This is a genomic window from Massilia sp. TWP1-3-3, assembly GCF_049897805.1.
Taxonomy (GTDB): Bacteria; Pseudomonadota; Gammaproteobacteria; order Burkholderiales; family Burkholderiaceae_D; genus Telluria_A.
Window position 1 is genome coordinate 1 of sequence record NZ_JAFCWX010000034.1, and the last position, 54876, is coordinate 54876.

A 54876-nucleotide genomic window follows, 5' to 3' on the forward strand; every position below is an offset into this window, starting at 1 on the left:
CCGGGACATAGATGCCGCCGACGCTGACGAACCGTTCTGAGCGGTCGCTGCGCCATTGCGGTTGAGAAATCACGCGCTTCCAAAGCCAGATTTAGGCGGATTTACACCGCCGCTAACAGTCCAATCCCCATAGGCCCGCTTCACGCTGGCAACGCCGTGCCTGGACACTTCCGCGAGAAGCTCTTGGATGATCGACGATTGCGCGTTGTCAGCATCAATCAAAACGGCAAGCTTTTGATTGGGCGTCTTTTCACCGTTGGGAATTGCCACAAGAGTCTCCGAGTTCAAAAAAATATCGTGTTGCGCAGGATTGATAGCCCCGCGCTGTTCGGGGCATCAAGCATCCAACTTCAGTTGGCAATGCTTCACAAAGTCGTTGTAAACCGGAACAAATTCGCTGGCCTTCTGATTCAATATGCGCGCGTCTTCGCGAACGTGCTGCGGACTAGGGCCAGCCGCACGGAGGCTGTCGGAGTAGACCGATGCCATCGCTCCATTGCCAACCACCTACGTCCGGAGCGCGATTTCGCTCGCGATTGCACACGCTTCCCCAAAGAAGACTTTCATCAGGGTTTGAAGCTCTGGGTCGCTGAACTCGTTCTCTGGCTTATCCCAGCTGTCGGCAAAGGCGACAAGCGGGTTAAATGCCTCACGAAAAAAGGAACCATTGAAATCATGCTCCTTCAGCAATCGAATAACCGGCTCGAACGGCAGCGCCGCCATGAACCTTGCGAACAGGCGCTGATCGTGTGTCGGCCCAACAGACTGCCTAGGAGGCGCAACTTTCCACTCCGGGTAGTGCTGGGCGAGGTAAGTTTTGTCCTTGGTGAGGTCCCCCCAAATGTCGCCCCAAAACAGGATCAGCACCGGGAAGAGCCCGGCTGCCTTGCGCGCCTCGGACCATTCCCGAACAATTTGTTGAAGCTTAGTATCCGCCTCGGCAGTCGTGGCCACATACAGCTTGGACAAGGTGGGCTTGAAAGCCTCGGCCTTCTTCACCTCTTCAAGCATCGTCTTTTCGGTGACGCCCGTTATGGTGTTTTTGCATTGGATCCCGACGAGCTTGCCGTTTTGATCGTCCCCAAATACATCCACTCCGTCCTGGCTTTGCCCCTGGCGGCCATGGCGGGTGAAATCCGAACTCCCAAATCTGATCTTCGCTGCGGAACACACGATCTCTTCGAATTCGTCCCAGCCTTTTGGCTTTGGGCCGTATGAATTTGCTAAAGTCGGCATTCCGTCATTTCTCCATTCGTCAAACTGCCCCCGGGAACGATATTCGATAATGTCCGCCCATTCTACTCGTCCGTCCAACACCCGGAATGATGCCCTGAGCAAAAGGCAAATCTCAGGCAATCGGCCCAGCTGAGACGCGCTTCCCTTGCAGGAATTCCAAGAGCGGAGGCAGCGCCTCCCCGCGTGATTCCCTGTCTTCATAGTTCCGGACAGCGTCAATAAGCTCCTGATCCCTCGCCACGACTGCCGGCCATTGTTTGAGCTTTTGGAAATCATCTCTCCACCGCTGGGCCACTTTTTTCTCCCGCAGAAACGACAAAGTCATATCGAAGCTGGCCGACTCTTGGCTGGTGAAGATGATCTCTCGCGTCTCTAGGGCCGATTCATCTTTCTTGAAGACCTTTTAAGTATTTTTCCTTTTTGGCCGGTGCCTCTCGGCAGCCTTGGCGACGGCATCGACAGCCGCGCGCTCGGAAATAAAATAAATGTTCTCGTAGCTGCTGGCAGCATGCAATATGTTCATCTGCTGAACGTCGGCGGGCAAGGCCACCACAAGCCCCGCGTTCACCATTGGGCCGTTGGTTCTGTAAACATCTTTGTCGAATAGCGCGATGGCAAGGCCTGGCGTGACCGGGAAAAACAGCTGCAATCCTTTGTGGGCGATCCCGATCCTCGCCGCGCCGGCCCTCGGGGGGAAGAACGGATTGGCCAAGACCACAGGCGTGTCGCTCGTCAAAAACTCACTGCCGGCCGGCGCTTTGATGATTAGCCATTGAAGGTCATGAATAAGCACATACGCAGTCATCGCGTGCTTGACAGCTACATTGCTCAACCCACTCAGAGTAATCGTCATTCTCCCCAACTCTCCTTCTCCGAACTGATGCTCCAACGCGCGTTTCGCCAATGCGTCGACCATCTCGTTGAGGGCGTCTACTTGATAGCCTGTTCGAAAGCGCTGAACCATCAGATAGATGAGGATCGTCGAGAAATCGAAGTCGTTCAGTGGCGGGGCAGATTCCGCGCGAACCAGCCTTCGAAGAGCCTCAGCTGCGGCGCCTTCAATTTGCCCTAGCGCCTTCTCATGGATGCCGTCCTTGCCATAAAAATAGTCGCGATAGCACTGATTTTTCAATTGCGCACAGGCGATCGTCCGCTTGGCCTTGACGTTGAAAGGGTTGATGCTGCGTCCGTCCGCCGAGAACATCTTCAAATAGAATTTCGGGACGAAGTGGTGCTTTTTATTATCCGCCATCTACGCCGAGGCTTCCGCTTGCCCATCTGGCGGCGTCGGCCGTGGCGCCAACCTACGATTCACCTCGTCCGCAAACTCCTGAATGGCCGCGCTCAATGTCGCGACATCTGCGGCCAGCACCGCTATTGAATTGCCGTCCTTGTCGTGCCCGCTGCGGTGAACGATATCGTGCCTCTTGAGCAGGGCCGCTTCGAACGGTCGGACGCTGGGCAGCTTCACATCCAATCCATGCGTGAACAGCTGCGCCACTTTGTCCCAGCGGTGCCACACCAGATTTTGGAGATAGCCCTTCACTCGCCCTTTGAGCCCGTCGTATTGATCGAAGATGCTGCCTAGCGTCATGGGCTCATCTTTGAGGGCCGGAAGCCGAGTCACCATGTTCCGCAGCGCTGCTTCGTCGTGTTCTACCCAGTAGACGATGGTCTCCCAAAGAAACGATTCCAGCGCGGTGATCAACGAGGAATATGCCAGCAGCTGAGCCAAGGCCATCGCGTCCACCCCGCCTTGTAGATCGAGCAAACTGTTTGCCTGCGCGAGCCGGCGGGTCAAGGAGTCGATGGGTTGGTCGCGAGTGATCAGCTCTATGTCGAATCGCTCGTCGTATTCGTCCTCCTCGTAGTAGTCATCGAAGCTGCGCGGACTCCAGTCTTGACCGACCTCGGAATGGAGATCCGCGATGAGCTCTTCCAGTATGTCCTTGTCGGCGGTCTCAGAAAATCGCTCGGGTAAAACGTCCTCCGGGTCATGCGGCCCGCCGTTGACATAGATGAAGCCGCCCTCGCGGCCGTTGTATGGCAGATCTTCGGCAGGGTCGCAGTAGCGGGCCAAAAACCAGCGGCGCATCATTTCTTTCTGTTCTTCGGGCTCGGCTGCGATGAAGGACGCATCGTCCGGCTCATATGGCCCCATAAATTTCGGGAAGAATCCCTTCCTCGGCGGCTCTTTGGCCTTGTCCTCTTCAAAATCTTCGTTACTCACTTCTCATCCTTTCTTAGGCTATGCATTTAGGCGACGCTGACCTTGCCTCTGGATGCAGCCATGCTCACCACAAACAGCGTTGGGATTGTTGGCCATGAGTCAACCGCGCGCAAGGGTGTCTACCACCGCTTGTTCGAAGACATCTAGAAACTTGGCATCATATTGCTCATCGATGTGCTTCAAGTTCCAGAGACCGCTCGATGCAATCTCCGACCTCGGGCTTTGCAGGCCAAGCCAAGCTGAGCTCGGCGGATTCGATGAAGCCCCTCGATTCGACAAGAGAGCGATCGCGTTGCGCACGATGAAGGCTCGCATGCTCGCCGCGCTTGCTTCGTCCTCGGCCGCCACCCAACAAACAGGCAGCGAACCGATGATCGCCGACACGCGCTTTTCCCAAAGAGCCTCCTCAGCCATTAGGGCGGGATTCGATCTCAGTTCGACCGGGGCGACGGAACCGACGCCCCACGTGGGAATATGTCGGGACTCTTTGGCGAGAAGCGCGCGACCAACATGCAGACGGAAGATGGAGCCGCGATGATTTCCGGAGCCCGTTGAACTTCCCCGGTGTGCGCCCAGACGCGCGCGCAGGGTGGACTTTGAGCCGGCGCTCACGCCATGGGTCCCCACCCTCACAACACGAGGTTCGGCATGCCTTCGCTCGCCTTCTTCGCAGAAGAAATAAACGCCGCGGTTAGGCAGGCTCTTATTCGCGGACAGGTTTCTCAGCGGCTGAAGTTGCCCGACACCCGAAGCGAGCAGGCGAAACGTCTAGTAGAAGCGATCGATGTCCTCATCGCGGCGCGCACTCAAAGCGATGTCTCCATGATCCCCTTAGAACGTCGGCCGGCATCGTCGATCCGCCCATCCAGATCATCCAACAGGCGGAGCCCATGCTGCAACGGCGTAGTGGGCGTGCTGCCATCCACGACATGGTATTGGACCGCTTGCGCAAGCCTTCCAGCCTTGAGCAGGCCAGCGATAGCCTTCCGCGCGACCTTGAAGTAGGCGGTAGACGTTCCGAGGTAAAGAAAAATGCGGGCGATGTCGTTCTGCCGAACGTAGTCTTCGAGAAAGGGCCCGAAGGCCTCGTTCCAGATTCTGGCAGGAGCGTCCGACATCATCAAGTTGTAGTCCTGTATGGGGCTGCTGGGATGCAGCGGACCATATAGCGCGGAGAGTATGACGATCTTGGCGCCGGACGCATTCGAGGCCAACCCCGAAACTGTTTGTTTGAACCCTGGGACGCGGTAAAGCTTCCCATCGTATCGATCCAGAGCCGTGAAATACTGTCCATCCGTGCGATCTCCACCCAAGTCGGAGCCATCACGGATCAAGCCATTTTTCCCATACTTCTCGCGCATGAACCGAGAGTCGGCCCGGGTAGAAGCTAAGACGCGGGCGCGCGCGTTCAGGACCGAAGCGTAGACATCTTCGGATACGCACGCCATCAAGGGATCGGGCGCGCTAGGGAGCGGAATGCCTGACGCCTTCTTGGCCGCGCAGCACGGAATGATCAGGAGGCAGCGCGAATCAAACCTGTCGATCATGGAGCCGCCGCGGAAGGCTGTTCCATGAGCACGAGGGCAAGCTCAGTAGCCTCGACCGCAGCAAGGGCCGCGAATTTCTCGCCATCCAAGACTAGAAGGAATTCGTTGGCCATGCTCAGGTGTGGCTCCGTAGCGTTCCAACGTTCGCGCAGGGCGTCGCGTGGCGACAGCCATGCGACGCGCACGATCCCTTCGATCGCTTGCGAGAACAGCTCGGGCCACCTCTCCTCAGTTTGGTCAATGGCGGGGCCGATCACCGAACCGCTGAGATCCATCCAAAACGGCTCCACGGCGCTGACCCAGCCAAGCAGGCCCTGGCGCTTCGCCACTTCAAGATTGCTGGCCGCAGACATGGATGCCCGCCATTTTCGAAGCTCCCCCATGGCATAGGAGACGGGCTGGTTTCGCCCAATCGAATTCGCCTCGGTCGGCTTAATGAAAACCGGGCCGCCATCTTTGGCGCGGAGCTCGCCGAGCTTCTTCGCCGACATGCAAAGATAGAGGGCCGCGAGGTCCTCCTCGACCGCCGTTTCATCCTCCAAGGCCGAAAGTTCGTTTCGAGATCGAGCCATCCGCAGTCGTTCGTCCAGAGTGTCCAAGCTACGCCCTTTTGATGTCGCCGGCGTCGCGATCGGCCCCGGCCTTAGTCATGCCATTATATCCAAATGGAGCGCAACTCCTGACCAGATATTCACGGGGCTAGATTGGCCCTATTCGTGGACGGCTCGGCGCTGGCGACGGGCCGCAGCGCCGCCAGCGCGACGGGGTAGGTTCCGAGGATCGCCTCCTCCAAGCGTTCCATGCGCTCAGCTAGGCGAGGCCACGACTGCTCCGAGTAGCTGACCGTGGAGTCGGCCATCCGCACGTGGTTGAGCAGGCGTTGGATGGTCGAATAGGGGAATCCCAAGTCTTCCGCGATGCGGCCGAACGTGCGCCGCAAGTCGTGCGGCCGCAGCACGTCGATGCCCGCCTCTTCGCGCACATATTTGAGCAAGGAATTGCAGTCCGAGTAATGGCCTGTGGCGCTGCGAGACGAGCGCGCCGGGAACACCCACTTTGACACGCGTCCGGGCCCTTCCTCATCGCGCCGGCGCAGAAGCTCCAAGGCGCACGGCGCGATAGGCAGCTCATGGTCCGAGCGATTCTTGGGGTCGAAAAGATAAACCTTCCTCTTGTCCAGGTCGACCCAGGAGCTGTGAGCGGCTTCCGCCGCGTCGATGCGATGGCGCCACTTGACCTGGCTCGCCTCGGTCTTGCGCATCCCCCAAAGCAGCGTCAGGAGCAAAAAGTCGGCGCCGGTGGGGTTGGCGGCCTTCTTGTTCCACACCGCTTGGACCCACTTGCCAAGGTTGTCCATGGGGTCCATGGGATTGCGGATGCCCTTGCGCTTGTAGTCCTGCGCGAGCTGCGCGCGAGTGCGATACATCTCCTGGGTCTTGAGCGTGATGAACGGATTGTATTCGAGCGTCGGGTCGCGGCGCTGGCTCTTGGCCTGCTCCGCCTCGACCTTGATGGCGCGGTTGACCGCTGCGTTGGCCCATCGGCACGCGGCTTCGGCGGCGGTCCGCCCGGCCGGCACCAAAGCGTCGAAGCGGTCGACGATCATCTTCGACGAGAGGGAGGTCACTTTGCGGTCGTCCCAGTCCTTGAACTTCGAACGCCCCTTCGCCATCGACAGCAGCGAATTCTCCTTGGCCGGGGGATTGCGCTTGACCAGATAGCTTTTGTAATCGTCGAAGCAATCGCCCAAGGTCAGCTCGTTGGCGGCGCGCTCGCGCTCGACCTTGGTGGGCGTGACGCCGTGCTTGATGGAGATCTGGATGCCCTCGCGGGCCTTGTCGCGCGCCTCGTCGATGGTGAGGTCGCCGACCTTGCCGACGACCCATTTGGTCACCTTGCCATTGATGGCGCGCTGCACGATGTAGGACTTGCCGGTCTTGCCGACCCTGACGCCGAAGCCACGTGGAGAATTCTGGCTGGAATCGTAGGTGATGTATTCGCCCCCATCAAAGGGGCCATATACAATAGAGGTTTTCCCGCTCGCGGACGCCTTCAACTCGGGCCTCCTCGACAAGCTCATTTTCAGGACGACGTCCTGGTTCAAGGGGACCTTCATGGCGCGCTTTCGTGGTTTTAGCCGGGAAGAGCCAGTATGCTCCCTTTTTAACCAGCGCGGCTAGCCGGCGGCTAAAGCCAGAGGCACCTGAAAGGGAGCGAAACGGGACGCTTAGGATCGCTGGAGGCCGCTTGGAAGTTGGTAAGTCATTGAAAAATATACAAATTGGTTTGCCACAGGAGGCGGGCGGCAAGGTCACGCCGATGATGCAGCAATACCTGCGCATCAAGGCCGATTACCCAACCATGCTGGTGTTCTACCGCATGGGCGACTTTTACGAGCTGTTCCACGAGGACGCCGAAAAAGCGGCGCGCATCCTGGGCATCACGCTCACCGCGCGCGGCGCCTCGAACGGCAATCCGATCAAGATGTGCGGCATCCCCTTCCACTCGCTCGACCCATATTTGGCCAAGCTGGTCAAGCTGGGCGAGTCGTGCGCCATCTGCGAGCAGATCGGCGACCCGGCCACCAGCAAGGGCCCGGTCGAGCGCAAGGTCCTGCGCGTGGTCACCCCCGGCACCCTGACCGACGCCGACCTGCTGCCAGAAAAAGCCGAACGCCCCTTGCTGGCCGTGTGCATCATCAGCCAGCGCAAGGTTGCCACTGCCGGTCTGGCCTGGTTGTCGCTGGCCAGCGGCGGCCTGAAACTGATGGAGTTTTCGGGCGACAGCCGCACCGTCGGCCTGCGCCTGCAGCAGGAACTCGAACGCATTGCCCCGGCCGAAATCCTGCGCGCTGACGGCGCCGACCTGTTCGAAGACGACGCTGCGGTCCACACCCAGCGCGTGCCGGACTGGCACTTCGACGTCGTGGGCGGCCACAAGGCCCTGCTCGACCAGCTTGGCGTTGCCACCCTCACCGGCTTTGGCGCCGACGGCCTGGGCGCGGCCTTTGGCGCGGCCGGCGCGCTGCTGCGCTACGCCCAGTCAACCCAGGGCCGGGGCCTGCAGCACGTGCTCTCGCTTACCACCGAAACCGAAAACGAATTCATCGGCCTGGACGCCGCCACCCGGCGCAACCTGGAACTGACCGAAACCATCCGCGGCCAGGAGTCGCCCACACTGTTCTCCTTGCTCGACCACTGCCGCACGGCGATGGGTTCGCGCCTGCTGCGCCACTGGCTGCACCATGCGCGGCGCGACCAGGGCGTGGCGCGGTCGCGCCATGCTGCCATCGCTTCGCTGGCCCAGAGCGACGCGGCCGGCGCGCTGGCGGCCACGCTCTCGCAAGTGCCAGACATCGAACGCATCACCACCCGCATCGCCCTGCTGTCGGCGCGCCCGCGCGACCTGGCCAGCCTGCGCGACGGCTTGCAGCAGTTGCCCGCGCTGCGCAACTGCGTGCAGCGCAGCTTCATCGCGGGCGAGCCTTCGCTGCTGGCATCCATTTACGACGCCATCGCCACGCCCGGGCCATGCCTTGACCTGCTGGTGCGCGCGGTGGCGCAGGAACCTGCCGCCATGGTGCGCGACGGCGGCGTGTTCGCGCGCGGCTTTGACGCCGAACTGGACGAACTGCGCGGCCTGTCCGAGAACGCGGGCCAGTTCCTGCTCGACCTGGAAATCCGCGAGCGCGCCCGCACCGGCATTGCCAACCTGCGCGTCGAATACAACAAGGTGCACGGCTTTTATATTGAAGTCACGCACGGCCAGACCGACAAGGTGCCCGACGACTACCGCCGGCGTCAGACCCTGAAAAACGCGGAGCGCTACATCACGCCGGAACTGAAGGTGTTCGAGGACAAAGCCCTGTCGGCGCAAGACAAGGCGCTGGTGCGCGAAAAGCAGCTCTACGACGTGCTGCTGGCCGACCTGGCGCCCCACATCGCCTGCCTGCAGACCATCTCGCAAGGCTTGGCGCAGCTCGACACGCTCACCGCGCTCACGCACCACGCGCTGCAGCACAACTGGAATGCGCCGCAGCTGGTGGGCGAGCCTTGCCTGGATATCTGCGAAGGCCGCCATCCCGTGGTCGAAAACCAGATCGAGCGCTTCATCGCCAACGACTGCCAGTTCCGCGACGAGCGCCGCCTGCTGTTGATTACCGGCCCGAACATGGGCGGTAAATCGACCTTCATGCGCCAGGTGGCGCTGATTACGCTGCTGGCCTACGTGGGCAGTTACGTGCCGGCCAAAAGCGCCGTGATCGGGCCGATCGACCGTATCTTCACCCGCATCGGCGCCACCGACGACCTGGCCGGCGGGCGCTCCACCTTCATGGTCGAAATGACCGAATCGGCGGCGATCCTGAACGGCGCCACCGAGCATTCGCTGGTACTGATGGATGAAGTGGGGCGCGGCACCTCGACCTTCGACGGCCTGGCGCTGGCATGGGCAATCGCGCGCCACCTGATCGACACCAGCCGCAGCTTCACACTGTTCGCGACTCACTATTTTGAATTGACCCAGCTACCCGAAAGCCATCCGAGCGCGGCCAACGTGCACCTGTCGGCGGTCGAACACAAAGACAGCATCGTGTTCCTGCACGCGGTGCAGGCCGGACCTGCGTCGCAAAGCTACGGTCTGCAGGTGGCCCAGCTGGCCGGAGTGCCGCAAGGGGTGATCAAGGCGGCCCGCAAGCACCTGGCGCGGCTCGAATCGCAGGCGCTTGAAACCACGCCGCAGCGCGACCTGTTCGCGCTGCCGTGCGTGGAACCGGAGGAGGATGTTTCGCCGCCGCACGCGGCCAACAGCGCGCTGCTCGAGGCGCTGGCCGGCATCGATCCGGACGCCTTGAGCCCGCGTGAAGCGCTTGACCAGCTATACCAGCTCAAGCGAATGGCGTCCGAATGAAGCTGCGGCCCTGCTCCGCGCTGCTGCTGGCGGCGCTTTTCTGTGCCGGCGGCGCGCACGCCAGCAGGCAAACGCCGGCGCCGGCGTCAATCCCAACCCGCGCGCACCACTTCGGCGTGATCGGGCACACCTTTGCCGGCGGCGCATCGGAAGCGCAGCTTGAAAAGGCGCTCGCCAACATCCGCAAGGCGCCGCTTGCGTTCGTGGTCGCCACCGGCGTCAAGGGCGTCGCGGAACCGTGCACCGACGAGTTGTACATGCACCGGCGCGACATGCTCGATAGCGTCAAGCGGCCCGTGATCGTGGTTCCCGCGGCCAGCGACTGGAGCTACTGCAAGAACGCGGCCGGGCGCCTGGTCAGCATCGAGCGCCTGAACCGCCTGCGCGAGCTGCTCTACGAGGAACCGGACGCGCTTGGCACCAGGGCGCTGATGCTCGCGCGCCAGTCGGCCAACGCCAAGTTTCGCAGCTACGCCGAAAACGCGTACTGGATCATGGGCGACGTGCTGTATGCAACCGTCAATCTGCCGTCGAATAACAACAACTATCGTTCCGAGGCCGGGCGCAACAGCGAGTATGAAGACCGGACCGTGGCGGACCGTTTCTGGCTCACGCGCCTGTTCGCGCAGGCCAAGCACAAGCAGCTGACCGGCGTGGTGCTGTTCTCGGAAGGGAACGTGAATATTTTGAAGGAAGAGCCGGGACTGCTGGCGCGCCTTGGCCGCAGCAACCAGACGCCCCAGGATGGGTATGCAGCGGCGCGGCGCCAGATTGTCGCGCTGGCCAAGAAGTTTGAGGGCAAGGTGCTGTTGATCGATACGGCGCCGGTGTCGAATGGGGTCGAGCCGGCCATTGCGTGGCGCGAGAACGTGGGGCATGTCAGTGTGGGCTCGCGCGTGATGCAGGTGGACGTCACGCCGGGGGCCGAGCATATGTTCAGGATCGACGAGCGCTAACGGGGCTGTCGCAAAAGTGATGGCGCCGGAGGCGCCTGGGTGCCCCCCCCTTTTCCGACGAGCGCCGTCGAGACGCATGGCGGAATGCGGGCTAGCCCTTTTCCGCCCTACGGTCCTTGGCAGTGCAAAGTATTCTCCCACCGACCTTGTGCAACAGCCTTGTGCGCGAGGACGATGTAGTGGAAAAGCGTTTCCCTTTGCAGGCAAGCTTCCACCGCAGCGATAAAACCAACACCACGGGCACCCACCCGCAAGCGGGTACCCGTGCTGCGCTTCTATTTAATTTACTGCACCGGCTTGCCGTCAGCGTCGATCTTGACCACGTCCCCGAGCTTGAGCTCGCGAATGCCAGCTTCAACCTTGCTCATGTCGCCCACCACCACCCACGCCAGCTTGTTGGGCGTGATCGAGCGCGCGGCCATGGCGTTGGCTTGCGCCGGCGTCATCGCCATCACGGTCTGGGTAAAGGTGTTGTAGTAGTTCTCCGGCAGCTTGTACTGCAAAATGGTTTCGTACGCGCGGCCCAACTGTCCGGCAGTTTCGAACGAACCCGGCAAGCCGAGCGTCTCGTTGCTTTGCGCACTGGCCAGCTCGGCCGCGGTGATCGGCCTGCCGCCGGCGATGTCGCCATACTCGCGCACCAGTTCCTGCAGCGATTCACGCGTCTTGTCGGTTTGCACCGGCGACACGCTCATGAACAGGCGCTGGCCCACGGCCGGATGCAGGCCGGCGTTCACGCCGTACGACCAGTGCTTGTCTTCGCGCAGGTTCATGTTAATGCGCGAGCTGAACGTGCCGCCGAAGACGTCGTTGACCAGTTCCAGTGGCACCGCATCGGGCGAATTGCGCGGGGCAGCGAGCTGCACCGCATAGATCACGCTTTGCTGCGCGCCCGGACGGTCCATCAGGTACACGCTACGCTTTTCAGGCAGCTTGACTTCGACCACGTTCTTCTTCGGTACCTCGCCCGCCTTCCAGGCGCCGAACGCCTTTTCCAGCAGCGGCGTGATGTCAGCGAGCGTCGTGTCGCCCACCACCAGCAAGGTGGCGTTGTTCGGCTTGAACCAGGCCTGGTGGTACTTGACCAGGTCCTCGCGCGTCATGCGCGATACCGCCGCTTCGGTGCCGGTACCGCTGAACGGCAGCGCATAGGCGTGGCCCTTGCCATAGACGATTTCCGGAATGACGCGCAGCGCCATCATGCTTGGATTGCTTTTCTCGCGCGCGATGGCGGCCAGCCGGTCTTTCTTCAGGCGGTCTAGTTCAATCTGCGAAAACGCCGGGTTCATCACAATGTCGGCGTACACGTCCAGCGCCTTGGGCATGGTTGCCTTGAGCACGTTCATCTGCACAAAGGCGCCGTCCAGGTTGGTGCTCGCGCTGTAGTTCGCTGCCAGCGCTTCGAACTGTTCGCTGATCACCGGCGAACTGCGCTTTTGCGTGCCCTCTTCAAGCATGCGCAGCGCCAGACCGGCAACGCCCGGCAGCGCGGCGGAATCGGATGCAAAGCCGCTGTCGACCATCATCGAAAAATTCACCACCGGCGCGCTGTGGCGCTCGGCCAGCACCACCTTCAAGCCGTTCGACAGCGTGGCCCGCTGCATCGGCGGCAGGTTCAGCGTTTCCGGCTTGCCGAGCGCGGGAACTTGGCTGCGATCAAACTTGGCAGTAGTCGACAGTTCGGTCGGGAAAGGCTGCACATCGAGCACGAAGTCGCCGTCGCTGAGCCACTCGTTCATCGCCTGCTTCACTTGCGCCGGCGTGGCCGCCTTGATGCCCTTCAGGTAATCCTTGTAGCAGTCGGGGTTGCCCGTGTAGGTCTGGCATGAGGCGAGCAAGTCGCTCTTGCCGCCAAAGCCACCGACGCGCTCGACGATGCGGGTAAATTGCGCCAGGATGGCCGTCTTGGCCAGCTCGAGTTCGGCAGCGGTGGGGCCGCCTTTCATCAGGTTGCGCAATTCTTCATCGGCGCCCAGCTCCATCTTGCGCACATCGGCGCCCGGACGCGCGGTCAAGGTAAAGGAAAACTGGCCGCCGATTTCGGACGAATCGTTTTCCGCCTGCGCCGACGTGGCGAGCTGGTCCTTGTAGACCAGGCGCTTGTAGAAGCGGCTGGTCTTGCCCCCGCCCAGTACGCGCGCGGCCAGGTCGAGCAGCGGTTCGGTGGCGGTGTGCCCGCCCGGCACGTTCCAGACGCGGTAGACGCGGCTGGCCGGCACGCGGTCCTGGACCGTGCTGCGGTGGGTGCCGGTGCGCTTGGCAATCCAGGCTTCATGGCGGGCCAGCGGCGGGCCGGCGGGAATGTCGCCGTAGTACTTCTCCACTTTCGCCAGCGCCGCTTCCGGCGTGATGTCGCCGGCCAGCACGATGGTGGTGTTATTGGGGCCGTAGTTGGTCTTGAACCATTCCTGCACGTCCGGCATGGACGCCGCATCCAGGTCCTTCATGGAACCGATCACGGTCCAGGAATACGGGTGGCCGACCGGGTAGGTGTTTTCAGTGAGCAGTTGCCAGGCGACGCCGTAGGGCTGGTTTTCGCCCAGGCGCTTTTCGTTTTGGACCACGCCGCGTTGCAGGTCGAGCTTTTTCTGGTCGACCGAACCGAGCAGATGGCTCATGCGGTCGCTCTCGGCGAACAGCGCATAGTCGAGCATCGAGGTCGGCACGTTCTCGAAATAATTGGTGCGGTCGGAGTTGGTCGTGCCGTTCAGGTCGGTCGCGCCGATGCCTTCCATGGCGGTGATGTAGGTTTGGTTGAAGTTTTCGCTGCCACTGAACATCAAGTGTTCAAACAAGTGGGCAAAGCCGGTCTTGCCCAGCTTTTCATTCTTGGAGCCGACGTGAAACCAGGTGTTCACCGCCACCACGGGCGCCTTGTGGTCTTCATGGACCAGCAGCGTGAGCCCGTTCTTGAGCACGAACTTCTTGTAGGCGATATCGGGAATGGCGATGTCGACCTTGCCGGGGGCGGGGGCCGCATTCAGCGTGCCGGTCGACATCAGAGCAAGCGACGCCGCCAGCAGCGTGCGGCGAAACGTGCGGGGAACAAACGTGGTCATACAAGTTCTCCTGGAATGGCGTGCGCTATGCACAAAGGATGCGCCGCGCAGCGATACCAGGCGCGAGGCGCGCGTGACATTCTAATGCGTTTATTTGACGTTGGAAAAGATAAATTTTGACAACCCGACAACGTATGCATACGCTGGGTTGCCGGGCGCCGCCGCACAGAACAAGGCGCGGCGCCGCCCGGACAGCAAAGGACGCTGTTAATGCACGGGATGGCTGCGGAAGGCGTCGCCCTCGTCGCCGTCGCCATCTTCGTCGTCTTCGTCGCCATGGTGGTGGCCATGGGCGCCGTGCACGTGCTCGTGGGTGATTTCTTCGTCGGTGGCGGCGCGCACACCGGCGACCGACAATTCAAAGCGCAGCGCCATGCCGGCCAGCGGATGGTTGCCATCCAAAACGACCTTGTCGTCGGCGATGTCGGTCACGGTGAAGATCATCGCTTCTTCGTCGGCGTCGGCGTCGGGCATGCCTTCGAACTGCATGCCCACTTCCAGCGGCTCGGGCAGGCGGTTGCGCGGCTCGACCTTGACCAGTGCCGGATCGTAGTCGCCAAAGGCGTCGTCAGGCTCGATCTGGATGACGGACGAATAGCCCACTTCCTTGCCGTCGAGTTCTTCCTCGATCTTGGGCAGCGTGTTTTCGTAGCCGCCATGCAGGTAGACCATCGGCTGACTGCCGTCTTCGATCAGGTTGTTTTGCGCGTCGGACAATTTGTAATTGACCGTTACGACCGTATTCTTGGCAATCTTCATCATGCTTTCCTTTCAATGTGTACTGGCGGATTATACCTGCCGACGCCTTGGCCCGATACGGGACTTGGTTATAATGGGCCATGAAAAAATCTACCCTGTTAGGCAACATTACGCCCGCCGAGTTCTTGCGCGACTATTGGCATAAAAAACCCCTGCTGATTCGCCAGGCCATCCCCGGCTTCAAGCCGCTGCTCACGCTGGCCGCGCTGGCCGAGATGGCCAAGCAAAACCATATCGAGTCGCGCCTGATCACCAGCGTCGACGGCGACTGGGACATGCAGCACGGCCCGCTCGAGACGCTGCCGCCGACCACGCAAAAGCAATGGACGATGCTGGTCCAGGGCGCCAACCTGTACCACAAGGGCGCCGACGCGCTGCTGCGCCAGTTCCGCTTCATTCCCGACGCGCGCCTGGACGACTTGATGATCAGCTATGCCACCGATGGCGGCGGCGTCGGTCCCCACTTCGACTCCTACGACGTGTTCCTGCTGCAGGCGCACGGCAAGCGCCACTGGCGCATTGGCCCGCAGAAGGACCTTTCGCTGGTCGAAGGCAAGCCGCTCAAGATCCTGGCCAACTTCAAGCCGCAGGAAGAGTTTTTGCTCGAACCGGGCGACATGCTGTACCTGCCGCCCCACTACGCGCACGACGGCGTGGCCGTTGGCGAGTGCATGACCTATTCGATCGGTTTTCGCTCGCCGTCGTACCAGGAACTGGGCGAAGCGTTTCTGCAGTTCATGGCCGATTCGATCGACTTGCCGGGGCGCTACGGCGACCCGGCACTGGAAGTGTCCAAGCATCCCGCGGAAATTCCGCGCCACATGCTGGCCACCATTACCGAGGAAATCAACAAGGTGCGCTTTACCGAAGAAGACGTGACGATCTTTCTGGGCGAACACTTGTCGGAACCGAAGCATAATGTGTTTTTCACCGGGCCTGCCAAGCCCTTGACGATGGGCCGCTTTGTCCAGAGCGTGGCCAAAAAAGGCGTGGTACTGTCGCTCAAGACCCTGATGCTGTATCGCGGCAAGCACGTGTTCATCAATGGCGAATCGTTTGCCGTGGGCCGGGCCGACAAGACCTTGCTCGACGCGCTGGCCAACGAGCGCACCCTGCCCGGCCCGCTCGTCGCTGGCGCTTCGGACGATGTGATGGAGGCGCTTTACACCTGGTACCAGGATGGCTGGCTCGAACTTCCCTGAAAGGTTTGCTATGACGGACGCCGCAGAAAACCGGTTCACCACCCGCACCGAGTTCGAAGGCCATTTTCTGGCCTGCGTTGCGCGGTCAAACGCGACGCTGTCGCTGTTCGACCCGGACTTTGCGGTTTTCCCGCTCGGCACAAGCGCCACCGATGCGGCGCTGCGCGATTTCCTCGCCCGCGGCGGCCACGTGCAGATGGCCATGCACCAAACCGGCCTCATCGAGCGTGAATACCCGCGCTTCTTGCGCCTTTTAAAAGATTACAGCCACAGAGTCGAGTGTCGGGTCACCAGCCGCGCGCTGCGCACGCTGACCGATTCGTTCTGCATCGGCGACGGCGAGCATATCGTGCGGCGCTTCCATAGCGATCACATGCGCGGAGAAGCCGTTTTCAACACGCCGTTGGCGACCGAAATCAGCGCCGAACGGTTCGCCGGCATCTGGGCGGAATCGCTGCCGGGACTGCACGCGACGACGACTGGCTTGTAGCAAAATTTCGTGCTTTTTCCAAATTTAGTTTGGCAAACTCAGAAAAAATTAGTAAAACGTCTATTCCAAGTGCCCGGATCGGGTATTTTTGCTTGCATGTTCACAAACCGCTTCCAAAAAAGCATTATTGTGCTATTGCGAAGCACCATTTTTCGCTATAATAGCGGGTTAGGAAGTTTCCGTTGTCTGTAAGCACTCATAACAGGTACGAAAGTCTACGAGATCTCCCTAACGAGCGATAATTACCGGTAATTATTCATCGCATCAAATATTGTATTTATAGTGAATTAATTAAGGAAAAACCCATGAAAAAATCTTTGCTGATCGTCTCCCTGTTGGCCGTTGCTCTGGCTGCTTGCGCTAAAAAAGAAGAGCCAGTTGTTGCTCCAGTTGCTCCAGTAGTTGAGACCGCACCTGCACCAGCAGTTGTTGAGACCCCAGCTCCTGCTGCTGACGCTGCTACCGCTGCTGCTGTTGCTGCTTCGGCCGCTTCTGTTGCTGCTGACGCTGCTGTTGCTGCTTCGGCTGCTGCATCGACCGCAGCTTCGGCTGCTGCATCGGCTGCTAAGTAATTTTCAGCACGGTTTGAAAAAAGAAAGCCGACCTTCGGGTCGGCTTTTTTTCGTCTGTCGATACCGATGCCGGGCTGGAGCGTTGCGCGGCGCTGAGGCGGGCGCTATTAAAAACACGAAAAAAAATGCCGTTCAGCGCATAGCTGAACGGCATTTTGCTGTGGACGACGCTTGATTACTTCAGTTCGTCGCCCAGCAGCTTGAGGATCTTCGCGCCGGTCGGTGTTGCTTCCGGCTTGCCTTCGTTCGACTGCACCGTCACCTGGCTCACGCTCGCGCCGGCCGCCGTCTTGACGACGACGCGGTAACGCTGCGCTTCCTTGGCCTTGTCGGCTTCGCCAAAAGTGAACAGTTTCTTGAAAAAGCCATCTTTGGCGGCGATGTCCGGGTCGACAAAGCGCACGAAGTACACGCCCTGCACGCGGTCGCGGTCTTCGACGGTAAAGCCGACGCGGTCCAGCGCCAGGCCCACACGGCGCCATGCACGATCGAAACCTTCATCGACTTCCACGGCGCTGCCCACCAGCTTGGCGTGCTGCGGCGCCACCACGGCGCTGGCCACCACCGCTTTCGAGGCGGCGGTCGGCTTGTTATCCTCGGCGCCGGACAGGCGCGCCACCAGCTTACTCAGAAATTGCGCTTCCAGGTCAGGATCGTTGCCGCGCGAGGTCCAGGTTGGAATTTCCTTGTGCGGACCGGTCAAGACTTCTTCGGCCCCGCGATGGCTGATGTAGACCTCGGTGCCGCCGGTTGCGGTGCGCTCCAGGCGCGTGCGGTACTTGTCGCGCTCGCCGGAGCCGTACAGCGAATCGACAACCTTGCCCAGCGTGCGGCGCACGATGTCTTGCGGGATCTTGGCGCGGTTTTCCGTCCATTCCGTTTCCATGGTGCCGGTGGTGGCCGACTCGGCAGCGAGCGTGAAGCCATTGTCGATCCAGAACTGCTTGATCTGCGGGAACAACTGCTCGGGCGACTGGTTAACCGCCAGCCAGCGCTGGTTGCCATTGCGTTCGACGCGCATCGCTTCGGTGTTGATCGGGCCGACGGCCTGACCGGCGGGCGCAGCGGCGGCGGCGGCGGTGCGGCCGGCCTGGTAGGTCGAGGCCGATGCGCTGCCGCGTCCTTCAGGGACGGCGTAGCGGTTGTCCTTTTCGAGCTGGGTCAGGTCAGGCGGCACGTCGAGCTTGGCGGCTTTTTTCGCACCGCGGTAGTCGAGGTGATCTTGTTCCATCACCGAGCTGATCATGCCGCAGCCGGTCAGGGTGACCAGCAGCGCGGAAGTAATAACGGTGGCCATGGCCGGAGTAAATGTGGTGCGAATAGTCATGTCGTAGCTGGATAAGGGCCAACAGCGGCCGGTGTCTGAAATGATCCCAACCCTTGCGGGTCAGGGCGTAGGGAGAACGCCGGCGTCGCGCAGCGCGCCGCGGACGGTGTCGTGGAAGTCGGCCGACAGCGCCACCAGCGGCAGGCGCAGGCCCGGCGGCATCATGCCCATTTCGGCCAGCGCCCATTTGACCGGAACCGGGTTGGGCTCGACGAACAGCTTGCCATGCAATCCCATGATCTGGTTGTTGAGGGCGACTGCCGTGGCGATCTCACCGCCCATCGCAGCCGCGCACATCTCGTGCATGGCCTTGGGTGCCACATTGGCCGTCACCGAAATATTACCAGCCCCGCCGCACAGCATCAGCGCGATGGCGGTCGGGTCGTCGCCGGAATACACGGCAAAGCTTTTCGGCACCAGTTTCAGCAGTTCCAGGCCGCGCCCGATATTGCCGGTCGCGTCCTTGATGCCAACAATGTTCGGAATGGCCGACAGGCGCACCACCGTCTCGTTGGACATGTCAGCGACCGTGCGGCCAGGGACGTTGTACAGGATGATGGGCAAATCCACCGCTTCGGCAATGGCCTTGAAGTGCTGGTACATGCCTTCCTGCGTAGGCCGGTTGTAGTACGGCACCACGCTCAGCACGGCGTCGGCGCCAAATTCCTTGGCCGACTCGGACAGCTTGATCGCTTCGGCGGTCGAATTGCCGCCCGCGCCGGCAATGATGGGAATCCTGCCCTTGGCGTGCGCGACCGTAAAACGAATCAGCTCGCAGTGTTCGGCGACGCTGACGGTGGCCGATTCGCCCGTGGTACCGACGATGACGATCCCGTCCGTGCCTTCGGCGACGTGCCAGTCGATCAGCTTTTGCAAGCCGGGATAGTCGAGACTGCCATCCGCATGCATCGGAGTGACGATTGCTACTATGCTGCCCTTGATCATATGTATGTGACGATGCTGGTAAAAGAAACTCTGATTGTAGCGGATACCCCGCCTAAAAGGTTCATTCTTGACTGGAATCGCGCTTTGCGGCGCCCTCGTGGGGCTCCAGCTGCGCCTTGCTGCGGGCAAAATCAGGTCCGACGGCGCATAGCCGCTGCACCATCGCTGCCTTGGGCGCGTCCGTGACGCCGTCCTCAAAGGCCAGCACGCGCAGGCCGTGCAAGGCGGCCAGCGCCAGCAGCTCTCCCTCGCCCAGCAAAAAGTGGGGATTCGACGGTTTGCCGAAGGCCTCATTTCCGATCGCGAATGTTTCGTAAATCAAGACGCCGTCCGGCGCCAGGCTGCGTGCAAGATGCCCGAACAGCGGACGGTGCAAGTAGTTGGTGACGACAACGCCGGCAAAGCGCCCCGGCGCAAATGGCCATTGGGAAACGCCGTCTTCCAGGTCGAAGTGCAGCGTGGTGACCTTGTCATCTGCCAAAGCCGCCAGCGCCGCCGCATCGCGGTCCAGCGCCAGCACCGCGTGCCCGAGCGCGGCGAAGTGGCGCGCGTGGCGTCCGCCGCCGCAGGCCAGGTCGAGCACGTCGCCCTGGCCCACCAGCGGCGCGAAGCGCCGAACCCAGTCCGACACGTCCGCCATCAGCTGTACGACAAGCCCATGGCCTCGCGCACGTCGCGCATGGTTTCCTGCGCCAGCTTGCGCGCCGCGTCGCAGCCGTCGGCGACGATGGCGCGCACCAGCGACGGGTCGTCCAAATACTGCTGGGCGCGTTCGTGCATCGGTTCCTGCTCGGCGATGATGGCGTCAATCACCGGTTGCTTGCATTCGATGCAGCCGATGCCGGCCGAGGTGCAACCCTTGACGACCCAGTCCCTGGTGGCGTCGTCGGAATAGACTTCATGCAGTTGCCAGACCGGGCACTTGCGCGGATCGCCCGGATCGGTGCGGCGCACGCGGGCCGGGTCGGTCGGCATGGTGCGCACTTTCTTGGTGACGGAATCCTTGTCTTCGCGCAGCGCAATCGCGTTGCCATAGCTCTTGGACATCTTGCGGCCATCCAGGCCCGGCAGGCGCGACGCCACCGTCAGCTTGGCTTGCGGCTCCACCAAAATCAGCTTGCGGCTGCCTTCCAGGTAGCCAAACAGGCGTTCGCGGTCGATCATCGACAAGCTTTGGGCGTCGTCCAGCATGGCCTTGGCTTGTGCGAGCGCATCGTCCTTGCCTTCCTGCTGGTATTCGGTACGCAGTTCCAGGTACAGCTTGGCGCGCTTGCTGCCCAGCTTTTTGACGGCGTCCATCGCTTTTTCTTCAAAGCCCTTTTCCTTGCCGTACATGTGGTTGAAGCGGCGCGCGATCTCGCGCATCATTTCAATGTGCGGCACCTGGTCGTCGCCCACCGGCACCTGGCTGGCGCGGTAGATCAGCACGTCGGCCGCCTGCAACAAGGGGTAGCCCAGGAAGCCGTAGGTGGCCAGATCCTTGCTCGTCAGGTTGTCGATCTGGTCCTTGTAGGTGGGCACGCGCTCGAGCCAGCCAAGCGGCGTGCACATCGACAGCAGCAGGTGCAGTTCGGCGTGTTCCGGCACCCGCGACTGGATGAACAGCGTCGACTGCGACGGGTCGATGCCGGCCGCGAGCCAGTCGACGACCATGTCCCAGGTGCTGCGTTCGATGATGGTCGGGTCGTCGTAATGCGTGGTCAAGGCGTGCCAGTCGGCCACGAAGAACAGGCAAGGCTGCTCGGACTGCATCCGCACCCAGTTCTTGAGTGCGCCATGGTAATGTCCAAGGTGCATGGTGCCCGTAGGGCGCATACCGGAAACGACACGATCTGGATACATGAAATGAACTCTAGAGTATAAAAATGAATGGCGCTGTCAGCTTGGCTGCCAGCTCAGGAAAAGGGGATGACGACTGCCTTGAATGCATTGCTCACATAATAAATCGACCTGGCCAGGAACCTGTCGAGCACATGGAACTTCATGAGCAGCAGGAACATCGCAAAAATACACATGTCGTACACTTCCATCCGCACCGTGCGGCGCAGCAACCAGTACGGCATCAGGCGCCGCAGCAGCCTGATCGTTTTCTTGGGCCTGGCCGGCGGCAAGCGGATCGCTTCCATTTTTGTCGCGATCCGCCGTGGTAGCAGGCTCATCAGGATTTCCCCGCCATCCAGCGGCGGGACGGGAATCATGTTGAATACAAACATTGCCGCATTCACCAGGATGCCCGCCCTGGCCATTTCCCACAGCAGCGGCTGGCGTACGCTGACAAACAGGCCCAGCAGCGCCCAGAGCGTTCCCATCGCTGCATTCGCGGCCGGGCCGGCAAAGGCCACGAATGCCGCATCGCGGCGCGGGTTGCCGAGCCGGTTAAAGTCGACCGGGACCGGTTTTGCGTAGCCGAACGGCAGCTGGATCAGCCAATACGCCACCAGCGGCAGCAAGATGGTGCCCAGCGGATCGATGTGGCGCAGCGGGTTGATGCTGACGCGACCTTCGTCGGCCGCCGTGGAGTCGCCGAAAAAACGGGCGACATAGCCATGCGCTGCTTCGTGCAGCGAAATAGCGAACACGACCGGAATCACGTACGCCATCAGCCAGAACAACTGGCCAGATACACTATTCATGCAGCGATTTTAGCAGAGCCGGTGGGCCGGCCCGTCGGCGCGCCTTCAAAGTCCGAATACGGACGGGTCGCCGCGGCCCTGACGCACCAGCGACGGGGTCTCGGTGGTAAGGTCGACCACCGTGGTCGGCTGCATCGAACAGGCGCCGCCGTCGATGATCAGGTCGAGCAGTTTTTCAAGCCGCTCGCGGATGCTGTCGGCGTCGGTCAAGGGTTCGGCCTCGCCGCTGAGAATGAGCGTGGTGCCCAGCAAGGGCTGGCCGAGTTCCGCGAGCAAGGCCTGGGCAATGGCGTTTTCCGGCACGCGCAGGCCGATGGTCTTGCGCGACGGATGCGACAGACGGCGCGGCACTTCGCGCGTGGCTTCCAGGATCACCGTGAACGGGCCCGGCGTGGCCGCCTTCAGGAAGCGGAACTGCTTGTTGTCAACGCGTGCATAGGCGCCGATTTCGGACAGGTCGCGGCACAGCAGCGTCAAGTGGTGGCGGTCATCGATGCCGCGGATGCGGCGCAGTTTTTCGACCGCCGCCTTGTCGTCCAGGTGGCACACCAGCGCGTAGCAGGAGTCGGTCGGCAGCGCGACGATCCCGCCGGCATGGATGATCTGCGCGGCCTGCTTGATCAGGCGCGCTTGCGGGTTGTCCGGGTGGATCTGGAAAAATTGGGTCATCGGTCAGGAACATTCAGCGTAAAAAATCTTAGCGTAGTTGGTCAAGCGCTGCAATGCGCTGCTCCATTGGCGGGTGGGTGGAAAACAGCGCCCCCCAACTGCGCCCGCCGCCGGCGATGCCAAAGGCCGCCATCGACGACGGCAAGGCGTCCGGCGCCATGCCGCCCAGGCGCATCAGCGCGCGCTGCATCGGCATCGGGCTGCCCAGCAATTTGGCCGAGCCGGCGTCGGCGCGAAACTCGCGCTGGCGCGAGAACCAGGCCACGATGATCGATGCCACCAGGCCGAACAGCAGTTCGCAGACGAACACCGTGACCATGTAACCGATGCCGGGGCCGCGATTGTCATTGCGCAGCAAGACCTTGTCGACCACAAAGCCGACCACCCGCGCCAGGAACACGACAAAGGTATTGACCACACCCTGGATCAGCGTGAGCGTGACCATGTCGCCGTTGGCAACGTGCGCAATTTCGTGGCCGAGCACGGCTTCGATTTCATCTTGATTCATGCTCGACAGCAGGCCCGTGGAGACGGCCACCAGGGCGGAGTTCTTGAAGGCGCCTGTTGCAAAGGCGTTCGCTTCGCCCTCATAAATGGCGACGTCGGGCATGCCGATGTGGGCGCTGTCGGCCAGCTTGCGCACGGTGGCGACCAGCCATGCTTCGTTGGCGTTGGCGGGCGTGTCGATCACCCGCGCGCCCGTGGACCACTTGGCCATGGTCTTGCTCAACAGCAGAGAAACGAAGGAACCGGTAAAACCGACGACGGCTGAAAACACCAGCAGCTGGCCGACATTGATGCCGGACGCGCTCACGCCCCGACCAATACCGAAGACGGTCAGTACCAGCGACAGCACCAGCAAGACGGCGATGTTGGTAACCAAAAAAAGAACGATGCGTTTCATGGCAAGCCTCCGGGGCTGTGGATGGTTGTCAGAGTGAATAGGTAAGGCTGGTTGGCGCGAAAAACAAGGGGCCCGCATTGCCCCGCATTGCATCGCAGCGCATCGGGATAAGCTGCAGCTCTCAAAACCAGTCGTGCCACACCGGCGTGAGGCTAGATGGCAATGGCGGCAGCGCGGCGAAATCGATGCGCGATTCACCAGGCGCATGAAAATCGGTCCCGCGCGACGCCAGGAAACCATACCTGCGCGCATGCTCCGCATACACCTGATACTGGGCGGCACTATGACTGCCCGTGACCACCTCGATCGCCGTGCCGCCCAAGTCCTTGAATTCATCGAACAAGGCGGCCTGTGCCGTAATATTGAACTTGTAGCGCCCCGGATGGGCAATCACGGCCACGCCGCCCGCGCCTTTGATCCAGCCCATGGCCTGCGTCAGGCTGGCCCAGCGGTGCGGCACATACCCCGGCTTGCCTTCGGTCAGGTATTTACGAAACACTTCCGGAATGTTCGCGCAAGCGCCGCACTCGACCAGGTAGCGCGCAAAATGGGTGCGCGACATCAGGTCGGGATTGTCGACATACTTAAGCGCACCCTCATAGGCGCCGGGAATGCCGGCCCGGGCCAGTTGCGCGGCCATCTCGCGCCCGCGCGCGTCGCGCCCGCTGCGGGTGGCGGCCAGGCCGGCCGTCAAGCCTTCGGAGGTCGGATCGATCTGCAGGCCGACGATATGCACCGTTTCGCCCGCCCACGTCACCGATATTTCCACGCCCGGCACAAAGTGCATGCCCAGCGCGGCAGCGGCGTCACGCGCGCGGCCGATGCCGCTCACTTCATCATGGTCGGTCAGGGCCCAGGCATTGACGCCGGCATCATGCGCATACTTGGCCACGGCGGCCGGCGCGAGCACCCCGTCCGACACGTTCGAGTGACAATGCAAATCTACATTCATACCTGAAAACACCGGCTGACAAAAGAAGGCTCCATTGTACGCTGCCTGCGAAAAATCCCTGTGGCGTGCTCAGCTTTCGGCCAAGAATTGCTCCAGCATCGCCGCCAGCATTTCCGGCTGGTCGTGGTGCAGCATGTGGCCGGCGTCGGGCATCATGCGCGCGCTGACGTTGGCGATATGCGCCAGGCGGCGGTCGATCTCGATGCGCGCTTCCGGCTTGGGGCCCATCCACAGCCACATATTGGTGTCGTCAGCCTCGACCCACAGCACGGGCGCGGTGATTTTTTTCCAGCAAGCGAGCACTTCTTCCACCCGGTACAGCGAAGGCGACGGCTTCTTGTGGGCCGGGTCGCCCAGGATGTCCCATTCGCCGGCCGCGTTTTCGGCCGCCCAGTGCTGCGACAGGAAGTCGGCGCGCGCGTCCAGCAGGCGCGGATTGGTTTTTTGCAAGCGCGCGGCCACCGCCTGCCGGCTCGGGTAACTGCGCAGCGTGGGCGGCTCGCGCAGTTCGGCCAGCCACTTGGCGTAGCGAATGGGCGATTGCTCGGGGAGCGTCGATTGCAGGCCGAAGCCTTCCAGGTTGATCAGGCGGCGCACCCGCTCCGGGCGCACGCCGGCATACAGGCTGACCACATTGCCGCCCATGCTGTGGCCCAGCAGATTGACCGCCTCGCCCGGCGAATAATGCTCCAGCATGACGTCCAGGTCGGCCACGTAGTCGGGGAACCAGTAGGTGTCGGAATGGGTACGCTCGGACAGCCCAAAACCGCGCCAGTCAGGCGCGATGACATGCCAGTCGCCCTTGAGGCAATCGACGACGAACTGGAACGACGCGGCCACGTCCATCCAGCCATGCACCATGAAGATCTTGGGCGCGCCCTCGCGCCCCCAGTGGCGCACGTGGGAGCGCAGGCCGCGCACGGTGATGAATTCGGATCGGGACGCTAGCATGACTTGCCTTATAGATAAAAGTACGACCGTTCTATTATACTGGACTATTGCATTGTCGCGCTTTGGCGCCATTTCAGGCAGTCGGGCCGGCAAAGCCCGGCACGGCGCCACAAGGGCGTAAAATAGCGCTTCCCTTTCCCACTCAGAACAAAGACACCATGGCTATCTACCAGTTGGGCGAGCACGCTCCCGAGATCGACGCATCGGCTTACGTGGCCGACTCTGCCACCCTGATCGGCAAGGTGACGCTGGAACAGGACACCTCGGTGTGGTCGGGCGTGACGATTCGCGGCGACAACGAGCGCATCACCATCGGCAAGGGTAGCAATGTACAGGAAGGCACGGTCATGCATACCGACATGGGCTTTCCGTTGACCATCGGCGCCAACGTCACCATCGGCCACCAGGCCATGCTGCACGGCTGCACGGTGGGCGACGGCTCGCTGATCGGCATTCAGGCCGTGATTCTGAATGGCGCCAAGATCGGCAAGGGTTGCCTGGTCGGCGCGGGTGCGCTGGTCACGGAAGGCAAGGAGTTTCCCGACTATTCGCTGATCGTCGGCGCGCCCGCCAAGGTGGTGCGCACGCTGGACGCCGAAGCGATCGGACGCCTGGAACTGAGCGCGGCCAGCTACGTGGCGCGCGGGCGACTGTTCAAGACAGAATTGAAAAAAATTGGATAAGCCATGACGACAGACACCACAGATACCCTGCAAAAATTCATCTTCGACAATGCCGCCGTGCGCGGCGAGTTTGTTGAAATTTCCGACACCTGGCGCGACATCGTCCAGCACCACGACTACCCTGTTGCGGTCAAGACCTTGCTGGGCGAAATGGTGGCTGCGGCCGCTTTGCTGTCGGCCAATCTCAAGTTCAATGGAGCGATCGTGATGCAGATTCACGGCGACGGCCCGGTGCGCTTGCTGGTCGTCGAGTGCGACTCGGCGCTGCGCCTGCGCGCCACGGCCAAGGTGATTGAAGGGGCAACGGTGGCCGAGGGCGCGACCCTGACCGACCTGCTCAACGTGAGCGGCAAGGGGCGCTTCGTCATCACGCTCGACCCGATCGACAAGATGCCGGGCCAGCAACCCTACCAGGGCATCGTACCGCTCGACGGGGACGACATGGCCACCGTGATCGAGAACTACATGCTGCGTTCCGAGCAGCTCGACACGCGCCTGTGGCTGGCCGCCGACGGGCAAGTCTCGCGCGGGCTGCTGCTGCAAAAGCTGCCGCGCCACAGCGGCAAGGAAGACCAGAGCGTCCAGGCCAGCGAAGCGGAAGACCTTGAGACGTGGAACCGCGCCGTGATGCTGGCCTCCACGCTCAAGCAGCCCGAGCTGCTCTCGACCGGCATTCAGACGCTGATGGAGCGCCTGTTCTGGGAAGAGACGATCCGCGTGTTCGAGCCGGCGCACCCGCAATTTCATTGCGGCTGTACGCGCGAAAAAGTGGGCAATATGCTCAAGATGCTGGGCCGCGACGAAGTCGATTCGGCGCTCGACGAGCTGGGCCAGCTGGGCATCAACTGCGACTTTTGCGGCAAGCACTACGCGTTCGACAAGGTCGACTGCGCGCAGCTGTTCGCCGGCGACACGCCGGTGGAAGTGTTGATTCCCGCCAGCGACAGCAAGCACTGATGCGCGACACGCCCCGCAGCGCGTTTGCGCACTTTCTTGCCATTCCCACGCGCTGGATGGATAACGATGGGTACGGGCATGTCAATAATGTCGTGTATTACTCGTATTTTGATACGGCGGTGAACCAGTTCTTGATTGAGCGGGGCGTGCTCGATATTCACAAGGGTGAGGTGGTGGGCTTTGTGGTCGACAGCGGCTGCTCGTACTTCAGTTCCGTCTCGTTCCCGGATGTGATTCATGCGGGGATACGGGTGGCAAAGCTGGGCAACTCAAGCGTGCGCTATGAGATCGCGCTGTACCGCAATGACGATCCCCTTCCGTGCGCGGCGGGCCACTTCGTGCATGTGTATGTTGAGCGCAGCAGCAATCAAGCGGTGCCGATTCCGGCGCCGGTGCGCTGTGTGCTCGACACCATTCGCGGCGAATCGCTGACGCCTTGATCGGCTGGCAGCAGGCCAAGCGAAGCTGCGCTAATTTGACTACTCGAACGACAGCAATCGCCCCAAACCAGACGTTCAAAACTTTGCGCAGTACACTCAGTATTAGGGGGCTTCTACATTGTTCGCGACGAATATTTCAACGAATTGCATTGGTGTAAGCGTTGCGCCATTTTGCTTAGCGATCTTTTGGTTCTTCTCCCACATTGCTTGAATAGCTTCGCGAATATTAGGAGGAAAGTGAAGTTGGGCCACCACGATCTCTTCCCATGTACCACCGGTTGCATAGACTTCATGCAGCTTGGGGGTCATATGTACTAGAAGCGTCTCCTGTGATGCATCAAGCTGATCAATACACTTCAATACGAATGAGTCGACAAGCTTGAGAAACGGCTTTCCGGCATAGCGGTCAACTGGCTGAGTTATTTTTTTCCAAACCCGAAGAGGCCCATTTAAAAATCCTAACGTGAAAGATGGGCGGCGCAGTTAAGCGTCCGCTCGATTGAAACTTGAGCCGCCCGAATGGCCGCTGCTGGCCGAACTCGGGCGTTCGCGTCAGCATAGCACGCTGCCAAACGGAAAAAGTCACGGACTTTACCGACAGGCCGCTATCGCCCCAAAGCAGACACCGACTTACAGCGCCTTCGCGCCGTTGTAGCTGTCATTGACGTTTAACGCAAACCTGCTGGAACCAGCTCGACAGATTCGGCCAATGTTCCGAAGTTGTCCCGTTATGAGACCATGTTCAAAGATGGCATGCCACCCGAACATGTCCCCATGATGGGACAGACCGGCAGCGCCGGCGCCACGGCCCCGCTCAGGCACTAGCGCTTCCAACGGCTGCAACAAGCAGCAAGGTGTAATGTTGCTTGCCCAGCCTCCGCGCCCCGCTGCGATCGTAAAAGCGCATTGCGGCCTCGTTCCACGCCGGCGTTTTCCATTGCATGTCGCGGCAGGAATTTTGAAGACCTCCGTCCATCACGGCCCGCGCGGTCTTCCCATATAAGTCGCCGGCCGAGCTATTCATAATCGATCATCAGACACCAATGCGATCCCTTGCCGATTATTCCGATAGCCATCTTGAGATCGTCAACGACACCTGCGCAATCGGGCACCGAATCGGGATGCTGTTCGACGTAATTCAGATAGCCTCCAAATATCGCCAAGCCTTCGGCGGCAGGTCGCATGTCACGGATCGTGCAGTCGAGCATATAAAGATCGGAAACCGGTGATACGCCAATGTCCGCGGCGACCAAATCAAGCGCATCGGCCGCGTGCGCAAGTGCGCGTCCATCCATGAAATTAGCTGAATCAGCAAAGCTGTTGCCGAGCGAAACATACAGTGAACCAATCATGCATCTTCCTTGTTCGTGGCTTGGGCGGGCGCGGCGATGCCAGGGAGCTGGCCGTCACAGACGCGGACCCGGTCTTGCACCTGCAGGCACATCGTGCCTACCATACTCACTGAATCCCAAGACTACCGTCGTACTCTCAAACGCGTAGAGTCGGGGATGTTCGCCTGAAGGGCAATCAGTCGTCAGCGTTCCGATAGTGCTCGACAAGAGTGAAATCACTGTGTCCGTGTCGCTAGTTTTTGCCTAGCAGCCTGTCGGACTATGGGTAAAAAAGAAACTTTATTGACCGCTTGCTGAAAATTTAGGCTAAATTTCCGCATTTAAATGCCACGAATGGTATCCAGAGCCAATATTTTTCGTTTCAGGCGCGCAATCGTGTTTTAGTTTCGCAAGTCCGACAGGCTGCTAGGCTTCGACTTCATCCGGCTTAGGATTCATAGCACCTCGAAGAGAATGTTCAAGGTCCGCTGCTGGCCGATCACTGCCGATTGTATTCGACAGCACCTCGGCGCCTGCCGGTTCCGCTGCTAGCCTCTAGACGTCATAGCTAAATGCCGTCACCTGCCAACTGGGCTCCAGCCGTAACCGGATGCCGTAAGGGGGCGGTCGGGTAATGTCGTAACGTCCAGCAAATAGATTGGCCGCCGCGAACTCGATATATTTACCGTCCTTGCCGGTTATCACTCTTGCGCCCGGACTACCCAAGAGACTTAAGAGAACTACAGGCTCTGCCATTCCTTCACACCTAATCGTCAGCTCTACATCACCGGCCATCGGCCAAATCATGAGCGTTAAACTTAGCGGTTTACTGTCAACTGAGTAACCATACGAAATGCCATATTCTTCTCCGACAGGCACAACTCCCAAGGCTTCAAGAAAATCCAACGGCTCCCACGAAAATTCTCGCATTCATATTCCGATAAGTTGATCATTACAAAAAGAGGCACTGCTGCGGTGACCGTGGCCGTTGGCTTCTGGCTGATTCAGTAGCATCGACGGGGTCTGCGCCGACTTGCGGACACGGACTGTGCCGTTCAGTTCCACGAGGCTACGCTAGGGCAGAGGTCGTGTTCAATTGTCGGCACAGACGCCGTGCAGCTACGCCAGATATAAGTGCAAACCTATATTCGCGCATGCCCAGCCGCACGCGGGCTCAGGACACCAAGCACAAACACGGTATGAATTTCATCCACATACTGATACATGGCCAAAAAGCCGCGTCCCTTACGGCTGCAGCATCCGGGTCAGTCAGACTCGCATTTAAGTCAGCGGGCTAAGCTAACGATCTCGATCACAACGACGTTGGCGAAGCGATAGCTGCCGCGCACCCAATGACCCTTGGTTCCAATTTTTAGCTTTTTTGCATGAAAATCTCGGCTTGCCGGGTCGAACACCCACATATTTGCCTTTCCATTCTCAGGCAGTATTCCGGGTGTTGTGTCTGTCATCACGCGACCATCCGCTTCGAGGATTTCGGGCCAAATCATGTGGATACCCTCAACTGTAGGATTCTCCCCTTCATACAGAAAGTCGACACGCATTCCTTGCTCCGGCTCAGACAATCTCAGCTCGTCTCATGGATCGAGCGTATACGCAACGATGAAATCCGGGGCGCGACATAGCCGAATTGCGTAGGGCTCATGTTTGATCATATTGGGAATGGCAACTCTGATTTATTTTTCATGCACTCACTTGTGCTCGGCTGAGTGACCGGTTCTGGCCGGCACCTATCGATTGTACTCGACGGCGAACGGTCACCTGCTGGCTTGTCCGCTGCCGCCCCAGTGGTCATTGCAGCTAACAATTTATGGAACGTGTTTGTACTAAGCAAGCGTGGTGACAATTTGCCCCTGATGGTCTCTGAGCTCGCGTATCCACTACTGGACCATTGGATCCTCGTCTATGAAACGCATATGCGAGGCGAATTTAACTAACCTTAAACCGTCCGCTTCGCTGAACTCGAAACCATCATGGTCGAACTCGAACACTCTTCCTGCAGCAGCGCCCTCCGTCGCCACTGAAATGTAGTTGCCAAAGCACGGCGTTTCGCCGATGGTTAAACAAGTTTCAATCCAGTCCGGCACGATTTGGATTTCGCACCCAGCAGCAACACATTGAGCTAACGGCGGCAGGTATAAGTCCATACTATATTCGCGCATAACCAGCCTCACGCTGGCTCCGAACGGCAAGCACAAACACGGTATCAATCTCATTCACATACTGATACAAAGCCAAGAAGCCTCGCGCCTTGCGTCCGATTACTAATTCGCGCTTACCGTCGGACTTAGGCCTGCCGATGAGTGGGCTGTGCGCGAGAACATCAATCACCCGCACGATTTCCATAATGCGCGCGGCCCCCTCGCTGACTTTATTTTGGGCCTGATATTCCAGGATACGGTCAAAGTCCTCCAGAACCTCCGGCGCCATTTCGACACGCGCCATATCATTCCCGCTTCGTCTTCGCGACCGGACGCGATATCTGCTTGCCCTCCAAGCGTGCTTCGAGGTAGTGGCGCAGGTCGGTCCACGGTATCGTTTTCCCTGATTCCACGATCTTGGCAAACCGAGCATTGGCTTCTTCATCAAAGCCGGCACGCTGCTCTTCCAGCTCTGTCTTTTCCGCAATGGCTTCAAGGATGAAACTGTGGGTTGACTTGCCAACGCGTTCAGCGGCGCTGGCAATTCGTGCCTTCAAGTCTTCCGACAGGCGAATTGTTGTAGTTGTTGCCATTGCGGTCTCCTTCTGTACACTTAAATGTAGCACAATTGTGCTATGCACTTCCAAAATTGGTGTGGCAAGTTAAGCATCTCTAAGGCTAAACTGGGAAAATTCCTTGCCGCCATCTTTCCCACCAACTTGATCGCCCCCATGACTTCATCTGTTCGCACTCTCGTCCCCTTCCTCGCGTTTTTCTTGGCAGCCTGTGCTTCTGTGACGCCGCCCCAGCCCGCCGATGTTCGCGACCAATACATGGCGACGCTCAAGAGTCTGTGCGGCCAGCGCTTCGAAGGCGCCATGACCTATGCCATCGACCCCAAGCATGCGTTCGCCAGCAAGCTGCTGGTAGCCAATTTTGCCAGCTGCAGCGACACCGAAGTGCGCATCCCGGTCCAGGTCGGCGAAGACCGCTCGCGTACCTGGGTGATCACCCGCACCGCTAGCGGACTGGACCTGCGGCACGACCATCGCCACCCGGATGGCACGCCCGACACCGAAACCATGTATGGGGGCCCCGCCGACCCGGCCGGGTCCGCACTGTCGCAGTCGTTCTTCGCCGACCCTTACACCGCCAAGCTGATCAAAGGCTCCGATACCAATGTCTGGACCATCAGCCTCAGCGCGGACAAGAACACGCTGACCTACCATCTCGAGCGTAACGCCAAGCCGCGCGTTGAAGCCGTGTTCAAGCGCGTGTCGCGCTAGGCCAACTCGGCTGTGGCCCCCGGCCCCGCGTATCGCTCCAGCACGTCGCGCGTGCTCATGATGCTGGCGTATTCCCCGTCCAGATTGGACAACGCCATGGCATGCACGTCATCGGCGCTGCGCGCGGTGCCGGCATAGTCGGTCTTGGCAAAGGCAAACGTCGCATCGGCCACGACCACGGTGTCAAAGCCCAAATTGCCGGCACTACGCGCGCTCGCCTCTACTGAATTATTGGTGCTCACGCCAACCATGACAACGCCAGCAATCCCGCGCACCCGCAGCCAGCGCTCCAGCGCGGTATTGATGAACGCGTCCGGTACATTTTTTTCGAGCACGTGCGCGCCCGGCAGCGGAGTAAATTGCGCCTGGAACTCGGCGCCGCTTTGACCGGGCGCGAACATGGATGTTGCCGAGCGCGACATATGGCGCACATGGACAATGGGCGCATCCATCGCGCGCCACGCCTTCAGCAAGCTGGCAATATGACGCTCGGCATGCGGATTATTCCGCTGCCCGGCTTCCGGCATTGCCATGCAGTTTTGCATGTCGATGATGAGCAACGCTGGCATGTCTATCTGCATCCGGTTTTCCCCTATGATTGCGTTTCCTGTGGATTGCACCCGCTGCCTTAGTCCGACACGCGCTGCAGCCTGCACCACGATACACCCCAGCGGTCTTCCTCGTGAAAAAACAGGGAAGACGCATACATGCCCGGCACCAGCCACAAGGCGGCCGCGTTCGGGCCGCCCGCAAAGTCGATCAAGGCGCCGGGGCTCGCGCCCGACAGCGGCAGGCGCGCAATCGACGTTGAAGTGTCCTGAACGCTGTTGGTGGCACACACCGCCACGACCGGCCCCTTGTCGACGCGATAGTGCAGGCCGCTCGCTTGCTGCAGGCCATCGAAGGCCAGTGCGTACGCACGCGCGGCGGCCCGGTCGGCGTCGCTATCGGCATACTCGATTTGTGCCAGGCACAGCCGTCCGCGCGTACTGTCCACACTGATGGTGACCATGCCTGGCGCCACCCGCCACAGGTAGCAGGCGTTTGCGGGACCGTAGTGGTGGATCGCTTCCAGGCCGCCAGGGTCGACAGCCTGACCGAACCAGTGCGCGAAATCATCCGCGTTTGCAACAAGAACAGTGTCCCCATTGCACTCGACTTCGTCGGACCAGCCCGCTGATGCGTCGGCCGCCATTATTTTCTGGCGGCCTTTTTGCGCAGGCCTTCAAGCGTCAGCGGAATGCTGTCCTTGCTGAGCGAATCAACGATCCACCCCAGCCCGAAAGGCACCGGGCCCGGATCGGTGGAAACCACATACTTGACGATACTCTTGCCCGGCGTCGGGGCAGGTGTGAACTCCCAATAGCCGTTGGTGTCGGCGATGGTTTCCTCGGGCTTCAAGCCTTTCCACGGCAACTGGCTCCACGCTACCGTGCACGACTCGGGCGTGAGCACCGGCGTCATGCGCAGGCGGTATTTCTTGATTTTCCCCATCGGCAGCGTGAGCGTGACGTCAATGATCGTATGGCCCGGTTTCGACATCGCCACCTTGGTCGATTCGGTGTTGGGCATGAAACTCGGATAGTCGGGGTAATCCTGGATCAGCGCGCACAGCTTTTCGACCGGCGCGTTGATGATGGTGCCGGCGACGAACGACTTTGCCGCGCTGCCGGGTTTGCTCGTTTCCACCAGCGTCACCGCCGTCTCCGACAGCTTGCGCGCATCGATCGGATCGGCGGCCTGCGCGGCGCTGGCGCACCCCAACAGGAAAGGGATGATGGCTTTGACGAGATGCATGAACGGACTGCTTTCAGAACGATATGGGTAGCGAATTCTTACCGAAGCGGCAAGGACGGTCAAGGAGGCAGCCGATTTTTACACGGACGTGTGTCGGGATGATGAATGCCAAGCCGCAGCGTTTAGTCGCGGCAGAAGCCCTCGCCCGCTTCAATGACCACGCAATCCTTGCGCTTGGCTAGCCACTTCATGCCGGTCCCGGCGCCGTTGGTGGGCTTGATCGTCATCGTTTTGCCGTCGCGCACGAAGGTGACAGAGTCACCGGCACCTTTGGCGTCGAAAGTGCGCGGGCCGTCCAGGTTCTGCACCGTTACCACGTATTTACCGCCCTCGCCTTCCACCAGCAGGAAGGTGCCCTCGGGGCCGCTCCAGCGCCCCAGCAACGGCGCGGCAGGATCGATGACGCTGGCCGGATTGGTGACAGCCGGCCCGGGCGCCACGCCCGGTTTGCTGCAGCCGGCCACGCTTGCCAGCACGGCAGCCGCAAGTACGATGTGATTGAGTCGGATGGTATTTTTCTTCATGCTATTCCTGGACAGTAAACGCAAAAAACCGCCGGTTGCCCGGCGGCATTGAGCATACATCAATGATTCAACAGTACCTGCGCAATCAGGCCGGTGGCGATGGCAACGAGCAGGTAATCATTACCGGCCTGTACCCACTGGTAGCCACGCTGCGGCTCGTACAGGCGACGGCTGCGCCAGTCGCTGACTACATAGCGGCGGTCGCGGTATTGCTGCTCCACGTAGCCGCCCTGACGGTGCTGGTAGTGCTGGTAGTACTGGTAGCGCTGCTGCGACTGGTAACGGTTGTCGCGGTAGTCGTTATGGTCGCGGCGCGAATAGTGCTCGTCGCGGCTGTAGCGGTCGTCGCGGTCGTCGCGGTCGTAACGGTCATTGCGGTCGTTGCGGTCATAACGGTCGTTGCGATCATAACGGCCGTCGCGGTCCTGGCGCTCAATCCGCACGTTGCTATCGTTGTTGTAACCGTACGATTGAGCAAACGCCGCGCTTGAAGTCAGACAGGCTGCAGCGACTGCGAAGATGAGGGCTTTCTTGATCATTTGAAACTCCTTGATGAGGTAGAACCGTCCGGGGTTCAATCCTGCAGAACTACCTGCAGCGTGATGGGCCGCCACGTTTTGTCGCAACCCACAACCTCATTAGACCTGAGAACCGGACACAAGGGCATGCGCACGCGGTAAGAAGTGTTACAGGAGGTATCCAGCCAGATGTAACAGCTTTCAGCGCGCCAGACTGCGCAGCGCGCCCTCCAGACCCGGATGGGTGAACGCGAAACCGGACCCAAGGAGCTTGTTCGGCGCCACGCGCGAGCCTTCGAGCAGCAGGTCGGCCTGTTCGCCAAGCAGCAGACGCATCGGCAACCCGGGGGTGGGAAAGCCGTATGGCCGGCCCAGCACGCGCGCCGCCACGCGGCTGAAGTCGGCCTGCGTCAGGCTTTCGGGCGCCGTAAAATTATAAACCCCGTCCGCACCGCTGCGGCACAGGTGCGCCATGGCGTTGATGACGTCGTCAACATGGATCCACGACTGCCATTGCGCGCCGCCCGCGAGCGGGCCGCCCAGGCCCATTTTAATCGGCATCAGCATCATCGGCAGCGCGCCTTGCAGACCGAGCACCACGCCGATGCGCATCAGCGCCACAGGCACGCCGTAGGTGCCTGCGGCTTGCGCCGCCTTCTCCCATTCGCGGCACAGGTCCGACATGAAGATCGGCTGCGGCGGCGCGCTTTCGGTCAGTACGCTGTCGTCGCCGCGCGCCTGGTTGCCGTAGTAGCCAATGGCCGACGCCGACAGCAGCAGCGCCGGTTTGTATTGGGCGCGTGCGATCCAGGAGACCACGTTTGCAGTGAGTTCAACGCGGCTCTTGCGCAGCGCGGCGCGGCGCGCTGCGGTCCAGCGCCAGCCCAGCACGCGGGCGCCGGCCAGGTTGATGATCACGTCCACCTGGCGCGATACGGGCAACTGGTCCATGCTGCTGATGCAGTCGACCCGGCCGTCGAACATCCAAGCGGCCTGGCGCGCCTGGCGCGTAAGCACGGTCACGCGCTGGCCGTCGCGCAGCAAAGCGCGCACCAGTTTCTGGCCGATGAAGCCGGTGGCACCGGTCACCAGGAAGCTGCGCCCGGCCGCGCCAAAGCCCGGGGTGGCCGCGCTTGCTTGGAGCGCGGCGCGCCTGCCCAGCGCCTGCGCGGCAAAGCCGTCGCGCAGGCTTGAGACGCCCACGCCCACGCCGCACAGCGCAAGGAACACGCTAAGGGGGCCGTGCCATTGCCACACCAGCGCGCTGCCCTGCGCGTACCATGCGGGCGTATTCAAGGCCAGCAGCATAATAAAGGCGCCGCCGTTCATGGCCAAGATAGTATGGGTGACGCGTTCCGTGGCCGGCAGCAGGCGGGTGCGATCTTCCACCACGAAGTCCCACAGCGTGAGCACGATTTCAACGGTGAACACGAGCAGCAGCACCAGCGCCCACATGCCATGGAACTGCCAGGCCGACAGGCCGATGAAGAGCGCGGCGTAAATCATGGAACGCAGCGCGTGGATCGACAGTTCAAGGCGCGCCGTGGCGCGTCCGGGCAGCGCCTCGGTCAGTTCGTGGTGGTACAGCGTGTCGAAGGCGCCAAGGCAGCCTTGCGCGGCCATCAGTTGCAGCGCGAGCGTGTGCGTGTTCATGCCGCGACTTCCCTGAACACGCCCGCCTGCGTGAACGTGGTGCCAAACAGCGGGTGCCGGATGTCGATGCGGATGTCGAACTGGTTGGCGTTGTTGTTGCGATGGCACAGGAAGGTTTTGCCGGGGGTGAAAAGGCCGGGCAAGGGAATGCGCAAGCCGAACACTTCCCAGAAATAGCCGTCGCTCTCGAAGTGCAGGTTCCCATCGCGCACGTCGAGCACCAGCTTCATGCCAAGGCCCATGCCGACGTATTCGAGCACTTCGCCCTTGCTGCTCTCTTGCATGTAGGAAGTGAACTGCACGCTCTTGCGGCCATTCAGGCGGTAGATGCGCTGCTTGAAAATGGACGGGCAGTTCTCCTTCGAATAGACCTGGATATCGACCAGAAAATGGGCGTCGTTGTAGGGCATCAGCGCGCCCTGGATCATTGGCATGGTGAAGTAGCCCAGCACGCGGCCAAGTTTCGAGCATGTCAGTTCACTCAGTTCGCCGCGGTAGTTGAGCGGTTTGCCGGGCAGCGGATTCTTGTCGAAGCGGGCCTGGATATCGGGGTGAAGGCGGGACCATTCGGCGCCCAGGATTTTCTTGAATAATTCGCCTTCGGACGGAAGCGTCATGGCGCGGCCTTTGCACGATCGGTAAGAAAAAGATAAACCAGGGGCGGCAGCATGCCGGCCACCGCAATGCAGTCGAGCCAGACATTGTTCCAGCAGTCGGCGCGCAGCGAAAGCAAGATGTCTTGCGGTGCCCACAGCACAATGCCCGCAATCAGCGCGCCCCAGGCAAAGGCACTGCGCTGTTGCGCACCAATGTAGGCAAGGGCCCCCATCCACAGCGCCGCCGCCTGCACCGTGGGGCCGAACAGCGCAATCCACCAACTCTGGTGGGCGCGCACCTGGTGCGGCACGTCGGCGCCCCAGAAGGCGGTTTCAATGCCGTGGTGGTAGCCCTCGAACAGAGCCGCGTTGACGAACAGCGGCAGCGCCGCGCCGACCACCAGGTGCAGGGCAATGCTGAAGTAGGTCACGCGCACGGCCCAGGTGCGCAGGAAGTCGTGGTTCATCGCCGGTTCCCGTCTTTGAAAAATGGATTGCCGTGAAAGCAGACGCCTTCTGCACAGGTGGGCGGCGCCTTGTAGCCGAGCAGTCGCGACATGGTGTAGCGGTTGCGCGCGAACGCGCGGTACAGGAACGAGAGCACGGAGCGCAGCACCGGCACGCGCAGCGGCCACACCAGGTAGCCGCGCCCGGCCAGCGTGTAGGCCGCCAGCAGGCTGTCGACGCCGACCAGCACCTTGCCTGCTGCGTTCTGGCTGTAGATTTCCAGGTTCAGCTGCGCCATGCTGGCGTTCAGGTGCGCCGGGTCGAAGCCATCGACCGAGATGTCGACAAAGGCAAGCTTGCCGGCCTTGTCCCACGTGCCCAGCTGGCGCATGCCGTTGGCGCAGAACGGGCATTTGCCGTCGTAATACAGGGTCAGTGCAGGCGTATTCATGCGGGGCCGTCCTTGTCGTCGTTGCCAATCAGGCGCGCCACCTTGCCGCCCATTTTGAGGAAGCGCTGCAGCGTGGCCGGCGGCAGGTGCTTGTAGTCGTCGTAGGTGGCGCCCAGCATCTCGAGGAACACCAGCACGTCGTGCATGCGCGCGAGCGACGCCGGTTGCAGCGACTCGTCCTTGGCGCCCTCGATAGCGCACTCGCGCAGCACGCTCAAGGTGGGATCGATTTCGCGCCGCTTGCGCTCTTCGACGATGACGCGAAAAATCTCCCATACATCCTGCAGCGCGATGAAGTGATCGCGCCGGTCGCCCATCAGGTGCGTCACGCGAATCAGGTTCCAGCTTTGCAGTTCCTTGAGGCTGTTGCTGACGTTGGAGCGCGCCACGCCGAGCGACTCGGCGATGTCTTCTGCGGTAAGCGGACGGAGGGCCAGAAACAGTAGCGCGTGGATTTGTGCCACGGTGCGGTTCACGCCCCATTTGGTGCCCATCTCGCCCCAGTGCAGGATAAATTTTTGCTCGGTCGACCCCAGGGACATGTTTTCTCTCATTTCTTTAATTTCTGTCGTTACAGAAATTAGACGCTGAAATGACGTGAATGTCAATCCTTTGTAACGGTCCGTTCGATCCACCGGTTCTGCGTCACCACCTGCGCACCGATGGCAGCGAGCATGTGCATGATGCCCATGTAGGCGCGGTCGAAGTACGGCAGGTCCGGATGCATGCCGCTGGAAAAACGGGCCAGCGTTGCAGCGCCGTCCTTGTCGGGCACCGGCACCGGGGAACGATGGGCGAAATCGAAAGGACTGACGCGAAACGGCTCCAGCTGCCAGTTAACAATCGGCATCATCGCGGGCAGCAGTTCGCGCTCGAACTGCTCCTGGCCAAGTTCCTTGGAAATGACGCCCAGCGCAACGTAGGCAAGCCGCACGTCTTGCGCCGAGCCGCCATGCAGCAGCGCATTCCAGGCGCCCGACAAGATGGCCAGGAAACCGGGCGTGATTTCCTTGGTGCAGCCAAAATCGAGCAGGCCAAGACGCCCGTCAGGCATGAACAGAAAATTGCCGGGATGGGGGTCGGCATGCACGCGACCGAGCTCGAACAGGCTGTGGAAAAACCAGTCGAGCAGCAATTGGCCGGCGTGGTTGCGCGCGGCCTGGTCGGGCTTGGTGGCGAGCCACTGGTCAAGGTGCAGGCCGTCCAGGCGCGCCATGGTCAGCACGCGCTTGCTCGACTGCGCAGGAAATGGCTGGGGGATCACCACGCCGGGCAGCGTGACGCGTGCGCGAAACCACGCCAGCTGGCCGGCCTCGTGTTCGTAATCGAGCTCCTCGCCCAGCTTGTGCGCCACCTCGGCCATCATCTGGTCGACCAGCGCTGGCGGCGGCATCATGCCGGTGGCAGGGCCCAGCGTCTCGAGCATGGAACGCAGCATGCGCAGGTCGCTGTTGATCGACGAACCAATGCCGGGATATTGCACCTTGACCGCGACGGCCGTACCGTCGGCCAGCGTGGCGTAGTGCACCTGCCCAAGGCTGGCGGCGGCGCAGGCTTGCGCGTCGAAGGTCGCGAACAGGTGCTCGGGCGCCTGGCCAAATTCGCTGCGAAAGACCTTGTGCACCAGCGCCCGATTGAGCGGCGTGACCTGGTAGTTACCCTTGGCGAGTTCTGCGCGCACGCCGGCCGGCAGGAAGTCCGCGTGGGCGCTGAGCAGCTGCGAGACTTTCAGCGCCGTGCCCTTGAGCTGATTGAGCGCGCGGAACATGATGCGGCCAAGGTCGGCCTCGAACTTGTCCTGCGCGCCGGCCTGGGCCTGGGCGCCGAGCGTGATTTTGCGGGCCTGGCGCCCGATGCGCGCCACGCCGGCCTGCGCCAGGGCCAGGCCGGCCACGCCACTGCGCGCCAGCTTGCCCGTTGGCGGCGCCTTCATGGCGCCACGCTGCCAAGGCCGCGGCGCGCGGTCTTGAGCAGGTCCAGCAAGCCCGAGCCGCTTTGCATCATGCGCGCCATCTGACTGCGCAGCATGAAGGTGGCCAGCTCGGACATCTTGTTCATCACGCCGCTTTTAAGCGCCAGCGTGACTACGTCGAGCGTGAGTTCAACCAGCTGGGTGGTGTCGGCAAATTCGTCCGATTCGTCCTTGAGCCAGTACAGGATGACGGCGAACAGATAGTCGGTAAACAGGCCGCCGATCAGGTTTTTGAAGTCGCAGGGGGCGATCTCGCCACTCTCCTCGGCGGCGGCGATGAACGCGACAACGCGCTCCTTGAGCAGGTGCTGGCTTTGCATGTCGTCGCGCATCATCACGAAAGGCGACTTGCGCACGATGGCGCGCGCGATCTCGACAAACTCGCGGTCAGGCAGCAAGCCTTCGAGCACGCCGTCGACCAGCAGCTGCAGCTTTTCGTGCAGCGTGAATTCTGGCAGGCCGGGGGTTTCGTCAAGCTGTTTCAAGGCGTCGGCGATGTTCAGCTCGAAGTACTCGAGCAGGATGCGCTCCTTGGTCGGGAAGTACTTGTAGATGGTGGCGTCGCCGATCCCCGCTTCGCGCGCCAGCTGCTTCATGGTGGTGGCGTCGTAGCCTTGCTCGGTAATGAGGTCGACGGCCGTGCGCAGGATGTGGCGGCGAGTTTTGTCTTGCTGGGATTTTGTGGTTTTCATGTACCCACTATACATTAAACAACAATTTTTTCAATTTAATGGATAGTAAATAGCGCGATTAGTGAGGGCGCATAGAAGCCACGTCGTGCGCGAGGACGATGCAGTGGTATGCGTTTTGAGCGGACTGCCGGTAAGCGTACTACGGCTTGGTATCTGGCTTGGTATCTGGCTTGGGTGGCGGCGGCAATGGCGTTGCCGATTCCTTGGGCTGGCCGTTGGCCCCCAGGATTTGAATGAATACTTCGTTTTGCTTGATCATGCCCAGCTCGTAGCGGGCGCGTTCTTCCACGGCGCCGGTGCCGTCCTTGAGGTCATCCACCTCGGAGGTCAGCTTGGCATTGCGCGCTTTCAGTTCTTCGGTGCGGGTCTTGGCCGCAGCCACCGAACTTTCCAGTTCCGATACGCGCAACCACCCTCCCTTGCCTAGCCACAGGGGCAATTGTACGAGCAGCAGCAAGGTCGCGAGAGCGAGCGTTATGAGGCGCATGGCATTCCAATACCGGCCGGCTGAAGTTAAAAACTCGCGCCGGCCGGGGTACTGATTACTTCAGGTTGTAGAAAGCACTACGGCCCGGATAGCTGGCGATGTCGCCCAGGTCTTCTTCAATGCGCAGCAGCTGGTTGTACTTGGCCATGCGGTCCGAACGCGACATCGAGCCGGTCTTGATCTGCATGGCGTTGGTGCCAACGGCGATGTCGGCGATGGTCGAGTCCTCGGTCTCGCCCGAACGGTGCGAGATGACGGCCGTGTAGCCGGCGCGCTTGGCCATTTCGATGGCGGCGAAGGTCTCGGTCAGGGTGCCGATCTGGTTGATCTTGATCAGGATCGAGTTGGCGATGCCCTTGTCGATGCCTTCTTTCAGGATCTTGGTGTTGGTGACGTACAGGTCGTCGCCAACCAGCTGCACCTTCTTGCCCAGACGGTCGGTCAGGATCTTCCAGCCATCCCAGTCGCCTTCGTGCATCGCGTCTTCGATCGAGATGATCGGGTACTTGTCGCACCAGGTTTCGAGCATGTCGGTGAACTCGGTGGCGGTCAGCTGCATGCCTTCGCCTTCGAGGTGGTACTTGCCGTCCTTGTAGAACTCGGAGGCGGCGCAGTCGAGTCCCAGGCAAATCTGGGTGCCCGGCTCGTAGCCTGCCTGCTCGATCGCCTGCATGATCAGCTTGATGGCTTCTTCATGGTTGGCCACGTTCGGCGCAAAGCCGCCTTCGTCGCCGACCGAGGTGGCCAGCTTTTTCTCGTGCAGGATTTTCTTGAGCGTGTGGAAGATCTCGGCGCCGTAGCGGATCGCTTCCTTGAAGCTTGGCGCGCCGACCGGAATGATCATGAATTCCTGGATGTCCAGGTTGTTGTCGGCGTGGGCGCCGCCGTTAATCACGTTCATCATCGGCACCGGCATTTGCATCGCGCCCGAACCGCCGAAGTAGCGGTACAGCGGCAGACCGGCTTCTTCGGCGGCGGCCTTGGCAACGGCCATCGACACGGCCAGCATGGCGTTGGCGCCCAGGCGGCTCTTGTTTTCGGTGCCGTCCAGGTCAATCAGCGTGCGGTCCAGGAAAGCCTGTTCGTTCGCGTCCAGGCCCATGATCGCTTCGGAGATCTCGGTGTTGATGTTCTCGCAGGCCTGCAGCACGCCCTTGCCGAAATAGCGTTTCAGATCGCCGTCGCGCAGTTCGATCGCTTCGCGCGAACCGGTCGAGGCACCTGAAGGCACGGCTGCGCGGCCCATCACGCCCGACTCGAGCAGCACGTCGCATTCGACGGTTGGGTTGCCGCGTGAATCCAAAATTTCGCGGCCGATAATGTCAACGATAGCACTCATTCTTATTCTCCAAAAAGGTAGGCAAAACGGTGAGCGGGTCCGGGAGGACCCGCCTGCATCTGTCAAGCGGTCGGGCGACTACGGGCCGGTCGAATCAGTTGAAGCTCGATTCGAGAAAGCCTGCTTTCTTGACCACGCGGTCAAGTTCGACCAGGGTCGCGAGCAGTTCTTTCATGCGTCCCAGCGGGACCGCATTCGGGCCGTCCGACAGCGCCTGCGCGGGATTGGGGTGCGTTTCCATGAACAGGCCGGCGATACCGGCTGCCACGGCTGCACGCGCGAGCACGGGAATGTGTTCGCGCTGGCCACCGGACGAGGTGCCCTGTCCGCCCGGCAGTTGTACCGAATGGGTCGCGTCGAACACGACCGGGCAGTTCGATTCGCGCATGATCGCCAGTGAGCGCATGTCCGAAACGAGGTTGTTGTAGCCGAAGGAGACGCCGCGCTCGCAAGCCATGAAGTTGTCGGGATCGAGGCCCGCTTCCTTGGCCGCGTGGCGCGCCTTGTCGATCACGTTCTTCATGTCGCCGGGCGCGAGGAACTGGCCCTTCTTGATATTGACCGGTTTGCCGGACTGCGCGCAGGCGACGATGAAGTCGGTCTGGCGGCACAGGAAAGCGGGCGTTTGCAGCACGTCGACGACCGACGCCACTTGCGCGATCTCTTCGATCGTGTGGATGTCGGTCAGGACCGGCACGCCGATTTCGCGGCGCACGTCGGCCAGGATCTCGAGACCCTTGTCCATGCCGGGGCCGCGAAAAGTGGTGCCGGACGACCGGTTGGCCTTGTCGAAGGACGACTTGTAAATGAACGGAATGCCCAGGCTTGAAGTGATGTCCTTGAGCGTGCCGGCGGTGTCCATCGCCATCTGGCGCGATTCGATCACGCAGGTACCGGCGATCAGGAAAATCGGGTGCTCAAGGCCTACGTCGAAACCGCAAAGCTTCATGCTGCATCTCCTTGCAAAGCGAGCGTGCCATTGTTGGCCGCCGATTGTTGCTCATTGGCCGACTTGTGCGCCAGCGCGGCCCGGATGAACGACGTAAACAGCGGGTGGCCGGTACGCGGGGTGGACTTGAATTCAGGGTGGTATTGCACGCCCATGTACCACGGGTGGGAATTGGCGCCTTCGCGCGGCAGTTCCATGATTTCGCACAGGTCTTCGGTCGGGGTGCGGGCCGAGACGATCAGGCCGGCCGCTTCGACGCGTCCCAGGTAGTGGTTGTTCGCTTCGTAGCGGTGGCGGTGGCGTTCGGTGACGACGGCGCCGTAGATTTCAGCGGCCAGCGTGCCCGGATTGACCGCGCAGGTCTGGGCGCCAAGGCGCATGGTGCCGCCCAGGTCGGACGACTCGTCGCGTTTTTCGACCTTGCCGTCATGGTTTTGCCACTCGTTGATGAGGGCGACGACGGGGTGGTTGGTCTCGGTGTCGAACTCAGTGGAATTGGCGTCGCCCATGCCCGCCTTATGGCGCGCGTATTCGATCAGCGCGACCTGCATGCCCAGGCAGATGCCCAGGTACGGGATCTTGTTTTCGCGGGCGTATTGCGCTGCCATGATCTTGCCTTCCACGCCGCGCTTGCCAAAGCCGCCCGGCACCAGGATCGCATCGTACTTGCCCAGGTGTTCGCAACCCTTGGTCTCGATGTCTTCCGAATCAAGGTACTCGATGTTGACGCGGCTCTCGGTATGGATGCCGGCGTGGCGCAGCGCTTCGGTGAGCGACTTGTACGACTCAGTCAGGTCGACGTATTTGCCGACCATGCCGATGGTGACGGACGTCTTCGGGTTTTCCAGCGCATAAATGAGCTTGGTCCACATCGACAGGTCGGCCGGTGGCGCTTCAATGCCGAGCGCCTCCAGGATGATCGCGTCCAGGCCCTGGTCGTGCAGCATTTGCGGCACCTTGTAGATGGTGTCGGCGTCCCACACGGAGATCACGGCTTGTTCTTCGACGTTCGAGAACAGCGAAATCTTGGCCCGTTCGTCGTCCGGAATCGGGCGGTCGGCGCGGCACAGCAGCGCGGTCGGCGTGATGCCGATTTCGCGCAGCTTTTGCACGCTGTGCTGGGTGGGCTTGGTTTTCAGCTCGCCCGCCGAAGCGATGTACGGCACCAGCGTCAGGTGGACAAAGGCGGCCGACTTGCGCCCGGCGCGCAGCGACAGCTGGCGCGCCGCTTCCAGGAACGGCAGCGATTCGATGTCGCCCACGGTGCCGCCGATTTCGACCAGCGCCACATCGACGCCTTCGGCGCCGCGGTAGATATAGTCCTGGATCTCGTTGGTGATGTGCGGGATGACCTGCACGGTCTTGCCGAGGTATTCGCCGCGGCGTTCCTTGCGGATGACCGATTCGTAGATCTGGCCGGTGGTGAAGTTGTTCACCTTGCGCATGCGGGTGCTGATGAAGCGCTCGTAGTGGCCCAAATCAAGGTCGGTTTCGGCCCCGTCGTCGGTAACGAACACTTCGCCGTGCTGCATGGGACTCATGGTGCCCGGATCCACATTAATGTACGGATCGAGCTTGAGCATGGTGACTTTAAGGCCGCGCGATTCAAGAATCGCGGCGAGAGAGGCGGCGGCAATGCCTTTTCCAAGGGAAGAGACGACACCACCGGTGACGAAGACAAATTTGGTCATTGCAGATAGTGCCGAACGGCACGTGCGGGAAATTGAAATTATACCTTAAACGGGTGAATACTGCCGCAAAACAAGGTAAAACTGGGCATCATGCCGGCGCCCTGCCTTCCTCGCCATTGCCATAGAAACGCACCAACTGTTCGACGAAGCGGGGCAAAGCCGCTTTGCCGGCCGAGGCGAGGTAAGCGACGCTGACGTCGATGAAGAGCAGCTCGCTCTCTTTCAGGTCCCGGTAGACGACGCCGCTGCGGCGGATGTTGCACAGCGAGCGCGCAATGAGCGCGACGCCGCCCTGGTTGGCGATCAGGCTGAGCAGCACGTGATGGTCGGCCGGTTCGGGCGCGCGTTGCGGCGCATAGCCGGCTTGCCGGAAAACGGCTTCGCAGGCGTCGTAAAAACCGGGATTTAGATCGCGTTTGAACCAGAACAGCAAGTCGTCGTTCAGTTCGCCAAGCCCGATGACTTTTCGTTTGCGCAGGCGGTGACTGGCCGGCAGTGCGACGCAAAATTGGTCTCGGTACAGCTGGCGCACGGTCAACACGGTCACGTCGGCGGTCTCGGTCGGCATGCCGATGATGGCTGCATCGAGCCGGTGCTGGAGCAGGTCGTGCACTGAGCGGACCGAACCCTGCCGTTTGAAGTCGAGCTCCAGGCCCGGCATTGCCGCTTCCAGGACGGGCAAGAGTTGCTGCAACGTCCCGGTATCGACAACCGTCGTCACGCCGACCCTGAGCGTGTCAACGACTGGGCCGAGACTGCCGCAAAAGCGCGCGCCCATGGCGTCGCACGCGGCCAGCAAGGTGCGCGCCTCGTCCAGGAAGCGCGCACCGGGGGCCGTCAGGCTTGCACCTTGATTGCTGCGCTCAAGCAGTTTGATACCCAGCGCGCCTTCAAGTTCGCTGATCTGGCGGCTCAGCGGCGGCTGGGTCATGTGCAGGCGCGCGGCGGCCTTGCGGAAATTGAGCGTCTCGGCCACCGCCACGAACATTTCCAGCTGCCTGAGCTTGAAGCGAAGCGCCATACCAAAAAAGTATCATAAAAATGGGATTGGCCATTGTAGCGCGGCTGGCCTATCTTGAGGCCACGCTGCCAAGTGCAGCGCAACCTGCACAGTGGAGGCAACATGAAACAACGCATTTTGGGACACAGCGGCATCGCCGTTTCGGCCGTCGGCCTGGGCTGCATGGGCATGTCGGAGTTCTACGGCGCCACCGACGACGCCGAAGCGCTGCGCGTGATTGGCCGCGCGCTGGAGCTGGGCGTGAGCTTGTTTGACACTGCCGACACTACGGCGCCGGGCACAACGAGACGCTGCTGGCGCGCGCCCTTGGCAAGGATTCGGGCGCCGTGGTGGCCACCAAATTTGGCATCCGCCGCGCGCCGGGCGTGTACGAGCGGCGCATCGACAACAGCGCGGCGTATATCAGGCAAGCGTGCGAAGACTCGCTGCGCCGCCTGAAGGTCGACACCATCGACCTGTACTATGCGCACCGGCTGGCAAACGAGGTGCCGATCGAAGAGACGGTCGGGGCCATGGCCGAGCTGGTCGCGGAGAGCAAGGTGCGCGCTTGGCCTGTGCGAAGTGGGACCGGAGACACTGCGGCGCGCGCACGCAGTCCATCCGATCGCGGCGGTGCAAAGCGAATACTCGTTATGGACGCGCGACGCCGAATCGGCGTTGCTGCCGGCCTGCCGCGAGCTGGGCATCGCCTTTGTTGCCTACAGCCCGCTGGGGCGCGGCATGCTCACCGGGGCCATCGATGCGGGCACCGTGTTTGCCGCGGATGACTTTCGCAAGATTGCGCCGCGCTTCCAGAGCGGCAACCTGGACGAGAACGTCAGGCTGGTGGCCGTGGTAACGGCGCTGGCGGCCGAGAAGGCTTGCACAGCCGGACAGGTGGCGCTGGCGTGGCTGCTTGCACAGGAGGGCGTGATCCCCATTCCCGGCACCAAGCGACGCGGCTATCTGGAACAAAATGTGGGCGCGCTCGCCGTTTGCCTGAACGCGACCGAACTGCAACGGCTGGACCGGGCCATGCCGTTGGGCGCCGCTTCCGGCGAGCGCTATCCTGCGGCCGGCATGCAAGGGCTTGGGAATTAAGCAGTTTGGCGGGGGGCATGTTTTCCCGTGCAACTTGGGAACTTTCTACTGCAAATTGATAGACGTGCGATGGGATGGTTAAAGCAAGAGGCCTGAAAAAAGCATTTCCGGATTTCTCTGAGCGCTAGCGAACAGACCGTCAATCGTGCGTCACTCAAGCTGGGATTTTTAATCAGTGGAGGTCACAATGTCCTACGAAGAACGCGATGCTTATGGCATGTATGTCGACAAAGGCCACAAGGGCCCAGGTCCTGAACTGATGGGGGCTGACACCCTGATCGGCGACCACGTACACAACCTGAAAAACGAGCACCTTGGCGAGATCAAGGAAATCATGCTCGACATGCGCAGCGGCAAGATTGCCTACGCGGTGATGTCCAGCGGCGGCGTGCTGTCGATCGGTGAAAAGCTGTTTGCGGTGCCTTGGGAAGCGTTGAAGCTGGATACCGCGAACAAGCGTTTTACGATGGACTTGCCGAAGGAGCGCATCGAGAATGCACCGGGATTCGACACGGATCACTGGCCTGACATGGCCAACGCCGAGTGGAAGAACGAGATTCACAGCTATTACGGCATGCCGGTGATGTAATGGCCTCGACCTCCGTTTCCGTCATGCATGCGTCAACGCGGCGCAGGCATGGCCACTAGCCTGACAGAGTAGATTCCCAGCGCGCGCAAGGTGGCCTCGGCTCGCGTTTCCGCCATGCATGCGTCAACGTGGCGCGGACATGGCGGAACGCGCGTTGCTTTTCCGCCCTACGTTTATGGCCACTAGCCGGACACCCTCTGTTTTTTGTCACGGTTAGCAAAAATTGCGGCTGGTCGTATCCAGCCGGCCCAGCAGGGCCGACATATCCACCAGCCGCTTGGCCACCAGGTGGCGCACCTGCCCTTCGCGCTGCCACACGCCGTACACCCCCAGCAGCGTCGCCCCCAGTACTTCCTTGCGCTGCTGCTCCACCAGGCTCGGCCAGACGATGACGTTGACGTTGCCGGTCTCGTCTTCGAGCGTGACGAACAACACGCCCTTGGCCGTTCCCGGCCGCTGGCGCACCGTGACGATGCCGCACGCGCGCGCCAGTTGCCCATTCTTGTAATCATTGAGCGTGGACGCGGGCATGAAGCGCTGCCCCAGCAGGCGCGCGCGCAGCAGCGCCAGCGGATGGCGCCCCAGCGTCAAGCCCTGCGCCCGGTAGTCGCCGACGATATCCTCGCCTTCGCTTGGCGCCTGCAACACGGGCGTTTCTTCCACCAGCGAGGTGGGCCTGAGCAAGTCTTTGTCGGGCACCGCGCCCACCGCCTGCCACAGCGCCTGGCGCCGGTTGCCGGCCAGCGACTGCAGTGCATTGGCCCCGGCCAGTACCTGCAGATCGTGGCGGTCGAGCTGGGCGCGGCGCGCCAGATCGGTCACACTGTCAAAGGCGCGCATCGCCCGCGCATCCTCGATGCGCGCCGCGACCTCCTGACGCATGCCGCGCTGCAGGGACAGTCCAAGCCGCACCGCCGCCTGCGGCCGCCCGGACGGCTCGAGGGCCGAATCCCAGCTGCTGATCGCAATATCTACCGGCCGCACTTCAATGCCATGCCGCTGCGCATCTTGCACCAGCGCCGACGGACTGTAAAACCCCATCGGCTGGCTGTTGAGCAGCGCGCATAAAAACGCGGCCGGTTCGTGGCACTTGAGCCAGGAACTGGCGTAGGCCAGCAGCGCAAAGCTGGCTGCGTGCGACTCTGGAAAACCGTATTCGCCAAAGCCCTGGATCTGGCTGAAAATGGATTCGGCAAAGGCCAGGTCGTAGCCCCGCTCCAGCATGCCATTGACGATGCGCCCGTAATATTTTTCCAGCCCGCCCTTGCGCTTCCAGGCCGCCATGGCGCGCCGCAGCTGGTCCGCTTCGCCGGGCGTAAAGCCGGCCGCCACCATGGCCACCTGCATCACCTGTTCCTGGAAAATGGGAATGCCCAGCGTGCGCTCGAGCGCGACCTTCAGTTCCGGCTTGGGATAGACGGGCTGCTCCAAGCCTTGCCGGCGGCGCAGATAGGGATGCACCATGCCGCCCTGGATCGGCCCGGGCCGCACCACCGCCACTTCGATGACGAGGTCGTAAAAGGTGCGCGGCAGCATGCGCGGCAACATGCTCATCTGCGCGCGCGACTCGATCTGGAACACGCCCACCGTATCGGCCGCGCAGATCATGTCGTAGGTGGCCGGGTCTTCGGCGGGAATATCCTGCATGGAGAACACCGTGCCGCGCTGCTGTCCGACCAAATCGAGCGTGCGGCGCAGCGCCGAGAGCATGCCCAGCGCCAGCACGTCAACCTTGAGCAAACCGAGTTCCTCAAGGTCATCTTTGTCCCACTGAATGACGCTGCGCTCGGCCATGGTGGCGTTTTCAATCGGCACCAGGCGCGAAAGCTTGCCTTGTGAAATGACGAAGCCGCCTGGATGCTGCGACAGGTGGCGGGGAAAACCGAGCAGGCGCTGCGCCAGCGTGGCCCACTGCTGGGCCAGCGCCGACTCGGGATCGAGCCCGCATTCGGCCAGCCGGTTGACCAGGTCTTCCTTACTGTCGAACCAATGATGGGTCTTGGCGACTTTTTCCACGATGGCAAGATCGATACCGAGCGCCTTTCCGCTGTCGCGCAGCGCACTTTTGGGGCGGTAGCTGATGACGACGGCGGCCAGCGCGGCGCGCGTGCGGCTGTACTTGGTGTAGATGTACTGGATGACTTCTTCGCGCCGCTGGTGTTCGAAGTCGACGTCGATGTCGGGCGGCTCGTCGCGTTCCTTGGAAATGAAGCGCTCGAACAGCAAGTTGCCGCGCGCGGGATCGACCTCGGTGATCGACAGGCAGTAGCACACGGCCGAGTTGGCCGCCGAGCCGCGTCCCTGGCACAGAATGCCCACCGAGCGCGCGAAGCGCACGATGTCGTAGACGGTGAGAAAATACGGTTCGTAGCGCAGAAACGCGATGAGCTCGAGTTCGTGCTCGATCTGGGCCTGCACCCGCGCCGGAATTCCCAGCGGAAAACGATGGTGGGCGCCGATATAAGTTTCCTTGCGCAGGTAACCGCTCGCCGTTTCCCCGGGCGGCACCAGTTCGTCAGGGTATTCGTAGCGCAGTTCTTCCAGCGAAAACGTGCACAGGCGCGCGATGCGCAGCGTTTCGGCCAGCGCTTCAGGGGCGTAGATATTGGACAGGCGCAGCCGCGCGCGCAAATGCTGTTCGGCGTTTTGCGACAGCGCGTAGCCGCACTCGCCCACCGGCTTGCCGATGCGGATCGCACACAATGTGTCGTGCAAGGGTTTGCGCGAGCGCACGTGCATGCACACATGGCCGACAGCGGTGATCGGCAAGCCGTGCTGCCAGGCGACTTCTTCAACCGTGGCGCGGTGGGCGTCGTCAAAGGCGCGGTGCAGCAAATTGAGGCCGAGCCAGGAGCGCCCGGGGAAGGTGGCGGCGATCCAGGCGGCCTGCGCGTGCAGGCGGTCGACGCAGGCGCTGTCGTAGCCCGGATAGGCCGGCAGCAGGATGGCCAGGCAGTCGGGCAAGTTTGCAAGATGCGCGTACAAGGGCGCCGGCGAAGCGAAGTCGGCCGGGGTAAGCAGATAAGTGCCCTTTTCGCTGCGCGTGCGGCCCACAGTGATCAGTTCGGACAGGTTGCCGTAGCCATTGCGGTTTTGCGCCAGCACGATGAGCGAGAGCGCGGCGCTGCCGTCTGGATTGGTGAGGTGAAAATGGGCACCGATGATCAGCGGCAGCGCCGCCTTTTTAGCTTCGGCGTGAGCACGCACTACGCCGGCGAGCGAGCATTCATCGGTGATGGCCAACGCGCTATAGCCTAGCTGCACCGCGCGCGCGACGAGCTCCTCGGCGTGCGAGGCGCCGTGCAGGAAAGAGAAATTGGACAGGCAGAACAGCTCGGCATAGTCGGGCAAACTCTGGGCTGTGGCAGCGGGAAACATGGCGAGAAGCTACAATATAGGTAAGTGAGACTACTGTATGGATGTACAGTATATCGCATCGTCTTCGCATCGACAAATTCAAGGAAATCGGTATGCAGGTGGCACTATTGCGCTGTTTTGGGGCGGTTCCGGGAAAGGGAAACATTGCCCAGGTGATCGAAGACGGTCCGGTGGCGGTGGCGCAGCGGCAACTGCTGGCGCGCGAGAGCGGCCACAGCGCCACCGTGTTCCTGACGCCGCCGGCGGGCGAACGCGGCGCGTGGGTGGCCGACTTTTACTACCCGCATGCGCGCAGCGTGCTATGCCTGCATGCATCGCTGGCGGCGGCGCATGTGCTGTGCAGCCGCCAGCCTGGTACGCCGGTGGTGCTGGAAACGGCGATGCGCAGCCAGTTGCTGACGCTTGCGCGCGATGGTGAAGCGCTGTATGCCAGCGTGCGCAGGCAGGCTGTGGCGCCGGTTGGCATTGCACCGGGTTTGCCCGCGCGCCTGCTGGGCGAGCCTGGCCTGCGCCTGGCCGCGCCCGCGCTGCTGTCGTCGGTGGGCAGCCCCAAGCTGCTGATCGAAGTGGCGGACCGCGCCGCCTTGTACGCGCTCACGCCGCCGCTGGCCGACATTGTGGCGTGGAGCAAGGAAAACGGCGTCAATGGTTGCTATGTGTATTGCCGCACCGGCGAGCGCGAATATGAAGGACGCAATTTCAACCATCCGGACCCGGCCGGCGAAGACAGTGCGACCGGGGTCGCCGCCGGGGCGCTCAGCGCGTGGCTGGGGCATGGTCTGGTCGTGCTGCAGGGTGCCCTGCTGGGCAACCCGTGCCGGATGGTCACCCGCATCGATGGCAAGGATATTTTTGTAGGCGGCGCAACAGAAGTGCTGGCGCAATAACCTTTGATATGATGCTCGCTTTGCAAAAGCGCTTTCCTGGAGAATACGAATGAAATTTGTCAAGATGCTGGGCGTGGCAGCGGTGCTGGCCGCCGGAGCGATGGGGGTTGTACCTGCCGCAGTTGGCGCGCCCGCTGCCGCGCCAGCGGCATCGACCGTGATTACGGTCGGTCATGTGAAGGCGGTGACGGCGCTGCTGGAAGCGATGCAGGCTGAAAAGATGATGCGCACCACAGCGTCGCTGAGCAAGTATGCCAATGAAGCGCAGCGTGCGTCTGTGTTCGCAAAGCTGGATAAAATGCCCAAGGAGCAGATTTATGCGCGCCTGGCTTATCCGCTGGCCAAGGCGATCAGTGCTGAAACGGCGACCGAAATGACGCGCTTTTATAACACGCCGTATGGCAAACAAGTCGTCTACCAGATGTATAACAGCGGCGGCGGCATGCAAGGCATGGGCATGGGCGGCGCCAAGGCGACCGACGCGGCCGAAAAGAAAGAAATGAAACGGCCGGAGTATGTCAAGGCGAAGAAGGAATTGGCCGATGCGGACAGCGCGATCAGTCATGAAGCGTTTGTGTTGTTGCAGGCGATTTCAAAGAAATAAAATTTCGGCTGCAGCGCAAGACGAAGCGTGGAAAGAAAGCGTGGCGACAACGCGTGATGGCGACTACTTGGGCGGGAACGCGATCGTCACGCTCAGGCCGCCCAGCCGCTCTGACTGGCCCAGCGTAAGCAGCGCGCCGTGGCGCACGGCGATCGCCTTGATGATCGCCAATCCCAGCCCGCTGCCATTCGCTTCGCTCCCCGCCACCCGGTAAAACCGGTCGAACACGCGCTCGCGTTCGTCGGCGGGAATCCCCGGCCCGCTGTCTTCCACGCACAGCACCACGCCCTGCGCGCCGGCGCTGACCTCGACGTCCACCCTGCCGCCGGCCGGCGTGTATTTGATGGCGTTGTCCACCAGGTTGCGCATCAGGATATGCAGCGCGTCGCCCTGCCCTGTTACGATTGCCGTGTCGGCCCGCTGCAGCCCCAAATCGAGGCCCTTGCCTTGCGCCGCATGCGCCATCTCGGCCACCGCGCGGCGCGCCGTTTCGGCCAGGTCCACCTGTTCGCTGCGCGCGCCGCTGGCAGCACTGGCTTCCTGGCGCGCCAGCACCAGCAACTGTTCCACCAGCCGCGTGGCGCGCTCGATGCCGGCCGTCAGGCGCGCAATGGCCACCCCGCGTGCCTCGCCACTGTCGGCCCGCTCCAGGCTCAGCGCCTGCAGCTTGAGCGCGGCCAGCGGTGTGCGCAGTTCGTGCGCGGCGTCGGCCACGAAATGCTGCTGCGCTTCAAACGCCGTCTTGACGCGTCCGAACAGCAGGTTCAGTTCCTGCACCAGCGGCAGCACCTCGTCGGGCAGCCCGGCGTCCGACACCGGCGACAGATCGTCGGCCTGGCGCGCCGCCACCTGCGAGCGCACCCGCGCCACGGGCGCGAGCGAACCGCTGATCACCCACCACACCACCAGCATCAGGATCGGCATCATCACCGCGATCGGCCCCACCGTGCGCAGCGCCATGTTGCCGGCCATGTTGCGGCGCACCGCCATGTCCTGCGCCACCTGCAGCGTCTGGGTCGGGGTCTGGATCGAGAACACGCGGTAGGTCGTGTTGTTCTCGTTGACGTTGGAAAAACCGAGCACCGCGTGCTGCGGCAAGCGCGCGCTGGAGACGGTGCGAAACACTTGCACCCCGTCCGGGGTCCACACTTGCACCATCAATTCATTGTTTTCGGACTGGGCGTCGATCCCGGCCTGCACTTCGGTGTTCGACAGCGGCACGCTGGAACGCAGCGCCAGCGCCATCTGCTGCATGTGGTAGTCGAAAATCTGGTCGGCGTTGTCGAGCGCGGTGCGGTAGGCGATGGAGGCTTGCACCACGGCGGCGATGCTGATGGCGGCGAGCAAAAACCACAGCAGGCGCCCGCGCAGCGAGTGTGACACCGAGCGCGACACTGAGCGCGACACGTCCGACGCCTTCATGGCTTGGGCACCATGTAGCCAACGCCGCGCACGTTCTGGATCAGTTCACTGCCCAGTTTCTTGCGCAAGCCGTGGATATACACTTCGACCGCATTGCTGCTCACTTCGTCGCGCCAGCTGTACAGCTTTTCTTCGAGCTGAGCGCGCGAGAGTACGGCGCCCGGACGGGCGATCAGCGCTTCAAGCACAGCCCATTCGCGCGCCGACAAGGTGACGGCCACCCCGTCGGCCTGCACTTCGCGGGTGGCCGGATTGATGGTGATGTTGTTGTGTTCAAACACGGGCTCGGCGCGTCCGGAAGCGCGCCGCACCAGCGCGCGCAGGCGCGCCAGCAACTCGTCGAGGTCATAGGGTTTAAGGACGTAGTCGTCGGCGCCGGCATCGAGCCCGGCGATGCGCTGCTCGACCGCGTCGCGCGCGGTGGCGATCAGCACCGGCGTGCGGTCCTTGCGGGCGCGCATGGCGCGCAGCACTTCCAGGCCATCCTTGCGCGGCAAGCCCAGATCGAGCATGACCAGGTCATAGCTTTGCGACTGGCGCAGCGCCGTATCGGCCATTTCGCCATCCTTGACCCAGTCGACGG

Annotated in this window: 58 protein-coding genes and 1 pseudogene (1 of these 59 only partly in view); 13 read left to right on the forward strand and 46 right to left on the reverse strand. The window is 61.6% G+C overall.

What is annotated here, in order from left to right; all coding sequences use genetic code 11:
• Nucleotides 1–69: 69 nt before the first annotated feature.
• From ACP7D4_RS23880 to ACP7D4_RS23915, 8 genes are all read right to left on the reverse strand, one after another.
• On the reverse strand, nucleotides 70–270 hold the full coding sequence (locus ACP7D4_RS23880) for a hypothetical protein (protein ID WP_426211718.1): 201 nt from the start codon (nucleotides 268–270) through the stop codon (nucleotides 70–72).
• Nucleotides 271–507: 237 nt separating this feature from the next.
• Nucleotides 508–1236: a hypothetical protein gene (locus ACP7D4_RS23885; RefSeq protein WP_426211720.1), complete on the reverse strand. Its 729-nt coding sequence runs from the start codon at nucleotides 1234–1236 to the stop codon at nucleotides 508–510.
• A gap of 403 nt (nucleotides 1237–1639) precedes the next feature.
• Entirely contained in the window at nucleotides 1640–2488 is an 849-nt protein-coding gene (locus ACP7D4_RS23890) for a DUF4238 domain-containing protein (RefSeq protein ID WP_426211721.1), read from the reverse strand.
• Complete coding sequence (locus ACP7D4_RS23895) at nucleotides 2489–3466, reverse strand: hypothetical protein (protein WP_426211722.1); 978 nt, start codon at nucleotides 3464–3466, stop codon at nucleotides 2489–2491.
• Nucleotides 3467–3565: 99 nt separating this feature from the next.
• Nucleotides 3566–4078 carry a hypothetical protein gene (locus tag ACP7D4_RS23900; protein WP_426211723.1) on the reverse strand — a complete coding sequence of 171 codons (513 nt, stop codon included), beginning with the start codon at nucleotides 4076–4078 and terminating at the stop codon, nucleotides 3566–3568.
• A 194-nt stretch (nucleotides 4079–4272) separates the two neighbouring features.
• Complete coding sequence (yaaA, locus tag ACP7D4_RS23905) at nucleotides 4273–5013, reverse strand: peroxide stress protein YaaA (protein ID WP_426211725.1); 741 nt, start codon at nucleotides 5011–5013, stop codon at nucleotides 4273–4275.
• The gene (locus ACP7D4_RS23910; RefSeq protein ID WP_426211726.1) at nucleotides 5010–5612 is read right to left on the reverse strand and encodes a hypothetical protein; all 603 of its coding nucleotides are present in this window, start codon (nucleotides 5610–5612) and stop codon (nucleotides 5010–5012) included. The genes yaaA and ACP7D4_RS23910 overlap by 4 nt, the downstream gene beginning before the upstream one ends.
• Nucleotides 5613–5704: 92 nt before the next feature.
• Nucleotides 5705–7117 (reverse strand): tyrosine-type recombinase/integrase, encoded by a 1413-nt coding sequence (locus tag ACP7D4_RS23915; RefSeq protein ID WP_426211727.1) that lies wholly within the window; start codon nucleotides 7115–7117, stop codon nucleotides 5705–5707.
• 215 nt (nucleotides 7118–7332) lie between these two features.
• Between ACP7D4_RS23915 and mutS the strand changes: the two genes are divergently transcribed.
• Nucleotides 7333–9921 carry a DNA mismatch repair protein MutS gene (mutS, locus tag ACP7D4_RS23920; RefSeq protein ID WP_426211781.1) on the forward strand — a complete coding sequence of 863 codons (2589 nt, stop codon included), beginning with the start codon at nucleotides 7333–7335 and terminating at the stop codon, nucleotides 9919–9921.
• Nucleotides 9918–10877, forward strand: coding sequence for a hypothetical protein (locus ACP7D4_RS23925; RefSeq protein WP_426211729.1), 960 nt, complete (start codon nucleotides 9918–9920; stop codon nucleotides 10875–10877). Before mutS ends, ACP7D4_RS23925 begins: the two co-directional genes overlap by 4 nt.
• Nucleotides 10878–11161: 284 nt before the next feature.
• Here the strand turns inward: ACP7D4_RS23925 and ACP7D4_RS23930 are convergent, their stop codons facing one another.
• Nucleotides 11162–13936, reverse strand: coding sequence for a M16 family metallopeptidase (locus tag ACP7D4_RS23930; RefSeq protein WP_426105472.1), 2775 nt, complete (start codon nucleotides 13934–13936; stop codon nucleotides 11162–11164).
• Between the two features lie 207 nt (nucleotides 13937–14143).
• Entirely contained in the window at nucleotides 14144–14695 is a 552-nt protein-coding gene (locus tag ACP7D4_RS23935; RefSeq protein WP_426105545.1) for an FKBP-type peptidyl-prolyl cis-trans isomerase, read from the reverse strand.
• An 80-nt stretch (nucleotides 14696–14775) separates the two neighbouring features.
• Between ACP7D4_RS23935 and ACP7D4_RS23940 the strand changes: the two genes are divergently transcribed.
• The 3 genes from ACP7D4_RS23940 (at nucleotide 14776) to ACP7D4_RS23950 (ending at nucleotide 16959) form a co-directional block, all read left to right on the forward strand.
• The gene (locus ACP7D4_RS23940) at nucleotides 14776–15897 is read left to right on the forward strand and encodes a JmjC domain-containing protein (RefSeq protein WP_426211731.1); all 1122 of its coding nucleotides are present in this window, start codon (nucleotides 14776–14778) and stop codon (nucleotides 15895–15897) included.
• Nucleotides 15898–15907: 10 nt separating this feature from the next.
• Nucleotides 15908–16387, forward strand: coding sequence for a hypothetical protein (locus ACP7D4_RS23945; protein ID WP_426211732.1), 480 nt, complete (start codon nucleotides 15908–15910; stop codon nucleotides 16385–16387).
• Between the two features lie 305 nt (nucleotides 16388–16692).
• Nucleotides 16693–16959, forward strand: a complete 267-nt coding sequence (locus ACP7D4_RS23950) for a hypothetical protein (protein WP_426105476.1) — start codon at nucleotides 16693–16695, stop codon at nucleotides 16957–16959.
• A gap of 175 nt (nucleotides 16960–17134) precedes the next feature.
• Here ACP7D4_RS23950 and bamC read toward each other — a convergent pair whose 3' ends face one another.
• The 9 genes from bamC to ACP7D4_RS23995 form a co-directional block, all read right to left on the reverse strand.
• Nucleotides 17135–18286, reverse strand: a complete 1152-nt coding sequence (gene bamC, locus ACP7D4_RS23955) for an outer membrane protein assembly factor BamC (protein WP_426211734.1) — start codon at nucleotides 18284–18286, stop codon at nucleotides 17135–17137.
• 60 nt (nucleotides 18287–18346) lie between these two features.
• Complete coding sequence (gene dapA / locus ACP7D4_RS23960; protein WP_426105479.1) at nucleotides 18347–19231, reverse strand: 4-hydroxy-tetrahydrodipicolinate synthase; 885 nt, start codon at nucleotides 19229–19231, stop codon at nucleotides 18347–18349.
• Nucleotides 19232–19292: 61 nt separating this feature from the next.
• Nucleotides 19293–19871, reverse strand: coding sequence for a class I SAM-dependent methyltransferase (locus tag ACP7D4_RS23965; protein ID WP_426211735.1), 579 nt, complete (start codon nucleotides 19869–19871; stop codon nucleotides 19293–19295).
• Nucleotides 19871–21073: a tryptophan--tRNA ligase gene (locus tag ACP7D4_RS23970; protein WP_426211736.1), complete on the reverse strand. Its 1203-nt coding sequence runs from the start codon at nucleotides 21071–21073 to the stop codon at nucleotides 19871–19873. The genes ACP7D4_RS23965 and ACP7D4_RS23970 overlap by 1 nt, the downstream gene beginning before the upstream one ends.
• 53 nt (nucleotides 21074–21126) lie before the next feature.
• On the reverse strand, nucleotides 21127–21864 hold the full coding sequence (locus ACP7D4_RS23975) for a site-2 protease family protein (RefSeq protein ID WP_426211737.1): 738 nt from the start codon (nucleotides 21862–21864) through the stop codon (nucleotides 21127–21129).
• Between the two features lie 45 nt (nucleotides 21865–21909).
• Nucleotides 21910–22533: an L-threonylcarbamoyladenylate synthase gene (locus tag ACP7D4_RS23980; protein ID WP_426105485.1), complete on the reverse strand. Its 624-nt coding sequence runs from the start codon at nucleotides 22531–22533 to the stop codon at nucleotides 21910–21912.
• A 28-nt stretch (nucleotides 22534–22561) separates the two neighbouring features.
• On the reverse strand, nucleotides 22562–23437 hold the full coding sequence (htpX, locus tag ACP7D4_RS23985; RefSeq protein ID WP_426211739.1) for a protease HtpX: 876 nt from the start codon (nucleotides 23435–23437) through the stop codon (nucleotides 22562–22564).
• Nucleotides 23438–23558: 121 nt separating this feature from the next.
• On the reverse strand, nucleotides 23559–24389 hold the full coding sequence (locus ACP7D4_RS23990) for a 3',5'-nucleoside bisphosphate phosphatase (protein WP_426105488.1): 831 nt from the start codon (nucleotides 24387–24389) through the stop codon (nucleotides 23559–23561).
• A 69-nt stretch (nucleotides 24390–24458) separates the two neighbouring features.
• Nucleotides 24459–25340, reverse strand: coding sequence for an alpha/beta fold hydrolase (locus ACP7D4_RS23995; RefSeq protein WP_426211741.1), 882 nt, complete (start codon nucleotides 25338–25340; stop codon nucleotides 24459–24461).
• A gap of 158 nt (nucleotides 25341–25498) precedes the next feature.
• Between ACP7D4_RS23995 and ACP7D4_RS24000 the strand changes: the two genes are divergently transcribed.
• The 3 genes from ACP7D4_RS24000 to ACP7D4_RS24010 are packed head-to-tail and all read left to right on the forward strand — an operon-like array spanning nucleotide 25499 to nucleotide 27420.
• Entirely contained in the window at nucleotides 25499–26023 is a 525-nt protein-coding gene (locus tag ACP7D4_RS24000; protein WP_426105491.1) for a gamma carbonic anhydrase family protein, read from the forward strand.
• A gap of 3 nt (nucleotides 26024–26026) precedes the next feature.
• On the forward strand, nucleotides 26027–26980 hold the full coding sequence (gene hslO / locus ACP7D4_RS24005; RefSeq protein WP_426105493.1) for an Hsp33 family molecular chaperone HslO: 954 nt from the start codon (nucleotides 26027–26029) through the stop codon (nucleotides 26978–26980).
• Nucleotides 26980–27420, forward strand: coding sequence for an acyl-CoA thioesterase (locus ACP7D4_RS24010; RefSeq protein ID WP_426211743.1), 441 nt, complete (start codon nucleotides 26980–26982; stop codon nucleotides 27418–27420). Before hslO ends, ACP7D4_RS24010 begins: the two co-directional genes overlap by 1 nt.
• A 102-nt stretch (nucleotides 27421–27522) precedes the next feature.
• Here the strand turns inward: ACP7D4_RS24010 and ACP7D4_RS24015 are convergent, their stop codons facing one another.
• The 7 genes from ACP7D4_RS24015 to ACP7D4_RS24045 all read right to left on the reverse strand — a co-directional run bounded on the left by ACP7D4_RS24015 (nucleotide 27523) and on the right by ACP7D4_RS24045 (nucleotide 31503).
• Nucleotides 27523–27729, reverse strand: a complete 207-nt coding sequence (locus tag ACP7D4_RS24015; protein ID WP_426105496.1) for a hypothetical protein — start codon at nucleotides 27727–27729, stop codon at nucleotides 27523–27525.
• 707 nt (nucleotides 27730–28436) lie between these two features.
• A complete protein-coding gene (locus ACP7D4_RS24020; RefSeq protein WP_426105498.1) occupies nucleotides 28437–28772 on the reverse strand; it encodes a hypothetical protein in 336 nt (111 codons plus the stop codon).
• A gap of 534 nt (nucleotides 28773–29306) precedes the next feature.
• Nucleotides 29307–29681, reverse strand: coding sequence for a hypothetical protein (locus ACP7D4_RS24025; RefSeq protein ID WP_426105499.1), 375 nt, complete (start codon nucleotides 29679–29681; stop codon nucleotides 29307–29309).
• A gap of 356 nt (nucleotides 29682–30037) precedes the next feature.
• Complete coding sequence (locus tag ACP7D4_RS24030; RefSeq protein ID WP_426105500.1) at nucleotides 30038–30313, reverse strand: hypothetical protein; 276 nt, start codon at nucleotides 30311–30313, stop codon at nucleotides 30038–30040.
• Between the two features lie 336 nt (nucleotides 30314–30649).
• Nucleotides 30650–30916 carry a hypothetical protein gene (locus tag ACP7D4_RS24035; RefSeq protein WP_426211745.1) on the reverse strand — a complete coding sequence of 89 codons (267 nt, stop codon included), beginning with the start codon at nucleotides 30914–30916 and terminating at the stop codon, nucleotides 30650–30652.
• Nucleotide 30917: 1 nt separating this feature from the next.
• Nucleotides 30918–31214: a type II toxin-antitoxin system RelE/ParE family toxin gene (locus ACP7D4_RS24040; protein WP_426105502.1), complete on the reverse strand. Its 297-nt coding sequence runs from the start codon at nucleotides 31212–31214 to the stop codon at nucleotides 30918–30920.
• 1 nt (nucleotide 31215) lies between these two features.
• Nucleotides 31216–31503: a CopG family ribbon-helix-helix protein gene (locus tag ACP7D4_RS24045; protein WP_426105504.1), complete on the reverse strand. Its 288-nt coding sequence runs from the start codon at nucleotides 31501–31503 to the stop codon at nucleotides 31216–31218.
• A gap of 201 nt (nucleotides 31504–31704) precedes the next feature.
• On the opposite strand from ACP7D4_RS24045, the gene ACP7D4_RS24050 reads away from it, so the two are divergent.
• On the forward strand, nucleotides 31705–32196 hold the full coding sequence (locus ACP7D4_RS24050; protein WP_426211746.1) for a hypothetical protein: 492 nt from the start codon (nucleotides 31705–31707) through the stop codon (nucleotides 32194–32196).
• On the opposite strand, the gene ACP7D4_RS24055 is transcribed toward ACP7D4_RS24050, so the two are convergent.
• The 17 genes from ACP7D4_RS24055 to ACP7D4_RS24135 form a co-directional block, all read right to left on the reverse strand.
• Nucleotides 32193–32765, reverse strand: a complete 573-nt coding sequence (locus ACP7D4_RS24055) for a cysteine hydrolase family protein (RefSeq protein WP_426211748.1) — start codon at nucleotides 32763–32765, stop codon at nucleotides 32193–32195. The two genes, ACP7D4_RS24050 and ACP7D4_RS24055, sit on opposite strands and share 4 nt — an antisense overlap.
• A gap of 59 nt (nucleotides 32766–32824) precedes the next feature.
• Nucleotides 32825–33391, reverse strand: coding sequence for a hypothetical protein (locus ACP7D4_RS24060; RefSeq protein ID WP_426211750.1), 567 nt, complete (start codon nucleotides 33389–33391; stop codon nucleotides 32825–32827).
• On the reverse strand, nucleotides 33391–33993 hold the full coding sequence (locus ACP7D4_RS24065) for an SRPBCC family protein (protein ID WP_426211752.1): 603 nt from the start codon (nucleotides 33991–33993) through the stop codon (nucleotides 33391–33393). The genes ACP7D4_RS24060 and ACP7D4_RS24065 overlap by 1 nt, the downstream gene beginning before the upstream one ends.
• Before the next feature lie 122 nt (nucleotides 33994–34115).
• Nucleotides 34116–34517: a hypothetical protein gene (locus ACP7D4_RS24070; protein WP_426211754.1), complete on the reverse strand. Its 402-nt coding sequence runs from the start codon at nucleotides 34515–34517 to the stop codon at nucleotides 34116–34118.
• Between the two features lie 59 nt (nucleotides 34518–34576).
• Complete coding sequence (locus ACP7D4_RS24075) at nucleotides 34577–35056, reverse strand: RcnB family protein (RefSeq protein ID WP_426211756.1); 480 nt, start codon at nucleotides 35054–35056, stop codon at nucleotides 34577–34579.
• 180 nt (nucleotides 35057–35236) lie between these two features.
• Nucleotides 35237–36688 (reverse strand): TIGR01777 family oxidoreductase, encoded by a 1452-nt coding sequence (locus ACP7D4_RS24080; RefSeq protein ID WP_426211758.1) that lies wholly within the window; start codon nucleotides 36686–36688, stop codon nucleotides 35237–35239.
• Nucleotides 36685–37305 carry a DUF4166 domain-containing protein gene (locus ACP7D4_RS24085; RefSeq protein ID WP_426211760.1) on the reverse strand — a complete coding sequence of 207 codons (621 nt, stop codon included), beginning with the start codon at nucleotides 37303–37305 and terminating at the stop codon, nucleotides 36685–36687. The genes ACP7D4_RS24080 and ACP7D4_RS24085 overlap by 4 nt, the downstream gene beginning before the upstream one ends.
• The gene (locus tag ACP7D4_RS24090; protein ID WP_426211762.1) at nucleotides 37302–37751 is read right to left on the reverse strand and encodes a cell division protein; all 450 of its coding nucleotides are present in this window, start codon (nucleotides 37749–37751) and stop codon (nucleotides 37302–37304) included. The genes ACP7D4_RS24085 and ACP7D4_RS24090 overlap by 4 nt, the downstream gene beginning before the upstream one ends.
• The gene (locus tag ACP7D4_RS24095; protein WP_426105518.1) at nucleotides 37748–38182 is read right to left on the reverse strand and encodes a thiol-disulfide oxidoreductase DCC family protein; all 435 of its coding nucleotides are present in this window, start codon (nucleotides 38180–38182) and stop codon (nucleotides 37748–37750) included. The genes ACP7D4_RS24090 and ACP7D4_RS24095 overlap by 4 nt, the downstream gene beginning before the upstream one ends.
• On the reverse strand, nucleotides 38179–38724 hold the full coding sequence (locus ACP7D4_RS24100; protein ID WP_426105520.1) for a GbsR/MarR family transcriptional regulator: 546 nt from the start codon (nucleotides 38722–38724) through the stop codon (nucleotides 38179–38181). Before ACP7D4_RS24100 ends, ACP7D4_RS24095 begins: the two co-directional genes overlap by 4 nt.
• A gap of 62 nt (nucleotides 38725–38786) precedes the next feature.
• The gene (locus ACP7D4_RS24105) at nucleotides 38787–40115 is read right to left on the reverse strand and encodes an ABC1 kinase family protein (RefSeq protein WP_426211764.1); all 1329 of its coding nucleotides are present in this window, start codon (nucleotides 40113–40115) and stop codon (nucleotides 38787–38789) included.
• Nucleotides 40112–40846 carry a TetR/AcrR family transcriptional regulator gene (locus ACP7D4_RS24110; RefSeq protein ID WP_426211766.1) on the reverse strand — a complete coding sequence of 245 codons (735 nt, stop codon included), beginning with the start codon at nucleotides 40844–40846 and terminating at the stop codon, nucleotides 40112–40114. The genes ACP7D4_RS24105 and ACP7D4_RS24110 overlap by 4 nt, the downstream gene beginning before the upstream one ends.
• Nucleotides 40847–40985: 139 nt before the next feature.
• Nucleotides 40986–41333, reverse strand: a complete 348-nt coding sequence (gene ftsB, locus ACP7D4_RS24115) for a cell division protein FtsB (protein ID WP_426105524.1) — start codon at nucleotides 41331–41333, stop codon at nucleotides 40986–40988.
• 55 nt (nucleotides 41334–41388) lie between these two features.
• Entirely contained in the window at nucleotides 41389–42672 is a 1284-nt protein-coding gene (gene eno / locus ACP7D4_RS24120) for a phosphopyruvate hydratase (protein ID WP_426105526.1), read from the reverse strand.
• A gap of 94 nt (nucleotides 42673–42766) precedes the next feature.
• A complete protein-coding gene (kdsA, locus tag ACP7D4_RS24125) occupies nucleotides 42767–43621 on the reverse strand; it encodes a 3-deoxy-8-phosphooctulonate synthase (RefSeq protein WP_426211768.1) in 855 nt (284 codons plus the stop codon).
• Nucleotides 43618–45312 (reverse strand): CTP synthase, encoded by a 1695-nt coding sequence (locus ACP7D4_RS24130; RefSeq protein ID WP_426105529.1) that lies wholly within the window; start codon nucleotides 45310–45312, stop codon nucleotides 43618–43620. Before ACP7D4_RS24130 ends, kdsA begins: the two co-directional genes overlap by 4 nt.
• A gap of 88 nt (nucleotides 45313–45400) precedes the next feature.
• A complete protein-coding gene (locus ACP7D4_RS24135; protein WP_426211770.1) occupies nucleotides 45401–46333 on the reverse strand; it encodes a LysR substrate-binding domain-containing protein in 933 nt (310 codons plus the stop codon).
• 102 nt (nucleotides 46334–46435) lie between these two features.
• Here ACP7D4_RS24135 and ACP7D4_RS24140 point away from each other — a divergent pair.
• Nucleotides 46436–47413 (forward strand): annotated as a pseudogene (locus tag ACP7D4_RS24140) (aldo/keto reductase).
• Between the two features lie 187 nt (nucleotides 47414–47600).
• Nucleotides 47601–48002, forward strand: a complete 402-nt coding sequence (locus ACP7D4_RS24145; RefSeq protein ID WP_426105532.1) for a PRC-barrel domain-containing protein — start codon at nucleotides 47601–47603, stop codon at nucleotides 48000–48002.
• 213 nt (nucleotides 48003–48215) lie between these two features.
• Here the strand turns inward: ACP7D4_RS24145 and ACP7D4_RS24150 are convergent, their stop codons facing one another.
• Nucleotides 48216–51380: an error-prone DNA polymerase gene (locus tag ACP7D4_RS24150; protein ID WP_426105534.1), complete on the reverse strand. Its 3165-nt coding sequence runs from the start codon at nucleotides 51378–51380 to the stop codon at nucleotides 48216–48218.
• Nucleotides 51381–51472: 92 nt separating this feature from the next.
• Here ACP7D4_RS24150 and ACP7D4_RS24155 point away from each other — a divergent pair, with 92 nt between their 5' ends.
• Both ACP7D4_RS24155 and ACP7D4_RS24160 read left to right on the forward strand, forming a co-directional pair.
• Nucleotides 51473–52267: a PhzF family phenazine biosynthesis protein gene (locus ACP7D4_RS24155; RefSeq protein WP_426211772.1), complete on the forward strand. Its 795-nt coding sequence runs from the start codon at nucleotides 51473–51475 to the stop codon at nucleotides 52265–52267.
• 49 nt (nucleotides 52268–52316) lie between these two features.
• A complete protein-coding gene (locus ACP7D4_RS24160; protein WP_426105537.1) occupies nucleotides 52317–52871 on the forward strand; it encodes a hypothetical protein in 555 nt (184 codons plus the stop codon).
• Between the two features lie 63 nt (nucleotides 52872–52934).
• On the opposite strand, the gene ACP7D4_RS24165 is transcribed toward ACP7D4_RS24160, so the two are convergent.
• Nucleotides 52935–54293 carry an ATP-binding protein gene (locus ACP7D4_RS24165; RefSeq protein WP_426105538.1) on the reverse strand — a complete coding sequence of 453 codons (1359 nt, stop codon included), beginning with the start codon at nucleotides 54291–54293 and terminating at the stop codon, nucleotides 52935–52937.
• Nucleotides 54290–54876, reverse strand: partial view of a response regulator gene (locus ACP7D4_RS24170; protein ID WP_426105539.1) — the 3' portion only. The gene runs 76 nt beyond the window's last position; the window shows 587 of its 663 coding nt (coding positions 77–663); its start codon lies beyond the right edge, outside the window; the stop codon is at nucleotides 54290–54292. Before ACP7D4_RS24170 ends, ACP7D4_RS24165 begins: the two co-directional genes overlap by 4 nt.

Excerpts from the sequence above, each read along its gene's own strand:
- ACP7D4_RS23940 (WP_426211731.1), top strand. The coding sequence starts at position 14,776 with ATGAAAAAATCTACCCTGTTAGGCAACATTACGCCCGCCGAGTTCTTG.
- ACP7D4_RS24135 (WP_426211770.1), bottom strand. The coding sequence starts at position 46,333 with ATGGCGCTTCGCTTCAAGCTCAGGCAGCTGGAAATGTTCGTGGCGGTG.
- ACP7D4_RS24105 (WP_426211764.1), bottom strand. The coding sequence starts at position 40,115 with ATGAAGGCGCCGCCAACGGGCAAGCTGGCGCGCAGTGGCGTGGCCGGC.
- ACP7D4_RS24035 (WP_426211745.1), bottom strand. The coding sequence starts at position 30,916 with ATGGACTTATACCTGCCGCCGTTAGCTCAATGTGTTGCTGCTGGGTGC.
- ACP7D4_RS24130 (WP_426105529.1), bottom strand. The coding sequence starts at position 45,312 with ATGACCAAATTTGTCTTCGTCACCGGTGGTGTCGTCTCTTCCCTTGGA.
- ACP7D4_RS24025 (WP_426105499.1), bottom strand. The coding sequence starts at position 29,681 with ATGCGAGAATTTTCGTGGGAGCCGTTGGATTTTCTTGAAGCCTTGGGA.
- kdsA (WP_426211768.1), bottom strand. The coding sequence starts at position 43,621 with ATGAAGCTTTGCGGTTTCGACGTAGGCCTTGAGCACCCGATTTTCCTG.
- ACP7D4_RS24065 (WP_426211752.1), bottom strand. The coding sequence starts at position 33,993 with ATGCATCTCGTCAAAGCCATCATCCCTTTCCTGTTGGGGTGCGCCAGC.
- ACP7D4_RS24155 (WP_426211772.1), top strand. The coding sequence starts at position 51,473 with ATGCAGGTGGCACTATTGCGCTGTTTTGGGGCGGTTCCGGGAAAGGGA.
- yaaA (WP_426211725.1), bottom strand. The coding sequence starts at position 5,013 with ATGATCGACAGGTTTGATTCGCGCTGCCTCCTGATCATTCCGTGCTGC.
- ACP7D4_RS24110 (WP_426211766.1), bottom strand. The coding sequence starts at position 40,846 with ATGAAAACCACAAAATCCCAGCAAGACAAAACTCGCCGCCACATCCTG.
- ACP7D4_RS23885 (WP_426211720.1), bottom strand. The coding sequence starts at position 1,236 with ATGCCGACTTTAGCAAATTCATACGGCCCAAAGCCAAAAGGCTGGGAC.
- mutS (WP_426211781.1), top strand. The coding sequence starts at position 7,333 with ATGATGCAGCAATACCTGCGCATCAAGGCCGATTACCCAACCATGCTG.
- ACP7D4_RS23990 (WP_426105488.1), bottom strand. The coding sequence starts at position 24,389 with ATGAATGTAGATTTGCATTGTCACTCGAACGTGTCGGACGGGGTGCTC.
- ACP7D4_RS24070 (WP_426211754.1), bottom strand. The coding sequence starts at position 34,517 with ATGAAGAAAAATACCATCCGACTCAATCACATCGTACTTGCGGCTGCC.
- ACP7D4_RS23935 (WP_426105545.1), bottom strand. The coding sequence starts at position 14,695 with ATGAAGATTGCCAAGAATACGGTCGTAACGGTCAATTACAAATTGTCC.
- ACP7D4_RS23975 (WP_426211737.1), bottom strand. The coding sequence starts at position 21,864 with ATGAATAGTGTATCTGGCCAGTTGTTCTGGCTGATGGCGTACGTGATT.
- ACP7D4_RS23980 (WP_426105485.1), bottom strand. The coding sequence starts at position 22,533 with ATGACCCAATTTTTCCAGATCCACCCGGACAACCCGCAAGCGCGCCTG.
- ACP7D4_RS23965 (WP_426211735.1), bottom strand. The coding sequence starts at position 19,871 with ATGGCGGACGTGTCGGACTGGGTTCGGCGCTTCGCGCCGCTGGTGGGC.
- htpX (WP_426211739.1), bottom strand. The coding sequence starts at position 23,437 with ATGAAACGCATCGTTCTTTTTTTGGTTACCAACATCGCCGTCTTGCTG.
- ACP7D4_RS24145 (WP_426105532.1), top strand. The coding sequence starts at position 47,601 with ATGTCCTACGAAGAACGCGATGCTTATGGCATGTATGTCGACAAAGGC.
- ACP7D4_RS23925 (WP_426211729.1), top strand. The coding sequence starts at position 9,918 with ATGAAGCTGCGGCCCTGCTCCGCGCTGCTGCTGGCGGCGCTTTTCTGT.
- ACP7D4_RS23945 (WP_426211732.1), top strand. The coding sequence starts at position 15,908 with ATGACGGACGCCGCAGAAAACCGGTTCACCACCCGCACCGAGTTCGAA.
- hslO (WP_426105493.1), top strand. The coding sequence starts at position 26,027 with ATGACGACAGACACCACAGATACCCTGCAAAAATTCATCTTCGACAAT.
- ACP7D4_RS24080 (WP_426211758.1), bottom strand. The coding sequence starts at position 36,688 with ATGAACACGCACACGCTCGCGCTGCAACTGATGGCCGCGCAAGGCTGC.
- ACP7D4_RS24060 (WP_426211750.1), bottom strand. The coding sequence starts at position 33,391 with ATGGCGGCCGACGCATCAGCGGGCTGGTCCGACGAAGTCGAGTGCAAT.
- ACP7D4_RS24040 (WP_426105502.1), bottom strand. The coding sequence starts at position 31,214 with ATGGCGCGTGTCGAAATGGCGCCGGAGGTTCTGGAGGACTTTGACCGT.
- ACP7D4_RS24095 (WP_426105518.1), bottom strand. The coding sequence starts at position 38,182 with ATGAATACGCCTGCACTGACCCTGTATTACGACGGCAAATGCCCGTTC.
- ACP7D4_RS24165 (WP_426105538.1), bottom strand. The coding sequence starts at position 54,293 with ATGAAGGCGTCGGACGTGTCGCGCTCAGTGTCGCGCTCGGTGTCACAC.
- ACP7D4_RS24090 (WP_426211762.1), bottom strand. The coding sequence starts at position 37,751 with ATGAACCACGACTTCCTGCGCACCTGGGCCGTGCGCGTGACCTACTTC.
- ACP7D4_RS24075 (WP_426211756.1), bottom strand. The coding sequence starts at position 35,056 with ATGATCAAGAAAGCCCTCATCTTCGCAGTCGCTGCAGCCTGTCTGACT.
- ACP7D4_RS24000 (WP_426105491.1), top strand. The coding sequence starts at position 25,499 with ATGGCTATCTACCAGTTGGGCGAGCACGCTCCCGAGATCGACGCATCG.
- ftsB (WP_426105524.1), bottom strand. The coding sequence starts at position 41,333 with ATGCGCCTCATAACGCTCGCTCTCGCGACCTTGCTGCTGCTCGTACAA.
- ACP7D4_RS24085 (WP_426211760.1), bottom strand. The coding sequence starts at position 37,305 with ATGACGCTTCCGTCCGAAGGCGAATTATTCAAGAAAATCCTGGGCGCC.
- ACP7D4_RS23930 (WP_426105472.1), bottom strand. The coding sequence starts at position 13,936 with ATGACCACGTTTGTTCCCCGCACGTTTCGCCGCACGCTGCTGGCGGCG.
- ACP7D4_RS23890 (WP_426211721.1), bottom strand. The coding sequence starts at position 2,488 with ATGGCGGATAATAAAAAGCACCACTTCGTCCCGAAATTCTATTTGAAG.
- ACP7D4_RS24015 (WP_426105496.1), bottom strand. The coding sequence starts at position 27,729 with ATGACCCCCAAGCTGCATGAAGTCTATGCAACCGGTGGTACATGGGAA.
- ACP7D4_RS24100 (WP_426105520.1), bottom strand. The coding sequence starts at position 38,724 with ATGTCCCTGGGGTCGACCGAGCAAAAATTTATCCTGCACTGGGGCGAG.
- ACP7D4_RS24030 (WP_426105500.1), bottom strand. The coding sequence starts at position 30,313 with ATGCGTGTCGACTTTCTGTATGAAGGGGAGAATCCTACAGTTGAGGGT.
- dapA (WP_426105479.1), bottom strand. The coding sequence starts at position 19,231 with ATGATCAAGGGCAGCATAGTAGCAATCGTCACTCCGATGCATGCGGAT.
- ACP7D4_RS24045 (WP_426105504.1), bottom strand. The coding sequence starts at position 31,503 with ATGGCAACAACTACAACAATTCGCCTGTCGGAAGACTTGAAGGCACGA.
- ACP7D4_RS24150 (WP_426105534.1), bottom strand. The coding sequence starts at position 51,380 with ATGTTTCCCGCTGCCACAGCCCAGAGTTTGCCCGACTATGCCGAGCTG.
- ACP7D4_RS24055 (WP_426211748.1), bottom strand. The coding sequence starts at position 32,765 with ATGCCAGCGTTGCTCATCATCGACATGCAAAACTGCATGGCAATGCCG.
- ACP7D4_RS24010 (WP_426211743.1), top strand. The coding sequence starts at position 26,980 with ATGCGCGACACGCCCCGCAGCGCGTTTGCGCACTTTCTTGCCATTCCC.
- ACP7D4_RS23950 (WP_426105476.1), top strand. The coding sequence starts at position 16,693 with ATGAAAAAATCTTTGCTGATCGTCTCCCTGTTGGCCGTTGCTCTGGCT.
- ACP7D4_RS24160 (WP_426105537.1), top strand. The coding sequence starts at position 52,317 with ATGAAATTTGTCAAGATGCTGGGCGTGGCAGCGGTGCTGGCCGCCGGA.
- eno (WP_426105526.1), bottom strand. The coding sequence starts at position 42,672 with ATGAGTGCTATCGTTGACATTATCGGCCGCGAAATTTTGGATTCACGC.
- ACP7D4_RS24020 (WP_426105498.1), bottom strand. The coding sequence starts at position 28,772 with ATGATTGGTTCACTGTATGTTTCGCTCGGCAACAGCTTTGCTGATTCA.
- bamC (WP_426211734.1), bottom strand. The coding sequence starts at position 18,286 with ATGACTATTCGCACCACATTTACTCCGGCCATGGCCACCGTTATTACT.
- ACP7D4_RS23995 (WP_426211741.1), bottom strand. The coding sequence starts at position 25,340 with ATGCTAGCGTCCCGATCCGAATTCATCACCGTGCGCGGCCTGCGCTCC.
- ACP7D4_RS23970 (WP_426211736.1), bottom strand. The coding sequence starts at position 21,073 with ATGTATCCAGATCGTGTCGTTTCCGGTATGCGCCCTACGGGCACCATG.